Source organism: Pseudomonas sp. AC463 (genome assembly GCF_979253585.1).
This window is the reverse complement of record NZ_CEEDDZ010000006.1, coordinates 250,734-305,050: the sequence shown is the minus strand read 5'-3', so window position 1 is coordinate 305,050 and position 54,317 is coordinate 250,734. Positions and strand designations below refer to the sequence as shown.

Sequence of the window (54,317 nt, the reverse complement as noted above, 5' to 3'; positions counted from 1 at the left end):
TGCTCGAACGGCGGTACTTCGGGGAACAGCGGCGCGTAGTCGATCTTCACCTGATGGCGCTCGGCCAGGGGCTCAAGCTTTTGCCGGATGGCCGCACGCAGCACCTCGGGGTCCATGCCGGGCAAGGGGCGCAGGTCGAACTCCAGGGAGCACTGGCCGCAAATGCGGTTGGGGTTGTCGCCGCCATGGATACAGCCGAAGTTCATGGTCGGTTGCGGCACGCTGAATTGCGGGTTGCGGTACTCACGTTGCCACGCCAGGCGCAGGCCACGCAGTTCGCCGATGGCGTCGTGCATGGCTTCAAGCGCGCTGTGGCCCAGGCTTGGGTCCGACGAATGGCCGCTGCGGCCGAGAATATCGATGCGCTCCATCATCACGCCTTTGTGCAGGCGGATCGGCTTGAGCCCGGTCGGCTCGCCGATCACCGCCGCGCGCCCCAAGGGTCGGCCCGCTTCGGCCAGCGCGCGGGCACCGGACATCGAGCTTTCTTCATCGCAGGTGGCGAGAATCAGCAGCGGCTGCTTGAACGGCTGATCCAGCAGTGGCAGCACGGCTTCAATCGCCAGGGCAAAAAAGCCCTTCATGTCGCAGCTGCCCAGTCCTACCCAACGGCCATCAACTTCCGTCAGCTTGAGCGGATCGGTCTTCCACAACGCCGCGTCGTAGGGAACCGTGTCGCTGTGCCCGGCCAGCACCAGGCCGCCGGGGCCACTGCCGAAGCTGGCCAGCAGGTTGAACTTGCCGGGGCTGACTTGCTGGATATCGATGGTAAACCCCAGATCGCCCAGCCAAGCGGCGAGCAAATCGATCACCGGGCGGTTGGTCTGGTCGAGAGACGCTTGGGTGCAACTGACCGACGGCGCGGCAATCAGCGCGGCGAACTGCTCTTTCATGGTGGGTAACGGCATGCGCGGTCTCTCAACTTCCCGGATGAGCCCCACTATAGAGCCATCTGCACGACACAATAAACCGTTGCGGCACGTTGCCGGGCTCAGTCCTGTACACTGCACGGCCTTGGCAGCCACTCTTTTCCCCGGCTGCGCTCCCGATCCTGGATTTTCCGGCCATGCAGAAAGAAACCGAAATCAAGCTCCGCGTCAGCCGCGAAACACTCGCCGCGCTGCGTGAGCACCCGCTACTGAAAAAACGCAACAAAAGTGGCTGGGAACGCCGTGAGTTGATGAACCAGTATTTCGACACCCCCGAGCGCGACCTGGCCCAGGCCAAGGTTGCCCTGCGTTTGCGCAAGGACGGTGATGAAATCATCCAGACCCTCAAGACCCGTGGCCAAAGCGTCGCCGGCTTGTCGGAACGCAACGAGTACAACTGGGACCTGCCCAAAGCCAAGCTCGACGTGAAGAAACTCGACGGCGAGTGCTGGCCCGAGCAACTGGCCGAGCTGGACAAAAAGACCCTCAAGCCGATTTTCACCACCGACTTCGTGCGCGAGCGCGCCGAAATCGCCTGGGGCCGTGGCAAGGCCAAAGTCGTGATCGAAGCCGCCCTGGACCTGGGCCACGTGGTGGTCGGCAAGCAGAAAGAAGAAATCTGCGAGCTGGAACTGGAACTGCGCGAAGGTGAACCGGCCGCCCTGCTGGAACTGGCCGCTGAACTGGCCGCCACCCTGGCCCTGATGCCGTGTGACATCAGCAAGGCCGAGCGCGGCTACCGCCTGTACGACGCCAGCAGCTACTCGCTGAGCCTGCCGGCGCCGCAGATCCACGCCGAAATGCCGCTGGACGACGCCTTCGCCGCGATCATGTGGCACCTGCTGGGCAGCAGCCAGCGCCTGGCCGAGCAATACCGTTTCAATGGCCACTGGCGCCTGCTGCAGGACTGGGTCGACAACCTCGGTGAACTGCGCGCCCTGATCGGCAGCCTCGGCCAGGCCGCGCCGCGTCAATCCACCAGCGAACTGCGCAGCGCACTCGATGCCCTGCTCGAAGACTGGCGCCCACTGGTGCAGGCCGGTGACGACGATGAAGACATTCGCAAAGCCGCGCCGGAGCAGTTCATTGAAGAATTGGACGACGTGCGTTGGGGCCTGTTCTCACTGAACCTGTCGCGCTGGCTGCTGGCCCGCACCTGGACCGCCGACCGCAACGTGCGTGGCAACCGCCAGGGCGCTGCGCAAATCACCAACTGGCTGCCGCGCCTGCTGGCCGACGATGCCGTCGCCCTGCAACTGCCGCGCTACCAGCAGCAACCGGAAGACCTCGCCGAGCAACTGCCGCGCATCGAGCGCATCCAGGCCTGGCTGCACCATGCGCGTCACGTGGTCGACATCCCGGAAATGGACCGCCTGTACGGCGAGCTGAACAAGTTGGTGCAACTGGCCAACCAACTGATCACCGATGAATCGCTGGATGCGCGTATGCATCAGGCGATTGCGGTGTATCAGAATCGGGCGTGGAAGACTTTGCTGCGTCTGTAAGATCGCCATCGGGGGCAAGTCGAATCGTCGCACCGCCCCTCCCACATTGGATTGGGTTCACAACTTTCTGTTTGTGAATACACTCAGTGTGGGAGGGGGCTTGCCCCCGATAGGGCCCTCCCTGTCAGCGCAACACCGGCAGGCTGGTGGTGGACTTGATCTCCGACAACGCCACAATCGAATTCACCTCCTGAATCCCCGGCACCATCGACAGCTTGTCGAAGAAAAACCGCTCATACGCCTCGATATCCGACGCCACGATTCGCAACAAAAAATCCACCGCCCCCATCAGCACATAACACTCCAGCACCTCCGGAAAGCCGCGAATCGCCTCGGTGAACTCCGTGAAGTTGGATCGGCCGTGAGCGTTGAGTTTCACCTCGGCAAAAATCTGCGTGTTGAGACCGATTTTCTTGCGATCCAGCAAGGTGACCTGAGCGCGTATCACGCCTTCGTCCTTGAGCCGCTGGATACGCCGCCAGCACGGCGATTGGGACAGGCCGACCTGCTCGGCGATCTGCGCGCTGGAGAGCGAGGCGTCCTCTTGCAGGAGGGCCAGAATGCGGCGGTCGTAGGCGTCCAATTCGCTATGCATAGAATTACCTGTATTTGTGCTTATCTTGAATTGAATTGGTTTATTTAACGCCAATAGCGCCAATCTTAGATAAGAAATCTCCCATAACCCATGTGAAAATTTCTCCAGTCGAACCTGGAGAGTCAGCATGTACGCCGTCGAAACCACCCACCCTGCTACCCGCGTCGATGCCTGGGCCGTCAACAGCGCCCATTGCCGCGCGCATTATCAGATCGTCGCCGAAGCCGAACCCGACGTGCTGTGCCGGGTACTCAACTACTTTGCCTTGCAGTTCCTCACGCCCAGCCAGGTAACGGTGAACCGTGAAAACGACCTGCTAAGCATCGACATCCTGATGGAGGGCCTGAGCTGGCACCGCGCGCAGGTGATCGGTGAAAAGATTCGAAACCTGATCAGCGTGTGCACGCTGGAGGTGCGCCCGGCTGATTCCATGGGGCTTGCAGCGCCGGCTGCGGCGGCTGGGTAAAAGCCTGCAATACTCGCCGGCGCGCAGTTTTCTGAAGCCTGGCTAGCCTGGAATTTACCGCCGATATCTCCAGGAAACCTGCATGCCCGCTGATCAACGATTGGAACTGCCCGCGCTGTTGCCGGCCTTGCTTGAAGAAGGGCTGATCACGCCCGACGTTGCCCAGCGTCTTTCAGCACTACCGGCAGACCCTGCCCGGCACCCGCTGGAGCGCATCGCGGCCGAAGGCGTTTGCCTGGAAACCCTGACGCAGTGGCTGGCCCGGCATGCCGGCCAACCCTACCTGCGTATCGACCCGCTGAAGATCGATGCGGCGGCGCTGGTGCCTCTCATGTCCTACGCGTTCGCCCAGCGCCACCTTATCCTTGCAGTGGCCGTTGACGCACAAACCGTCACCATCGCCAGCGCCCAGCCCCTCGTCACCGGTTGGGAAGCCGGGCTCGCGCAGGTGCTCAAGCGTACGATCAGGCGGGTGGTCGCCAACCCCCAGGACATTGCGCGCTGTATCGGCGAGTTCTACCGGTTGGCAAAGTCCGTCAGCGGCGCTGATCAAAAGGTCGTGGCGCAGGCTACGGTCGAATGGCTCAACCTCGGCGCCAGCGATCAGGAGCCGGATGCCAACGATGCGCATATCGTCAATATCGTCGACTGGCTGTTGCAATACGCCTTCAGCCAACGCGCCAGTGATATCCATATCGAACCGGGCCGCGAGCAGGGCCGTATGCGTTTTCGCATTGATGGCCTGCTGCACGACGTGTATCAGTTTCCACCCCAGGTCACGATGGCGGTGGTCAGCCGCCTGAAAAGCCTGGGCCGTATGAACGTCGCAGAAAAACGCAAACCCCAGGACGGCAGGGTCAAGACCAAGAGCCCCACAGGCGCGGAAGTGGAGCTGCGGCTTTCAACCTTACCCACCGCCTTTGGCGAAAAACTGGTGATGCGGATTTTCGACCCGCAGGTACTGCTCAAGGGGTTTGACCAGCTGGGTTTGTCCAGCGAAGACCAGCAACGCTGGCACGCCATGACCTGCCAAACCAATGGGATCATCCTGGTCACCGGGCCCACCGGCTCGGGCAAGACCAGCACCCTTTACACCACGCTCAAGCAACTGGCGACCCGGGAGGTCAACCTGTGCACCGTGGAAGACCCGATCGAAATGGTCGAGCCGGCGTTCAACCAGATGCAGGTGCAACACAATATCGACCTGACCTTCGCCAGCGGCATCCGCGCCCTGCTGCGCCAGGACCCGGACATCATCATGATCGGTGAGATCCGCGACCAGGAAACCGCTGAAATGGCGATCCAGGCCGCCCTGACCGGGCACCTGGTGCTGTCGACCCTGCACACCAACGACGCACCCGGCGCGATCAGCCGCCTGCATGAGTTGGGTATTGAGCATTACTTGATCAAAGCCACGTTGCTGGGCGTGATGGCGCAGCGCTTGGTGAGGCTGTTATGCCCGCACTGCAAGCGCGTAGCGGGTGACGCCCATGAGGCCATTGGCTGCGTGGAGTGCCGGGGCAGCGGTTACCGCGGGCGCGCCGGGGTCTACGAGATCATGGTAATGAACGAAGACCTCAAGGCGCTGATCACGCCCAGTGCCGATATACAGACCCTGCGCCAAGCGGCCATCGGCCAGGGCATGTCCAGCCTGCGCATGGCCGGCCTGCACAAAGTAAAAGCGGGCCTGACCACGCTGGCGGAAGTGCTGAGGGTGACGCCTGGGGATTCGGTAACAAATCCTTTTGTTGTTGCAGGCTGAAATCGTTCTTATCGGTGACAACACCGTTACAATCGGCGGCATGTCTTTTCACTGACATCATCAGATAAGGAATCGCTATGCAGATCGGAACCGTACTGCTTCTTTTTGTGGGCTTGGCCATCGCCATCCTGTTCATGGGCTTCAAGGTCGTACCCCAAGGCTACCAGTGGACCGTCGAACGCTTTGGCCGCTACACCAACACCCTCAAGCCTGGCCTGAACATCATCATCCCGGTCATGGACCGCATCGGTCGCAAGATCAACGTAATGGAAAGCGTGCTGGATATCCCGCCGCAGGAAGTGATCACCGCCGACAACGCCACCGTGCAGATCGATGCCGTGTGCTTCTTCCAGGTAGTCAATACCGCCCAGGCCGCCTACGAGGTCAACAACCTCGAACACGCCATTCGCAACTTGCTGCAAACCAATATCCGTACCGTACTCGGCTCCATGGAGCTGGACGCCATGCTCAGCCAGCGTGACGGCATCAACGAAAAACTCCTGAAAACCGTAGACGAAGCCACGGCGCCGTGGGGGATTAAGATCACCCGTATCGAGATCAAGGACATCAGCCCGCCCGCCGACCTGATGGCGGCCATGTCGGGCCAGATGAAAGCCGAACGGATCAAGCGTGCGCAAATCCTTGAAGCCGAAGGCCTGCGAGCGTCAGCGATCCTGACGGCCGAGGGCAAGAAGCAGGCGCAAATCCTCGAAGCCGAGGGTAGCCGCCAGGCGGCCTTCCTTGAGTCCGAAGCCCGCGAACGTCAGGCCGAAGCTGAAGCCCGCGCCACCCAGGTAGTGTCGGAGGCAATTGCCTCGGGCAACGTGCAGGCGGTCAACTACTTCGTCGCGCAAAAATACATCGACGCCCTCGGCAAGCTGGCTTCGGCCAACAACAGCAAGGTCATCCTGATGCCGCTCGAAGCCAGCCAGGTAATTGGTGCGGTCGGCGGTATCGGCGAGATCGTCAAGGCAACGTTCGACAGCAAGAAAGGCTGAGGCCAACGCCATGTGGGATTTCCTGCAGCATTTGTCATTCTGGGATTGGCTGGCACTGGGCACGGTGCTGCTGATACTTGAGGTATTCGGCGCAGGCGGTTACCTGCTGTGGATGGGCATCGCAGCGGCCGCCGTGGGCGTAATCAAGTTTCTGGTGCCGCCGTTGGGGTTGGAATGGCAGCTGCTGCTGTTTGCCGTGTTGTCGATACTGACAGCGGTGTACTGGTGGAAACGTCAGCGCAGCAGTGCCAAAGCCAGTGACCAGCCCGGGCTGAACGAACGCGGCTCGGAGCTGGTCGGCCGCACCTTCGTGGTGCACCAGGCGATTGTGGATGGCCGGGGTAAGGTCAAGGTCGGTGATGGCGTATGGATGGTCACCGGCCCCGACAGCCCCGTAGGCGCGCAAGTAAAGGTGATTGGACAGGTGGGAGTAATCCTGAAGGTTGAAACTGTTTAGTCAGCGAGGGAACTCGGCTGGGCTAACTACAATCATAAAGTACAGATAACCCACCCGGAGTCACCCATCATGCGTCTTAAATATGCTGTCGCAACCCTTGCTGTGCTTTCCCTCCCTGTCGGTTCAGCGATGGCCGACAGCTTCTGGCGCAATGTCATCTCGTCGGGCGCCACTACCGGCTCGACGTACCTGACGTTCAAGGACCACAAGCTGGTAGTGGCCGCTCAAGACGACGCCGGCAGCTTTGTTGCCAGCGACGGCGGCATCCGCGGCCCGTACCTGGAAGCCGCGATGCAGAAGGTCCGCGCCGATAACCCTGGCCTGCAAGCCACGGATATGGAACTGGCTAACGCCATCCTGGCGAAAAACGCTGTCGCTTCCGAGTAACACTGCCTGATAAAAAAACCGCTCTTAGGGAGCGGTTTTTTTTGCGCTGTTTTCCCAAAACACGAAGGCAAGGGCTGATGAGCGAATAGGAAAACTCCTCTCGATCATGCCATGCGCTGGACACCAATCTATCGATTCCTTACGCCACCCAGTGAATCGAGAACCATGGGAAAACTACCTGCCGTCCTGCTCCTTGTCGCCATCGCCGCACCTTATGCCCAAGCAGAAGGTTGGTACGGCTCGGCCAAGCTCAACAGCGCCCGCCAGAATCTCTCCAGCTCACTGTTGACCAGCCCACGCGTTACCCACCAAGTAGAGGCACCTGACAGCAATAAAGCTTTCACGGGCTCGTTCGCCGCAGGGTATGCCTTCACCAATGGCTGGCGCCTGGAGGGCGAGTACACCACCCCCAACAGCTCGAACTTCGACTCGTATTGGGCCCCGTTCAACCCCAACATCAACCGCTTCAAGGTCGATAGCCAACGCCTGATGCTCAATGGTTACAAAAATATCCCGATCAATGATTGGCTGTCGTTCTACGGCATGGCCGGCGTGGGTGTGGCGCAAATTGATTCCGAGGGTTACCAGGGCAATACCAACCGGCGCTTCGCCAGCAACCGCCAATACAATTTCGCCTATAGCGTGGGCCTGGGCCTGGATGCCAAAGTCAGCGAACGCCTCACCGTGGGCGCAGGCTGGCGATATGTGGACATGGGCGACGTGACAACCGGTTACAACACCTTCGTCAACCGTGCCAACGCCCAGGACGAGCAGCTTAAGGGCAAGCTCAAGGAGCAGAATGTGTTTTTAGAAGCCCGCCTGTCCTTCTGACACACCGTTAAAATGCCGCTGATACAGCGGCATTTTTTTGCCTGCAACATGACGATTCGTTCACGCACGACAGGCTATATTCAGTCGAGCCATGCAACCATGCCGGTACTGCTACCTCGCCTACTCATTGCCAACCTGAAACGGATGCCTTCGTCGTTATGAGCCAACAGCCCTTTCTGCCGTTTTCCAAACCCACCATCGATGAAGCCACCATCTCGGCGGTCGGCGATGTACTGCGCTCGGGCTGGATCACCAGCGGGCCGAAAGTGCAGGCATTCGAGGCTCAGCTGTCGGAATACTTCGGCGGTCGGCCGGTGCGTACGTTCAACTCGGGCACCTGCACCATGGAGATTGCCCTGCGCATTGCGGGTATCGGCCCGGGCGATGAAGTGATCACCACGCCGATCTCCTGGGTCGCTACCGCCAATGTGATCCTGGAAGTCGGCGCCACGCCAGTGTTTGCCGATATCGACCCGGTCACACGCAATATCGACCTGGCCCAGGTGGAAGCCGCAATCACCCCGCGCACCAAGGCGATCATCCCGGTGTACCTGGCCGGCCTGCCTCTGGACATGCCGATGCTTTACGCGCTGGCCAACAAGTACAACCTGCGCATTGTCGAGGACGCCGCCCAAGCCCTGGGGTCCAGCTGGGATGACGAACGCATTGGGGCTACCGGGGACTTCGTGTCGTTCAGCTTCCAGGCCAACAAGAACATCACCTCGTCCGAAGGCGGCTGCCTGGTGTTGAACAACGCCGAAGAGGCGCGCCTCGCGGAAAAATACCGTTTGCAGGGCGTCACCCGTACCGGCTTCGACGGCCTGGACGTGGATGTGCTGGGCGGCAAGTTCAACATGACCGATATCGCCGCCGCCATCGGCCTGGGGCAATTTGCCCATATCGAGAAAATCACCGCGCATCGTCAGAACCTGGCCCGGCACTATTTCAAGTGCTTCGGCAGCGACTTCGAGGAAAAGTACGGCGCGCAACTGCCGCCGGCGGATTTCGAAAACAGTAACTGGCACCTGTTCCAACTGGTGCTGCCAGAGCGCCAGGACGGCCTGCCGGCGCGCGCGACCTTCATGGAGCAGATGCAGGCCCATGGCGTCGGCATTGGCTATCACTACCCGCCGATCCACCTGCTGAGCCTTTATCGGGCACAGGGTTTCAAGGAAGGCATGTTCCCGGTGGCGGAGCGTGTTGGGCGTTTGATCGTGTCGTTGCCGATGTTTACGGCGATGACGGAAGCGGATGTGGAGCGGTCGGTGGCGGCGGTTAAGGCAGTACTGAAAGCGAGCTAAACACTCAATTCAATGTGGGAGGGGCTTGCTCCCGATGGCGGTGGATCAGACACCTGTTCAGGGACTGAAACACCGCAATCGGGAGCAAGTCGAACCGTCGGACCGCCCCTCCCACAGGGTTCTTGTGTTTACTCGCCGATGGCGGCTTTGTAGCCGGCAGCATCCAGCAGTTTTTCCAGATCAGCCGGGTTGCTTGGCTTGAGCTTGAAGATCCACGCGCCGTAAGGGTCGGAGTTCAGCAGCTCTGGGCTACCGCTCAGTTCCTCGTTGACGGCAATCACTTCGCCGGCAACCGGGGCGTAGATATCCGAAGCGGCTTTCACCGACTCAACCACACCCGCCTGGCCTTTTGCTTCAAACGTGGCGCCGACTTCGGCCAACTCAACAAACACCACATCACCCAAAGCTTCCTGTGCGTGGTCGGAAATACCGACGACCACGGTGCCGTCAGCTTCCAGACGGGCCCATTCGTGACTGTCGGCAAAACGCAGGTCGGCAGGGATATTGCTCATAGTCTGTGTCCTCAGAAAGAAATGTCAGCGGCCATCGGCCTGCCGTAAATAGTTAGATCAAGGTTTTGCCATGGCGCACGAAGGTCGGCTTGACCACTCGAACCGGGTACCACTTGCCGCGGATTTCCACTTCGGCCCGATCGGCAGTCGCCGTCGGTACGCGCGCCAGGGCAATGGATTTGCTCAGCGTAGGAGAGAAACTACCACTGGTGATCTCTCCTTCGCCAACATTGGCGATACGAACCACCTGGTGAGCACGTAAAACCCCACGTTCTTCCAGCACCAGCCCGACCAGTTTGAACTGCACACCGGCGGCCAACTCGGCCTCCAGCGCGGCCCGCCCGATGAAAACGCGCTCGGCAGGCGCCCAGGCAATACTCCAGGCCATGTTGGCCGCCAGGGGCGAAACGTCCTGGTGGATATCCTGGCCGTAGAGGTTCATGCCGGCTTCCAGGCGCAGGGTATCCCGCGCGCCGAGGCCGATGGGGGAAATGCCTGCGCCCACCAGGTCGTTGAAGAAACCGGGCGCTTGATCGGCCGGCAGCACAATTTCCAGGCCGTCTTCGCCGGTGTAGCCGGTGCGGGCGATAAACCAGTCGCCGTCGGCCTGGCCTTCAAAAGGCTTGAGTTGGTGGATCAGGGTGGCGCGGGACTGGGTGACCAGCTCGGCAATCTTCTGTCGGGCTTGGGGACCCTGGATGGCCAGCATGGCCAACTCGGGACGCTCCTGCAGTTGGGCTTGAAAAGTACCCAATTGCGCCTGCATCCAGGCCATGTCCTGGTCACGGGTGGCGGCGTTGACCACCAGGCGGTAACCGGCGTCGGTGCGATAGACGAGCATGTCGTCCACCACCCCGCCCCGCTCGTTGAGCATGGCGCTGTAGAGCGCACGGCCGCAGCCATGCAAACGATCGACGTCATTGGCCAGCAGGTGCTGGAGCCATTCCTTGGCCTGGGGGCCGCTGACATCGATCACGGTCATATGAGATACATCAAACACCCCGCAGTCGCGTCGCACCTGATGGTGTTCTTCAACTTGCGAGCCGTAGTGCAGAGGCATATCCCAACCGCCAAAATCGACCATCTTCGCGCCGAGGGCGAGATGCAGGTCATACAGAGGCGTACGCTGTCCCATGGGTTTCTCCTTCCGGGCGTGGCGAAGGTGCGCAGGGTTGCCGTTCGCGCTGTAAACCTTGAATTACAAGGCCTGCAGCCACGCATGGCGACTCGATCCGAAAGACGGACCGCACCGAATGCCGCGCATTGTAGCCGCAAGCCGTAGGACTGGCACCTAACCGATTTGACGGGCAGAGCGTCGGATCAGCCCGATGACCGGCAATAAGCCGACGAGCACCAGGGTCAGCGCCGGCAAAGACGCCCGCGCCCACTCGCCCTCGCTGGTCATTTCAAAAATCCGCACCGCCAGGGTGTCCCAGCCAAACGGGCGCATCAGCAAGGTCGCGGGCATTTCCTTGAGCACATCGACGAACACCAGCAGCGCTGCGCTCAGTGTCCCCGGTAGCAGCAACGGCAGATACACTTTGCAAAACAGTCGTGGACCACTCACACCAAGACTGCGCGCCGCTTCCGGCAAGGACGGGCGGATGCGCGCCAGGCTGTTTTCCAGGGGCCCATAGGCCACCGCCAGGAATCGCACCAGATACGCCAGCACCAGCGCCGACAAGCTGCCCAGCAACAACGGCTTGCCCGCGCCACCCAGCCAGCCCGACAGCGGCACCACCAGTTCACGGTCCAGATAGCTGAACGCCAACATGATCGACACCGCCAGCACCGAGCCCGGCAGCGCATAACCGACGTTGGCCAGGCTGATGCCGGAGCGTATCGCCCGGGTTGGCGCCAGGCGGTTGGCGAAGGCCAGCAGCAGCGCCACGCTGACCGTGATCAGCGCCGCGATGCCGCCCAGGTACAGGGTGTGGACGATCAGGCCGGAATAACGCTCATCCAGGTCAAAGCGGCCGCGCTGCCAGAACCACGCCACCAGTTGCAACATCGGGATCACAAAGGCACAGGCGAAGACCAGGCCACACCAGGTACTCGCCGCCGCGGCCTTGAGCCCTCGCAGGTGGTACAGCGCCTTGCCCCGTGGCCGCTCATTGCCTGGCCGGCTGGCACCTCGGGCGCGCCGCTCGCCGTACAGCACCAGCATCACCACCAGCAGCAACAGACTGGCCAACTGGGCCGCGCTGGATAGGCTGAAAAAGCCGTACCAGGTCTTGTAGATGGCGGTGGTAAAGGTGTCGAAATTGAATACCGAGACCGCGCCGAAATCCGCCAGGGTCTCCATCAACGCCAAGGCCACGCCCGCGCCAATCGCCGGCCGCGCCATGGGCAGGGCCACACGCCAAAAAGCCTGCCAGGGTGACTGCCCCAGCACCCGCGCCGCTTCCATCAGGCCTTTGCCCTGGGCCAGGAACGCGGTGCGCGCGAGCAGGTAGACGTAAGGGTAGAACACCAGCACCAACACGATGATCACACCACTGGTGGAGCGCACCCGTGGCAGGCGCAGCCCGCTGCCGAACCATTCACGCAGCAGGGTTTGCACCGGGCCGGCAAAGTCCAGCAGGCCGACAAACACAAAGGCCAGCACATACGCCGGAATCGCGAAGGGCAGCATCAGCGCCCAATCCAGCCAGCGTCGGCCGGGGAATTCGCAAAGGCTGGTCAGCCAGGCCAGGCTCACGCCCAGCAGGGTGACGCCGACACCGACGCCCAGCACCAGGGTCAGCGTGTTGCCCAGCAGGCGCGGCATCTGGGTATCCCAGAGGTGGCCCCAGATTTGTGCGTCGATGCTTTGCCAGGACAGCAACAGCACGCTCAGCGGCAGCAGCACCAGGGCGGCGACGGTGAACACCGGCAGGTACCAGCGGCGTTGGGCGGGGTGGGCCAAAGGTCAGTTCTCGGTTAATGAATAGCGTGAAATCACCAGACGCCAATGTGGGAGGGGGCTTGCCCCCGATGGCAGTGGGTCAGTCACTGATGAGTGGACTGACACATCGCTATCGGGGGGCAAGCCCCCTCCCACATTTAGACCTGCAGTGTGTCAGTTCCAGCCGGCGCGATCCATCAAGCGAATCGCCTCGGCCTGACGCTTGCCCGCCACTTCCACCGGCAAGGTATCAGCCACGAACTTGCCCCAGGTCGCCACTTCGGCCGACGGCGGCACTGCCGGGTTGGCCGGGAATTCCTGGTTCACATCGGCAAAGATCTTCTGCGCCTCAGCCGTGGTCATCCACTCCACCAGGGCCTTGGCTGCTTCCGGATGCGGTGCGTGCTTGGTCAGGCCGATGCCCGACAGGTTCACGTGCACGCCACGGTCGCCCTGGTTCGGCCAGAACAGCTTCACCGCCAGCGCCGGGTTCTGCTTGTGCAGGCGGCCATAGTAGTAGGTGTTGACGATGCCCACGTCGCACTGCCCGGCATTGATCGCTTCGAGCACCGCGATGTCATCGGAGAACACGTCGGTGGACAGGTTGTTGACCCAGCCCTTGACGATTTCTTCGGTCTTGGCCGCGCCGTGGGTTTCGATCAGGGTGGCGGTCAGCGACTGGTTGTAGACCTTTTTCGCCGTACGCAGGCACAGGCGGCCTTCCCACTGCTTGTCGGCCAGGGCTTCGTAGGTGGTCAGGTCACCCGGTTTCACCCGGTCGGTGGAATAGGCGATGGTCCGCGCGCGCAGGCTCAAGCCGGTCCAGGCGTGGGTGGAAGAGCGGTATTGCAGGGGAATGTTCTTGTCGATCACCGCCGAGGTGAACGGTTGCAGGATGCCCATCTGCTCGGCCTGCCAGAGGTTGCCGGCGTCGACGGTCAGCAGCAGGTCGGCGGTGGCATTTTCGCCCTCGGCCTTGATGCGCTGCATCAGCGGGGCTTCCTTGTCGGTGATGAACTTCACCTGTACGCCTGTCTTTTTGGTGTAGGCGTCGAACACCGGTTTGATCAGTTCATCGATGCGTGAGGAGTAGACCACCACTTCGTCGGCGGCCTGCACGGTGGTGCTGCCGATCAGGGTGAGTGCCAGGGCAGTCAGGAGGCGCTTGGGTGCCAACATGGGTGCGGTCTCTCATTTGCAAAAAGAGCGCAAATGATAGGGACTGGCATTTGGTGGCGCTTGGTGGAGGCGTTACCAGATGTTGCACAGCTGGGATTTGCGCTGGATGGGCTGGCCTCATCGGGGGCAAGCCCCCTCCCACAGGGGGCATATTTCAATCAGGGCTTTGCGAGGTCTGGCAGGTCGCCGGTCATGCCCAGGGCTTGGCGCACGAATACCGCCTTGGCTTCGGGCATCTGGTCAACCAGCTTCAAACCCGCGTTGCGCAACCAGCGCAGGGGCAGTTGGTCGGCCTGGAACAACCGCTCAAAGCCTTCCATCGCCGCCATCAGCGCCAGGTTGTGCGGCATGCGCCGGCGCTCGTAACGGCTCAGTACCTTCACATCCGCCAGCCGCTCGCCGCGCTCGGTCGCCGACAGCAGCACTTCGGCCAGTGTCGCTGCGTCAAGAAAGCCCAGGTTCACGCCCTGCCCCGCCAACGGGTGGATCACATGGGCCGCATCACCAATCAGTGCCAGGCCTTCGGCCACGTAGCGCTTGGCATGGCGCTGACGCAACGGCACGCAAACGCGCGGATCGGCGCTGACCACCGTGCCCAGGCGCCCTTCAAACGCGCGCTCCAGTTCACGGCAGAAGCTCTCGTCATCCAGCGCCATCAGGCGCTCGGATTCCGCTGGCGTAGTCGACCACACGATCGAGCACCAGTCCTCCTGGCCGTCGCGCACCAGCGGCAAAAACGCCAGCGGGCCAGTATCGGTGAAGCGTTGCCACGCCGTGCGCTGGTGCGCCTGGCTGCTGCGCACGCTGGTGACGATGGCGTTATGCAGGTAGTCCCATTCGCGGGTTGCGGTGCCGGTCAGGCGGCGCACGGCGGAGTTGGCGCCGTCGGCAGCCACCACCAGCGGTGCGCGCAATTTGCGGCCGTCGGCGAGGGTCAGCAGCCAGTCGTCACCGGAGCGGCGCATCTGTTCCAGGCGCGCATTGGCCAGCAGGCCGAGGTCGCAGTCGTGCAGACGGTCGAGCAAGGCATCCTGCACCACGCGGTTCTCGACGATATGTCCGAGCACTTCGGCATGCACACTGGCTGCCGAAAAGTGGATCTGCCCGGTGCCGCTGCCGTCCCACACCTGCATCTCGCCGTAAGGGCTGGCGCGGCGCGAGACGATGCCGTCCCACACGCCGAGGCGCTCGAGGATGCGCTGGCTGGCGGCCGACAAGGCGCTCACGCGGGGTTCGAAGGCCGCCTCGCGGTCGAACGGTTTTACGCTCAGCGGGCTGCCGTCGAGCAGTAGCACTTGCAGGCCACTGCCCTGCAACGCCAGCGCCAGGGCGCTTCCGACCATTCCGGCCCCGACAATCAGCACATCTGCGCGCATGTCCATGCTTTAAGCCTGCTTTGCTGGCGGCTTGCGCCGCACGTAAAGGGTTTTGTCGACGCGCGCCACCAGGGTGCCGGCGCCGTCATGAATCTCGACCTTGAGGTGGGGCAGGTATTTCTCGCCCCCTTCGGTCTGCTGGCGGACTTCATCCAGCAAGGCCTCGTCGATGGAAAACTCGGCGTACACCGGGCCTTTGCCCGGCGAGATAAAGTCGATGTTCGCGGCCTTGTCCCACACGATGTAGTCTCGGCCGAGGTTCTCCATCAGCATCAGCATGTAGAACGGGTCGACCATCGAATACAGGCTGCCGCCAAACTGCGTACCGACGTAATTGCGGTTGTACCAGCCCAGGCCCATGCGCACTTTGACGTGACGAAAATCGGCGCTCATGTGCTGCACGCTGACTCCCGCACCCAGGTACGGCGGGTACAGGGTCATGACCCAACGCAACAACCGCGCCTTGCCCAGGCGCTCGATCAGCCACTTACGCATCGGGACGCGTGCCCAGGCCCATGGCCTGACGGGCGAACCAGCGCTTGGCTGGCGGCAGCAGGTCCAGGCCCAGCAGGCCCATGTTGCGGCCCAGCGCGACCAAAGGTTGCGCGCTGCCAAACAGCCGCGTGACCTGGTCGGAGAAACCCACGGTGAGCTTCTGGTCCATCCGCTGGCGCTCGCGATACGCCTGCAAGGTGGCCAGGTCGCCCGGCACTTGCGGCCCGGCCAGCAAGGCCTCGGCCAACGCATTGGCATCACGCAGCGACAGGTTGAAGCCCTGCCCGGCAATCGGGTGCAGGCTGTGGGCGGCATTGCCGAGGATCGCCAGGTGCGAGCGCACTTGCTCTTCGGCTTCCACCAGCGTCAACGGATACAGATGGCGCGCGCCGACTTGCTTGAGGGTGCCCAGGCGGTAGCCAAACACGCCCTGCAATTCACTCAGGAAACTGCGCTCGTCGAGGTTCGCCAGGCGCTGGGCGTCCATGCCGATGCGGGTCCAGACCAGCGCGCAGCGGTTGTCCGGCAGCGGCAGCAAGGCCATCGGGCCTTCATCGGTGAAGCGCTCGAAGGCTTCGCCGTTGTGCGCTTCGCTTGGGGTGATGTTGGCGATCAGCGCGCTCTGGTTGTACGGGCGGGTTTTGATGCCGATGCCCAACTGCTCGCGCAAGCCGGAGCGGCCGCCATCGGCCAGCACGGCGAGGTCGCATTCGAGCACGGTTTCATCGTTGAGGGTCAGGCGATAGCCGTCGGGCAGCGGTTCCATGCGCGTGACTTCCGCCGGGCAGCGCCAGCTCACCACGTCTTTGTCCAGGCCCTGCCACAGGCATTGCCCGAGCCAGGCGTTTTCCACCACATAGCCCAAGGCCGGCACGCCTTCTTCCAGGGCGGACAGGCGCGCGGTGGAGAAGCGCCCACGGTCCGACACGTGGATCTGCTTGATCGGCTCGGCGCGGCGGGAAATGTCCTGCCAGAGGCCCAGGCGCTGGTAGATCTGCCGCGCGCCAAACGACAGCGCAGAGGAGCGCGCATCGTAGCTTGGCTGGTAGCTGTCACCCGGTGCGAAGGGTTCGATCAGCACGATTTTCCAGCCACGCGCCTTTGCCCCGGCCTGCAACGCCAGCGCCAGGCTGGCGCCCACCAGGCCGCCGCCGATGATCGCCAGGTTGACCCGGCTCATCGGGCAGCCGCCATTAGCGCTTCAATCTCGGCGACCGCCTTGGGCACGCCGCCGGTCAGAATTTCACAGCCTTGCTTGGTCACCACCACGTCGTCCTCGATGCGTACGCCAATGCCACGCCATTTCTTCGCGACGGTCTGGTTGTCCGGCGCGATGTAGATCCCCGGTTCCACGGTCAGGGCCATGCCGACTTCCAGCACGCGCCACTCACCGCCCACCTTGTACTCGCCCACGTCGTGCACATCCATGCCCAGCCAGTGGCCGGCGCGGTGCATGTAGAACGGTTTGTAGGCTTCGCTGGCAATCAGCTCGTCCACCTCGCCCTGCAGCAATCCCAGCTTCACCAGCCCGGCGGTGATGACCCGCACCGTCGCCTCGTGGGCCTGGTTCCAATGTTTGTTCGGCGCGATCTCGGCAAAGGCGGCTTCCTGGGAGGCCAGCACAATTTCGTAGATCGCCTTCTGTTCCGGCGAAAACTTGCCATTGACCGGCCAGGTGCGCGTGATGTCGCTGGCGTAGCAGTCGATCTCGCAACCGGCGTCGATCAGCACCAGATCGCCGTCCTTGAGCAGCGCGTCATTCTGCTGGTAATGCAGGATGCAGCTGTTGCGCCCGGCGGCGACGATGGAGCCATAGGCCGGCATTTTCGCGCCGCCCTTGCGGAATTCGTAATCCAGCTCGGCTTCCAGGCTGAACTCATGCAAGCCGGCGCGGCTGGCCTGCATCGCCTTCACATGCGCGGCGCACGAAATTCGCGCAGCCTCGCGCATCACCTTCACTTCTGCCGCCGATTTATACAGGCGCATGTCGTGGAGCAGATGATCCAGGGCAACAAATTCGTTCGGCGGCTGGGCGCCCAGGTGCGCTTTAGAGCGGATCACGTTGATCCACTCCATCACGTGCCGGTCGAATTCGGCGTTACTGCCCATGGCCGAATACACCCGGTCGCGGCCTTCGATCAGGCCGGGCAGGATGTCGTCGATGTCGGTAATGGGGAATGCATCGTCGGCGCCAAAGTCACGAATCGCGCCTTCGGTGCCGGCGCGCAGGCCGTCCCACAGCTCGCGTTCGGCATTGCGTTCGCGGCAGAACAGCACGTACTCGCCATGCAGGCGACCGGGCATCAGCACGATCACGGCTTGCGGTTCAGGGAAGCCGCTGAGGTACTGGAAGTCGCTGTCCTGGCGGTAGACGTGTTCCACATCGCGATTGCGGATGGCCACGGCGGCGGCCGGCAGGATCGCGATGCTGTTGGGTTCCATCTGCGCCATGAGCGCCTTGCGGCGCCGGGTGTATTCCGCTTTGGGGATATGGATCATGGGCAGATGGGCTTCCTTTCTTAGTGCAGCGACGGCTTTGGCGCAGCGGGTTCAGCGAACTTCTTGGTCTCGGTGAACAGCAGCAGCGGCGCGACGCGCAGGTATTCCATGACTTCCATGTAGTCGCCTTCGCCGTCCTCGGACTCTTCCAGGGCGTCTTGCACCTGAGAGATAGCAGCCAAGTCCTGCAACACTTCCTTGGCGTCGGTGCTCAGGTCCAGGCCGCCGGCATTTACGCCGAAGCCGTGGAGGAAACCCTGGCACCATTGGCCCAGGGCGGCGGCGCGATCAGCGAGCGGTGCGTCGTCGGTCGGCAGCAGCAGGACCACGGTGACGTCATCACCGGTCAGCTCGCCCTTGACCATCTCTTGCAGGCCGATCAGCGCAGCGCGCACGTTATCTTCGGGTTCCTTTTCCAACAGCTCGGCCACATCGGCCAGCCAGTTGTCGGCATCGAAGCCCACGCCGGTGCAGCTGCGGCCCAGCAACACGCCGTGCAGTTCGGCAGGCGAGCAAGGGTGGCCGCTGGTGCTCAGCAGTTTGGAAAAAGCGTCATACGGGGAGTTCTGAATGGGCATGGTGAGCTAGGCGCCAGACGGCGCAATGTCTAGAATGGAGCGCTGTATCCTAGCACCGGCAGACGTACCAAGACTATCAAGGGCGTCAGATCGTTTATCCTGCAGTTGCCATTCATCAGACAAATCCAGTGGAACCCAATGGAAGACACCGACCTGCAAGCGCTGATGGCCAGACTCGAATTGCTAATTACCCGGGTCGAGCAACTTAAGAGTCAAAATGGACTCCTACTAGCTCAGGAAAAAACCTGGCGCGAGGAACGCGCTCACCTCATTGAAAAAAACGAAATCGCCCGGCGTAAGGTCGAATCGATGATTTCGCGCCTGAAGGCCCTGGAGCAAGACTCATGAGTTCAAGCAATAGCGTCACCGTGCAGATCCTGGATAAAGAATATTCGATCATCTGCCCCCAGGAAGAGCGCAACAACCTGGTGAGCGCCGCCCGCTACCTGGATGGCAAGATGCGTGAAATCCGCAGCAGCGGCAAAGTCATCGGCGCCGACCGCATCGCCGTGATGGCCGCGCTGAACATTACCCACGATCTGCTGCATAAGCAGGAACGCCCTGACGTGCAGGCCAGCGGCTCGACGCGCGAGCAGGTGCGTGACCTGCTCGATCGTGTGGATCTGGTGCTTTCCAGCGATTCAGACGCACCCAAGGGCTGATTGCCGAGTCTGTTTAAGGTATACTCGCCCCACTCCCTGGCGTGCTTGCCAGTCGGCGATGTCCCGGAGCCGATTCGCACTACCCTGGAAGTTGCACGTTGGGCTGGTGTGCATGTCCGCTAGACGGAAAGCCTTAAAGCCTACTGCTTCTTCCACCTTGAACTTTCGGGTTCAAGGGCTTAGTCGACAGCGGTTCTGTCGGGGAGCCTGAATTCCCAAACTCAATGCCAGTCTTCGGACTGGCATTGTTTTATGAGCCGAAAACCATGACCGAACCTGCGCCGCTTTCCCGTCCGCAACTTCGACGCATGTTGCGCAACGCCCGCCGCGCCCTCACGCCGAGCGAGCAGCGCCAGGCCGCCCAGGGTCTGTATCGGCAACTGGCGCAGCACCCGCTGTTTCGCCGGGCCAAACATATTTCCTTATACCTACCGACGGACGGTGAAATCGATCCGCGCCTGCTGCTGCGTGCGGCGCAGCGCCGGGGCAAGGCCACTTACCTGCCAGTGCTCAGCGCCTGGCCACGCACCAAGATGGTGTTCCAGCGCGTGCGGCCCGGGGAAAAGCTGCTGCCCAACCGCTTTCGAATTCTTGAGCCACGGGTGAATATCAGCCGGCAACGCAAGGTGTGGGCGCTGGACCTGGTGTTGCTGCCGCTGGTGGGGTTCGATGACGCAGGTGGACGCCTGGGCATGGGCGGCGGTTTCTATGACCGCAGCCTCGCCTACCTCGCCCGTCGCCAAAGCTGGCGCAAGCCGACGCTATTGGGCCTGGCCCATGAATGTCAGAAAGTCGAAAGGTTGGTACAGGCGAGCTGGGATGTGCCGTTGGCGGGCACCGTCACCGATAAGCGCTGGTATATCGCGCAAACGCCGCTGGAATCAGCGGCGCCTTGAAGAAAGGTTAACGCTTGAAAGGTTGCTGCTGCTGTTGGGTCAATTCAACAGGGGCTTCGGTCTTGTTCGACCACAAGCTTTGCGCATACCCGGTGGTCACGACGCCCAGACCAAACAAAATCACCAAAATCCATAGTAAATCCGGTTTACGTTGCATCGATTGCCCCCCTTCAGGCACCTCGTACACGATGACAACAACGTTCCAAAGTAGTCCGTTGCAGCTGCGTCAAGCTTTAAAAGCCGGCATTCTGCGGTAACGTGAACCAACACGCAAACCTTGGCGCCAACCGACCGTCGGTTTGTCATAAAATTGCCCGACAACTTGCCCAATGCCTTTTTCAGGAGCCCAACCATGGCCTACTGGCTGATGAAATCCGAGCCCGATGAACTCTCCATCAAGGGCCTGGAAAAGCTCGGCGAAGCGCGCTGGGACGGGGTGCGCAACTACCAGGCGCGAAACTTCCTGCGCACCATGGCGGTGGGTGACCAGTTTTTCTTCTACCACTCCAGTTGCCCTGAGCCCGGCATTGCCGGCATCGGAAAAATCGTCGAAGCGGCGTACCCGGATCCTACAGCGCTTGAGCCCGACAGCCACTACTTCGACGCCAAGGCCAGCGCGGAAAAAAACCCGTGGAGCGCAATCAACGTCGCCCATGTGGAAACCCTCCCCAAGGTGCTGGGCCTCGGCTACCTCAAGCAACAGACCGCGCTCGCCGAGCTGCCTTTGGTGCAAAAAGGCAGCCGCCTCTCGGTGATGCCGGTTACCGCCGAGCAATGGGCGGCGGTGCTCGCGCTGCGCTAATGGGACCGAGGCAGGCTTACTGAATGATCAAGTTGTTGAACAACAGGTCTTCCACCACCGGCTTGCCCGTCTCGTCGTTCATCACTTGCTGGGTTTGCTTGAGGGCTTCCTGGCGCAGTTTTTCTTTGCCTTCAACAGTGCTCATGGTCTCGTTGGTCTGCTGAGTGAACAGCGCCACCAGTTGGTTACGGATCAAGGCATCGTTGGCTTTGACGGCCGCAGCCGCTTCGGTGCCGGTCACGCGCAGGGCGATGTCGGCCTTGAACACCTTGAGTTTCGCCGTGCCATCCAGGCCGTAGTTGCCCACGAACGGCGGGCTCAGGCTGATATAGCTGACCTTCGGCGCCTCGCCTTCTTTGGCTTCTTCGGCCTGGGCTGCCATCGGCAAGGTCAGGGCCAGTATCAACAGGATCCACGCTTTCACAGTTCATTCCTCGAATTCGGTTGCCGGGTAGCATAACGCTAGCAAGGCTGAGCACAAGCTTATGGCGGCTTATCAGGCCCGGGCATGCTCGTTGACCCACGGGCGTACCCTCCTACACTTATCGGCCACGACACCAAAAGGAATAGTCCGATGAAAGCTGTGCTGTGCAAAGCCTTCGGCCCCGCCGAAACCCTGGTGCTGGAAGAGATCGCAAGCCCTGTGATCAAGAAGAACGAAATCCTGCTGGACGTGCATGCCGCCGGGGTGAATTTCCCGGACACCCTGATCATCGAGGGCAAGTACCAGTTCAAGCCGCCCTTCCCGTTCTCGCCGGGCGGCGAAGCGGCGGGCGTGGTCAGCGAAGTCGGGGAAAAGGTCAGCCACTTGAAAGTCGGTGACCGGGTGATGGCGCTCACCGGCTGGGGCAGCTTTGCCGAACAGGTCGCGGTGCCGGGCTACAACGTGCTGCCGATCCCGCCGAGCATGGACTTCAACACCGCCGCCGCCTTCAGCATGACCTACGGCACCTCGATGCACGCGCTGAAGCAACGGGCCAACCTGCAACCCGGCGAAACCCTGCTGGTACTCGGTGCCTCCGGTGGCGTGGGTCTGGCCGCCGTGGAAATCGGCAAGGCCATGGGGGCGCGGGTGATCGCCGCCGCCAGCAGCGCCGACAAACTCGCCGTGGCCAAGGCAGCCGGCGCCGATGAGCTAATCAACTACAGCGAAGCCAACCTGAAGGATGAGATCAAGCGCCTCACCGACGGCAATGGCGCCGATGTCATCTACGACCCGGTGGGCGGCGACCTGTTCGACCAGGCCATCCGCAGCATCGCCTGGAACGGCCGCCTGCTGGTGGTGGGCTTTGCCAGCGGGCGCATCCCCGAGTTGCCGGTGAACCTGGCGCTGCTCAAGGGTGCGGCGGTGGTTGGGGTGTTCTGGGGTTCTTTCGCCCAGCGCCAGCCGCAGGACAATGCGGCGAACTTCCAGCAGTTGTTCAGTTGGCACGCTGAGGGCAAGTTGAAGCCGTTGGTGTCGCAGGTGTATCCGCTGGAGCAAGCGGCCCGGGCGATCAATGACTTGGGGCAGCGCAAGGCGGTGGGCAAGGTCGTCGTCCAAACCCGCTAATCAATTTGTAATACGGTCAATGTGGGAGGGGGCAAGCCCCCTCCCACATTTAAATTTCCGGTGTTCGTAAAAGAACATGCACCTGCTCTCATTTCCGGTTGTTTGTTGATAAGCGGCGATGCTATTTTCGGTAACGAAACTGTAACATTCGCATCCGCAGTCAAAACAAGAAATCTGGAGCTCTTGAATGTTTGCTTTCTTTCGTCCTGCCGCGCACCAGGCGCCCCTGCCTGAAGAAAAAATAGACAGCACCTACCGACGACTGCGCTGGCAGATCTTCGCCGGTATCTTCTTCGGTTACGCCGGTTACTACCTGCTGCGCAAAAACTTCTCCCTGGCCATGCCCTACCTGATCGACGAGGGTTACACCCGCGGCGAACTGGGCCTGGCGATGTCGGCGATCGCAATTGCCTACGGCCTGTCCAAGTTCCTCATGGGCCTGGTGTCCGACCGTTCCAACCCACGCTACTTCCTGCCGTTCGGCCTGTTGGTGTCGGCCGGGGTGATGTTCATTTTCGGTTTCGCGCCTTGGGCGACGTCCAGCGTGACCATGATGTTCATTCTGTTGTTCATCAACGGCTGGGCCCAGGGCATGGGCTGGCCGCCAAGTGGGCGCACCATGGTGCACTGGTGGTCGCAGAAAGAACGCGGCGGCGTGGTGTCGGTGTGGAACGTGGCGCATAACGTCGGCGGCGGCCTGATCGGCCCGCTGTTCCTGCTGGGCATGGCCTGGTTCAACGACTGGCACGCAGCGTTCTATGTGCCGGCGACCGTGGCCCTGGCGGTGGCGGCATTTGCCTTCACCACCATGCGCGACACCCCGCAATCGGTGGGCCTGCCGCCTATCGAGAAATACAAGAACGACTACCCGGAAGGCTACGACGCCAGCCACGAAGACGAATTCAGCGCCAAGGAAATCTTCGTCAAGTACGTGCTGCGTAACAAAATGCTGTGGTACATCGCGTTCGCCAACGTGTTCGTCTACCTGCTGCGCTACGGCGTACTGGATTGGGCGCCCACCTACCTCAAGGAAGCCAAGCACTTCACGGTCGACAAGTCGTCCTGGGCGTACTTCTTCTATGAGTGGGCGGGTATCCCGGGCACGCTGCTGTGCGGCTGGATGTCGGACAAGATCTTCCGTGGCAACCGTGGCCTCACCGGCATTGTGTTCATGGCCCTGGTGACCGTGGCGACCCTGGTTTACTGGCTCAACCCGCCGGGCAACCCGATGGTCGACATGATCGCGCTGGTCTCGATCGGCTTCCTGATCTACGGCCCGGTGATGTTGATCGGCCTGCAGGCGCTGGAGTTGGCACCGAAGAAAGCCGCCGGCACTGCTGCGGGTTTCACCGGCCTGTTCGGTTACCTGGGCGGTTCGGTGGCAGCCAGTGCGGCCATGGGCTACACCGTGGACCACTTCGGCTGGGACGGCGGTTTCGTGCTGCTGATCGGCGCATGCATCCTGGCAATCGCGTTCCTGATCCCAACGCTGTGGCACACCAACAGCGTCAGCTCGGCGCGTTAACCGCCTGAGCAATCCTTTGCACAACGCTTGAGCCGCGCCTCCAGATTCTTGTCTGGCATGGCGTGGCTACGCAGGGCGTTGACGGTCTGCTCGACATAATCGCGGGTAGTGCCGTAACGCCCGCAAGCGCTTTCCAGCACATGGTTGAGGATCACGTCCGGCAAATTGCCCGCGTAACTGGGCAAGTGCCGTTCCAACACAAACCCCAAAGCCTGCACCTGACTGCCATCCTCGAGACGGCAGCTGAGCCAGTGCGGCCGATATGACGGGTAAGGCATCTCGCGCTGCCACAACGCGTAGAGCGAGGCTTCCAGCTGATCTTCCGGCAGCCGGTAGGCAAACCCGCTACACGAACCGCCACGATCCAGGCCGAACACCAACCCCGGCAACTCCGGCGTGCCCCGGTGCTCGTGAGACCACAGGTACAAGCCCCGGTGATAGCCGTGCACCCGTGCCCGCACGCGCTCGGTCGAGGAGCATTCAGGGCGCCAGATCAGCGAACCGTACGCAAATAGCCAGACCGGCCCACCCTTGTGCCGGCCCATGGTGGCCTGCATCGAGCTCATTAACTGTTCGTGAGTGAGTTGCGGCCCCAGATCGAGCCGCGGCGGGTAAGCCAATTGCAGAAGATCGGTTTCGATGACGGTCATGGCGAATAACGGTGCGCCTCCTGTGTGTTACCAGTTGTAAGCAACTTTACCGTAATAAAACGCGCCGCTGTAACCGTACGGCGAAAAAGTGCTATAGGCCAAATTGCCACCGCTGCTGGCGAAAGCATTGACCTTTTCCGGGTATTTGTCGGTGACGTTGTCGCCGCCCAGGGTGAAGGTCCAGTTTTTGAGCTTGTAGTCCGCCGACAAATCCAGCACCCAGGCCGCCTTGAAGGTCTGGTCGTTGACCTTGTCCGCCTGGTAGCTGGTGAACTCACCATAGCGCACCAGGTTGCTGTGCAGAGCCCAATTGCCGAACGTGAAGTCGTTCCCCAGGCTCAACTTGTGCTGCGGCGTGGTATCGCCCAGCAGGCCGATGCGCTCACGACGATCCACCCGCACCAGGTTGGCCCCCAGGCTATCGAGGATGGCCGGGTTGGCCTTCACGTCGGTGACCTTGGTGTGGTTGTAGTTATAGCCCACGGTACTGTTCCAGCGGATACCGCTGTCGAACTGATAGCGGTAGTTGGCTACCAGGTCGACGCCATCGGTGCTGGTATCGGTGGCGTTGGTGAAGTACCGGGCGCTGGTGTAGTTGATGTTGCCGACGCCATTGGCTTGCAGGTAGGCCTGGGTGGCCGCGTCCAGATTGAGGTTGGACGACAGGCTGATACGGTCACGAATGTCGATGCGGTAGACATCGACCGTCAGGGTCAGGTCATCGGCAGGCTCCAGCACCAGGCCGAGGCTGTAGTTGCGCGACTTCTCCGCCTTGAGGTCCTCGGCGCCGAGCAGGTGCGCGACCTGGCTGCTGGCCGGGAAGGTGCCTGCGTCGCGGATTTCGCTGCCGATCAACTGGGACGACGTGAACGCAAAGTTCTGCTGAGCCAGGGACGGCGCGCGGAAACCGTTGGAAATACTGCCGCGCACGGCCACCTGCGGGGTGAAATCGTAGCGGGCCGACAGCGAGCCGCTGACATTCGAGCCGAAGTCGCTGTAGTCCTCATGGCGCACGGCAGCGGAGGCGCTGAGTTTTTCGGTGAAATTGGTTTCCAGGTCCAGGTATTGCGCCCAGTTGTGGCGCGAGCTGCTGCCGGCGTCCGCTTCTCGGAAACCGCCCAGGCCGGAACTGCCGGTCTGGTAGTAGGACGCGGCATCGCCCGCTTCGATCTCATAGCCCTGGTGCAGGTATTCACCGCCAAAGGCCACGGATACCGGGTACGGCAGCCAGCCCACGTCGAACTCGCGGGACAGGTCCAGGCTGACTTGCTTCTGGTCGTTGCTCAAGGTGCCGTTGTCGAACTTGCGCGGCGTGGCCAGGCCCAGGGAGGTGTTGATGGTTTCGGTGCTCAATGCGTACTGGTTCTTGCCGTAGTTGGCCGACAGGTCGTAATGCCAGTCGTAGGCCAGCAAGCCGCGCAGGCCCACCACCAGCGAGGTGTCTTCGAGGTTGCCCTTGATCAGCGGCAGGTAGCCGTTCGGGTTGAGCGCCGCGATGTTGTTGGATGCATTGCTTGCCCGGTAGAACGCTGCCGTCTCGCCGCGGCGTTTGCTATAGCCGCCGAAGGTGTAGAACTCGGCCGAATCGTTGAAGGAATATTCGGAGTTGAACTGGAACTTGCCCTCATTGGTGGCCGGTTCGCCTTGGCGAAATACCTGCTGCCCATAGGTTGTGGAGCCGACGCTGGCGGCTCGAAAGTCTTTACCGGCACGGTTGGTGTAGTCGTTGTCGGCGCCTTCGGCCGACAGGTTGATAAAGCCGTTGTCGCCCAACGCCAGGCCGGTATTGCCACTGAGGTTGCGCTGGATGCCGTCACCCTTCTTGTACTCGCCGAATTTGCTCGAGATCGAGCCGCCATGGTCGGCGTGCTTGAGGATCACGTTGATTACCCCGGCAATTGCATCGGAACCGTAGCGCGCGGAGGCACCGTCGCGCAGCACTTCGATATGGTCCACCGCCGACAGCGGGATCGCATTCAAGTCTGCCGGGGCCGAGCCGCGGCCCACCGCACCGCCAAGGTTGACGAATGCACTGGTGTGGCGACGCTTGCCATTGACCAGTACCAACACCTGATCCGGCGACAAGCCACGCAACTGCGCAGGACGCACCAGCTCGGCGCCGTCCACCAAGCTTGGGCGCGGAAAGTTGATCGACGGAATCAACCGGGCCAATACCGCACCCAACTCATCGGAGCCGGTGCTGCGCAAGCTATCGCCGGAAATCACATCGATCGGTGACAGCGACGCGCTGGCAGTACGCTCCTGGGCGCGGGTACCGGTCACGATCACGGTGTCGAGTTTAGGTGCATCGGCTGCGGACGTTTCGGCCGCAAAGACTGGGTTGAAGCCTACGGCGGTCAGCAAGTTGGCTGACAAAATCGCCGTGTACAGCGCATGTTTCTTGTAGCTCCCCATACCGCTCCCCTTGAAATCTGAACCAGGACGTCATGTCCTGCGTTCGTAAGATCGATCCGGCTGGCGGGCGGTGGCGGTCAGTTGTCTGGTTATTGGAAGAAGATCGGTAGTCCGTTGAGATATAGCCTAATGATATTTAAGCAACAAATTAAATACCTTTAAAGAATAAAAGAATGCATAAGCACTGCCCCCCCCACCCTCTCATCAGGATTGCGCACGGCAATCCCGATACTTTCAGCCCCGGTTCAGCCTGGGAATCGGCCAAGCCTTCAAAATGGCACACAAACCACGACCCAACTTAGCCGCCCATCAAAACGACTATCGAGGTCGCACCCATGAAGAAATGTCGACTGCCCGGCCTGCTGTTCCTGGCGCAGGCCACCACCGCCCTGGCCGGCGAAACACCGGCTGCCGATGACGACAAAGGTTTCTGGTACGCGCAGACCAGCGTCTACACCCGACACTTCGCACCCGACCCCAAGCACAACAACAACCAGGACTTGATCGGCCTGGAGCGCAATGAGGCGTCAGGCCTGGTGTATGGCGGGGCGACGTTTCGCAACTCATTCAGCCAGCGCTCGTATTACGCCTATGCCGGCAAGCGCTATGACCTGGCGGATTATCCGGTGTATGTGAAGCTGACAGGCGGGGTGATCCAGGGGTATCGCGGCAAGTACCGCGACAAGATCCCACTCAACCGTTATGGCGTAGCGCCAGTGATCATTCCGTCCGTGGGCATCCATTACGGGCCGGTGGCGGCGGAGCTGGTGCTGCTGGGGTTCAATGCGGCGATGGTGACTACCGGTGTACGCTTTTAAGTGAGCGCAATCCAATGTGGGAGGGGGCTTGCCCCCTCCCACAGTTCGATCGCTTTAGGGACGTGGTGCGTAGGCGAATACGTCGGCACGCATCTGGTGCGCATCCATGCCGGCGTCGACCAGCGCATCCAGCGTGCCGTAGATCATCGCCGGTGAGCCGCTGGCGTAGACATGCACGGCCTTGAGGTCGCTGATGTCCTCGCACACGGCTTCATGCAGTAACCCGCAGCGTCCCTCCCAACCGCACAAGTCGCTGACGACTTTATGCAGGAACAGGTTAGGCAGTTGCTGCCACTGGTCCCAGTGCTCGATTTCGTAGAAGTCTTCCGGGCGACGCACGCCCCAGTACAGGTGCACCGGGTGCTTGAAGCCAGACGCGCGGCAGTGCTCGATCAGGCTGTGCATCTGCGCCATGCCGGTGCCGGCGGCGATCAACACCAGCGGGCCGTCCGGCAACTCGGCCAGGTGGGTGTCGCCAAAGGGCAGCTCCACACGCGCCATCTGGTTGCGCTGCAGTTGCTCCAGCAGGCTGCGCGCGCTGTCTTCGCGGGCCAGCACGTGCAGTTCCAGCTCGCGCCCGGCGTGGGGCGCCGAGGCCAGGGAAAACGCGGACTTCTCGCCGCTCTCCCGCTCGATCATCAAGTATTGCCCGGCGTGGTAACGCGCGGCCTTGCCGGCCGGGGCTCGCAGGCGCACGCGCCACACATCGCCACCGACGTCCACACACTCACTCAATTGGCACGACAACTTGCGCAACGGCAACTCTCCCGGCGCCAGCACGCCATCCCATAACACGATGCAATCTTCCAGCGGCTCGGCGATGCAGGTGTAGAACTCACCGTGGTCGCGCACCTCTCCGGCTTGCTGCACCCGGCCTTCCACCAGCAGCGCAGCACACACATGGCACACGCCATTGCGGCACGCCTGGGGGCATTCGTAGCCCAGGCGGCGCGCACCTTCGAGGATTCGCTCGCCGGGGACCAGCTCCAAGATGGCGCCGGAAGGTTGCAGGGTTACACGCATCAATCTATTCCCAATTCTTTCCAGATCGCATCGACACGCGCCGTCACGGCTTCGTCCTTGACGATTACCCGGCCCCACTCACGGGTGGTTTCACCCGGCCATTTGTGGGTGGCATCCAGGCCCATCTTCGAACCCAGGCCCGACACCGGCGAGGCGAAGTCGAGATAGTCGATCGGCGTGTTGTCGATCATCACCGTGTCGCGCTTGGGGTCCATGCGCGTGGTGATGGCCCAGATCACGTCGTTCCAGTCCCGGGCGTTGATGTCGTCGTCGGTGACAATAACGAACTTGGTGTACATGAACTGTCGCAAAAACGACCACACACCGAGCATTACCCGCTTGGCGTGGCCCGGGTACGACTTCTTCATGGTCACGATGGCCATACGGTACGAGCAGCCTTCCGGCGGCAGGTAGAAGTCGGTGATCTCCGGGAACTGCTTCTGCAGGATCGGCACGAACACTTCGTTGAGCGCCACGCCGAGAATGGCGGGCTCATCCGGCGGACGGCCGGTGTAGGTGCTGTGGTAGATCGGCTTGATCCGGTGGGTAATGCGCTCGACGGTGAACACCGGGAAGCTGTCGACTTCGTTGTAATAGCCAGTGTGGTCGCCGTAAGGGCCTTCATCGGCCATCTCGCCGGGGTGAATCACGCCTTCGAGGATGATTTCCGCGGTGGCCGGCACTTGCAGGTCATTGCCACGGCACTTCACCAGCTCGGTGCGATTGCCACGCAGCAGGCCGGCGAACGCGTATTCGGAGAGGCTGTCCGGCACTGGGGTAACGGCGCCGAGGATGGTGGCCGGGTCGGCGCCCAGGGCCACAGAGACCGGGAACGGCTGGCCGGGGTATTTTTCGCACCACTCACGGAAATCCAGCGCACCGCCACGGTGGCTCAGCCAGCGCATGATCACCTTGTTGCGGCCGATCACTTGCTGGCGGTAGATGCCGAGGTTCTGGCGGTCCTTGTTCGGGCCTTTGGTGACGGTCAGGCCCCAGGTAATCAGCGGGCCGACGTCGCCGGGCCAGCAGGTCTGTACCGGGAGCATGGCCAGGTCGACGTCATCGCCTTCGATGACCACTTCCTGGCACACCGCGTCCTTGACCACTTTGGGGGCCATGGCGATGATCTTGCGGAAGATCGGCAGCTTCGACCAGGCATCCTTGAGGCCCTTGGGCGGCTCGGGCTCTTTGAGGAAGGCCAGCAGCTTGCCGATCTCGCGCAGCTCGCTGACCGACTCGGCGCCCATGCCAAACGCTACGCGCTCGGGGGTGCCGAACAGGTTGCCGAGCACCGGGATATCAAAGCCGGTCGGCTTCTCGAACAGCAGCGCCGGGCCCTTGTTGCGCAGGGTACGGTCGCAAATCTCAGTCATTTCCAGCACCGGGGAAATCGGCATCTGGATACGTTTCAACTCTCCGCGCTGCTCAAGTTGCTGCACGAAATCCCGAAGATCCTTGAATTTCATTAACCATGCCACCCGTAAAATAGGCGTACATCCTACCTGCTCTGGCGCTGGCTGGCAGCTTATCGCGGTGCATTTGGCTGCCATTGGCACTTAAAAAGCAGGCGAAAAAAAATGGCGCCCGTGAGGGCGCCATTTTTTCGGACCTGAAGCGGCGTGTTACTTGCGCTTCATCGACAGGAAGAACTCGTCGTTGGTCTTGGTGGTTTTCAGCTTGTCGATCAGGAACTCGATGGCGGCTACTTCGTCCATCGGGTGCAGCAGCTTGCGCAGGATCCACATGCGCTGCAGCTCGTCGTCGGCAGTCAGCAACTCTTCGCGGCGGGTGCCGGAGCGGTTGATGTTGATGGCCGGGAACACACGCTTTTCAGCGATACGACGGTCCAAAGGCAGTTCCATGTTGCCGGTACCCTTGAACTCTTCGTAGATCACTTCGTCCATCTTCGAGCCGGTTTCAACCAGCGCGGTGGCGATAATGGTCAGCGAGCCGCCTTCTTCGATGTTCCGCGCGGCGCCGAAGAAACGCTTTGGTTTCTCCAGGGCGTGGGCATCGACACCACCGGTGAGTACCTTGCCGGAGCTCGGGATCACGGTGTTGTAGGCACGGGCCAGACGGGTGATGGAGTCGAGCAGGATCACCACGTCTTTCTTGTGTTCGACCAGGCGCTTGGCCTTCTCGATCACCATTTCGGCAACCTGCACGTGGCGGGTCGGCGGCTCATCGAACGTGGAGGCAACCACTTCGCCGCGCACGGTGCGCTGCATTTCGGTTACTTCTTCCGGACGCTCATCGATCAGCAATACGATCAGGTGAACTTCAGGATTGTTACGCGCGATGTTGGCTGCGATGTTCTGCAGCATGATGGTCTTACCGGCTTTCGGCGGTGCGACGATCAGGCCACGCTGGCCCTTGCCGATCGGGGCGCACAGGTCGATGACACGACCGGTCAAGTCTTCGGTGGAACCGTTGCCGGCTTCCATCTTCATGCGCACGGTCGGGAACAGCGGGGTCAGGTTCTCGAAGAGAATCTTGTTTTTCGCGTTCTCGGGACGATCGAAGTTGATCGTGTCGACCTTGAGCAGGGCGAAATAACGCTCGCCTTCCTTCGGAGGGCGGATCTTGCCAACGATGGTGTCACCGGTGCGCAAGTTGAAGCGACGGATCTGGCTCGGCGAGACGTAGATATCGTCTGGGCCGGCGAGATAGGAGGCGTCTGCGGAGCGGAGGAAGCCGAAGCCGTCCTGGAGAATCTCCAGCACGCCATCACCGGAGATTTCCTCGCCGCTTTTCGCGTGCTTTTTGAGCAGGGAGAAAATCACGTCCTGCTTGCGCGAACGGGCCATATTTTCTATGCCCATTTCTTCGGCCAGTTGGAGCAGGTCGGTAATCGGCTTTTGCTTGAGTTCAGTCAGATTCATATAGGAATGACGTAATCATTTATGGAGGGGGGAAATTAAGCTTTTGGCTTAATGAGGCCGCGCCGCAGAGAAGGCGACAGGATCGCGTACTAATCGAAAAGGAATGCGTCGGCGACGGCTTGCAGGGGGCAGTGGAGAAACCAGTGCGGGGCCGAATGTACCACCTGAGTTTCGGAGCGTCTAGCCCTGTTTCACGAAAAAGCCCCGCTATTTGCGGGGCTTTTTTTGACGACGCTTAGATGTTCGCGTCGAGGAAAGCTTGCAGCTGGGACTTCGACAGCGCGCCAACCTTGGTGGCCTCGACGTTGCCGTTCTTGAACAGCATCAGCGTCGGGATACCGCGCACGCCGTGCTTGGCCGGGGTTTCCTGATTTTCGTCGATGTTCAGCTTGGCAATGGTCAGCTTGCCGTCGTAAGTGGTTGCAATGTCGTCCAGAACAGGCGCGATCATTTTGCAAGGGCCACACCATTCAGCCCAGTAGTCAACCAGCACCGGGCCTTGAGCCTTGAGTACTTCGGCCTCAAAGGTCGCGTCGGTGACGTGCTTGATAAGATCGTTGCTCATGGATGTCTCCGGATTGTAAGCAAAAAAAACGTGGCCCATCATAGCCGCCCTTCCCCCGTTCAGGAAGCCGCCTCTGATTGAGTCTTGCTATGGTGGTGCATGAGTTTGGGTATAGCTCAACTCACGGCGCCACGGGAGTCACGAAGGCAATGCCCGTGCGCAGCGCCGCATTGCGTACGTGTTCCTGCATGGTTTTCTGCGCCGCCGCGCTGGCCCGCCGGGCCAGGGCGCGGAGGATCTTGCGGTGTTCCTGCCAGGTTTCCATGGCCCGTTCCGGCCGGATGAACGGTAGTTTCTGGCTCTCCAGGAATACCTCGGCGCTGGCACTCAGGATGCTCACCATCGCCTGGTTACCGCTGGCCAGCAGGATGCGCTGGTGGAATTCGAAGTCCAGCCGCGCGGCGGCCTCGAAGTCACCGGCCTTGAGCACCTTGCGCATCGCCTCGACATTGTCTTCCAGATGGTCCAGCTCATCGATGCTCAACGTCACCGCCGCCAACCCCGCCGCAAACCCTTCGAGGGCGTAGCGCAGTTGGAAGATATCCAGCGGCGTGGCCTGCGCGGCAAACGGCCAGGCAAATCCCGGCGCTTCCTCTGCCGCTTGCACGAACACGCCCTTGCCCGGCTGCACGCTGACCACACCCAAGGCACTGAGGGACGATAACGCCTCGCGCAGCGACGCCCGGCTCACGCCCAACTGCACCGCCAGGTCGCGCTGGGACGGCAGCGCATCGCCCGGCCCGAAGCCTTGCTCCTTGATCAGTTTGCGGATGGCCTGCAGGGCCGCTTCCGGTACGGCTTGGGCGATGGAATTCATAAATAACTCAAGGTTCCAGACAACTGAGCGGCTAGTTGTAAAGCTATTCACGGCCGGCGGCAAGCCACGCCCCAAAGGGGCTCGCGCGCTTTTAACGACGCTCGAAAAGGGTGCGAAAACCCTCGGCACTGTTCAGACCAGTAAGACCACTTCAACTCAACAAACACCTAGGCTCCAGGCCATTCGTGCAGGGATGGCATGGGCTGTGCACTGAGCAAAGTCAGAAAATTCCTTCGCCCTTCTCGGAGAGTTGCCATGACCAAGCGCTACAGCGCCCTGCTTACTGCCCTGTTTGCCAGCCTGATGCTGAGCCAGGCACCCGCCCAGGCCAACGGTCTGGACGACATCGTCGCCCGTGGCACCCTCAAGGTCGCCGTGCCCCAGGACTTCCCGCCGTTCGGCTCGGTCGGCCCCGACATGAAGCCACGCGGCCTCGACATCGACACCGCCAAGCTGCTGGCCGACCAGCTCAAGGTCAAACTGGAGCTTACCCCGGTCAACAGCACCAACCGTATCCCGTTCCTCACCACCGGCAAGGTCGACCTGGTGATTTCCAGCCTGGGCAAGAACCCGGAGCGTGAAAAAGTCATCGACTTCTCCAAGGCCTACGCGCCCTTTTACCTCGCCGTGTTCGGCCCTCCTGACGCCGCCATCAGCAGCACCGACGACCTCAAGGGCAAGACCATCAGCGTGACTCGTGGCGCCATCGAAGACATCGAGCTGACCGCCGTGGCGCCCAAAGAGGCCACCATCAAACGCTTCGAAGACAACAACTCGACCATCGCCGCCTACCTGGCCGGCCAGGTCGACCTGATCGCCAGCGGCAACGTGGTAATGGTCGCGATCAGCGAGCGCAACCCGAAACGCGTGCCGGCACTGAAAGTGAAGCTCAAGGATTCGCCGGTGTACGTGGGCGTTAACAAGAACGAGCCGGCGTTGCTGGAGAAGGTCAACCAGATCCTGGTCGCTGCCAAGGCTGACGGCAGCCTGGAAAAGAACGCCATGCAATGGCTGAAAGAACCTTTGCCTGCTGACCTGTAACACGGAGCTGACTGATGGCCTATCAATTCGACTTTGTGCCGGTGCTGGCCAATACCGACTTGCTGTTGCGCGGCGCGCTGTTCACCCTTGAGCTGACGGCCATCGGCGCGATCCTCGGCGTGGCCTTGGGCACCGTCGGCGCCGTGGTGCGAGCGTGGAAGATCCAGCCGTTCGCCTGGTTTTTCGGGGTGTATGTCGAGTTGATCCGCAATACGCCGTTCCTGGTGCAGTTGTTCTTTATATTCTTCGGCCTGCCTTCCCTGGGGCTGAAGATCACCGAGTGGCAAGCCGCCGTGCTGGCGATGGTGATCAACCTGGGGGCCTACTCCACCGAAATCATCCGCGCCGGCATCCAGGCCATCCCGCGCGGGCAACTGGAAGCAGCCGCCGCGCTGGCAATGACGCGCTTCGAGGCGTTCCGCCATGTGGTGCTGCTGCCGGCGCTGGGCAAGGTGTGGCCGGCCCTGAGCAGCCAGATCATCATCGTGATGCTCGGCTCGGCGGTGTGCTCGCAGATCGCCACTGAAGAGCTGAGCTTTGCCGCCAACTTTATCCAGTCGCGCAACTTCCGCGCGTTTGAAACCTATGCCCTGACCACCCTGGTGTACCTGTGCATGGCGTTGATGATTCGCCAGTTGCTCAACTGGATCGGCCGCCGGTTTGTGATGAGGAACAGCCGATGAGTGATTTTTCGTTCTGGGACATCGTGCGCAACCTGCTCACGGGTCTGCAATGGACCCTGCTGCTGTCGCTGGTGGCGTTTATCGGCGGCGGCGTGATCGGCTTACTGGTGATGACGATGCGCATCAGCAGCAAAGCCTTCCCGCGCAATGTCGCGCGCACTTATATCGAACTGTTCCAGGGCACGCCGCTGCTGATGCAGCTGTTCCTGGTGTTTTTCGGCGTCGCCCTGCTGGGGGTGGATATCTCGCCCTGGCTGGCGGCAGCGATTGCCTTGACCCTGTTTACCAGCGCCTACCTCGCCGAAATCTGGCGCGGTTGCGTCGACTCCATCGCCCACGGGCAATGGGAAGCCTCGGCCAGCCTGGCGTTGAACCCGCTTGAACAACTGCGCTACGTGATCCTGCCCCAGGCGCTGCGGATTGCCGTGGCGCCCACCGTGGGGTTCTCGGTGCAGGTGGTCAAAGGCACCGCCGTGACCTCGATCATCGGCTTCACCGAACTGACCAAGACCGGCGGCATGCTCGCCAACGCCACCTTCGAGCCCTTCATGGTCTACGGCCTGGTGGCCCTCGGTTACTTCCTGCTCTGCTACCCCTTGTCCCTCAGTGCGCGCTACCTGGAAAGGAGACTGCATGCCTCTGCTTAGAATTTCCGCCCTGCATAAGTATTACGGCGATCACCACGTACTCAAAGGCATCGACCTCAGCGTCGAAGAAGGCCAGGTGGTGGCGATTGTCGGCCGCAGCGGCTCCGGCAAGTCCACCTTGCTGCGTACCCTCAATGGCCTGGAATCCATCAACGACGGCGTGATCGAAGTCGATGGTGAATACCTCGACGCCGCCCGCGCCGACCTGCGCAGCCTGCGGCAGAAAGTCGGCATGGTGTTCCAGCAGTTCAACCTGTTCCCGCACCTGACGGTGGGCGAAAACGTGATGCTCGCACCGCAAGTGGTGCAGAAAGTGCCCAAGGCAAAAGCGGCCCAACTGGCCAGGCAGATGCTGGAGCGTGTCGGGCTGGGCGAGAAATTCGATGCGTTCCCCGATCGCCTGTCCGGCGGCCAGCAGCAACGCGTCGCCATCGCCCGCGCCCTGGCCATGTCGCCCAAGGTGCTGCTGTGCGATGAAATCACCTCGGCCCTCGACCCGGAACTGGTCAACGAAGTGCTCAGCGTGGTGCGCCAGCTGGCCAAGGACGGCATGACCCTGATCATGGTGACCCACGAAATGCGCTTCGCCCGGGAAGTCGGCGACAAGCTGGTGTTCATGCACCAGGGCAAGGTGCATGAAGTCGGCGACCCCAAGGAGCTGTTCGCCAACCCCAGGACGCCTGAATTCGCCAACTTCATTGGCTCGGTGGAACAGCCGGGCTGACCGGCGGCGTGCGCACACACTGCCGCGCGAGCCAGGTGCGGCATTTACTCAAGCACAACGCGTTGGCGTCAGCGGTCGATCGTGGCACGATGACAAGGTTATCGACCGAGACCCCCAAACCATGCCGCAATCCCAAGCCAAGAATCTGTCCCTGATCGCCGCCATCGACCTGGGCTCCAACAGCTTTCACATGGTCGTGGCCAAGGCCCAGAACGGCGAAATCCGCATCCTCGAGCGGCTCGGCGAAAAAGTGCAACTGGCTGCCGGGATCAACGACGAGCGCCAGCTCAATGAAGAATCCATGCAACGAGGGCTCGATTGCCTCAAGCGTTTTGCCCAACTGATCAACGGCATGCCCCTGGGCGCGGTGCGCATCGTCGGCACCAACGCCCTGCGTGAAGCACGCAACCGTGGCGAATTCATCCGCCGCGCCGAGGAGATCCTCGGGCACCCGGTAGAAGTCATCTCCGGCCGTGAAGAAGCGCGCCTGATCTACCTGGGCGTATCCCACACCCTCGCCGACACCCCCGGCAAACGCCTGGTGGCGGACATCGGCGGCGGCAGTACCGAGTTCATCATCGGGCAACGCTTCGAGCCACTGTTGCGCGAAAGCCTGCAGATGGGCTGCGTCAGCTTTACCCAACGCTATTTCAAGGACGGCAAGATCACCCCGGCGCGCTATGCCCAGGCCTACACGGCGGCGCGGCTGGAAATCATGAGCATCGAACACGCCCTGCACCGCCTCACCTGGGATGAAGCCATCGGCTCCTCGGGCACCATCCGCGCCATCGGCCTGGCCCTCAAGGCCGGCGGCCATGGCACCGGCGAGGTCAACGCCGAAGGCCTGGCTTGGCTCAAGCGCAAGCTGTTCAAGCTGGGCGATGCAGAAAAAATCGACTTCGACGGCATCAAGCCCGACCGCCGCGCCATCTTCCCGGCCGGCCTGGCAATCCTGGAGGCGATCTTCGACGCCCTCGAATTGCAACGCATGGACCACTGTGACGGCGCCCTGCGCGAAGGCGTGCTCTACGACCTGCTGGGCCGCCATCACCACGAAGACGTGCGTGAGCGCACCCTCACCTCGCTGATGGAGCGCTATCACGTCGACCTGGAACAGGCGGCACGGGTGGAACGCAAGGCCCTGCACGCCTTCGACCAAGTGGCCGAAGACTGGGACCTGGAAGACGGCGTCTGGCGCGAACTGCTCGGCTGGGCCGCCAAGGTGCATGAAGTGGGCCTGGATATCGCCCACTACCATTACCACAAGCACGGTGCCTACCTGATCGAGCACTCGGACCTCGCCGGTTTCTCCCGCGAAGACCAACAGATGCTCGCCCTGCTGGTGCGCGGCCATCGCCGCAACATCCCCAAGGACAAGTTCGCCGAGTTCGGTGACGAAGGCATCAAGCTGATTCGCCTGTGCGCGCTGCTGCGCTTTGCGATCCTGTTCCACCACATCCGTGGCACCCAGGAAATGCCCCAGGTGACCCTGCGCGCCAATGGCGACAGCCTGGATGTGGTGTTCCCCAAAGGCTGGCTGGATGAGAACCAACTGACCCAGGCGGACTTCGCCCAGGAAGCCGAATGGCTGACACGGGTAGGCTTCAGCCTGAACCTGCGCTAAAGAACACCACAAAATAAATGTGGGAGGGGCGGTGCGACGATTCGACTTGCCCCCGATGGCAGTGTGTCAGCCAATGAATCTGGTACTGACACTCCGCTATCGGGGGCAAGTCGAATCGTCGCACCGCCCCTCCCACATTTTCAGACCTTATTGCCTGTTAGTTCACCGTCAAAATCGGGCTACCCAGCTTCTCCAACAACGTCGCCTGCGCGCTGCGCGGGTTCTGGTTGCCGGTTGGCGTGTTGCGCACGTAGCGGCCGTCCGATTGCAAGCTCCAGCTGTGGGTGTTGTCGGTGAGGTAGCTTTCCAGCTCCTTCTTGACCCGCATGATCAGCTTCTTGCCTTCCACCGGGAAGCAGGTCTCCACGCGCTTGTCGAGGTTGCGCTCCATCCAGTCGGCACTGGAGAGGAACATCTGCTCCTCGCCGCCGTTGAGGAAGTAGAACACCCGCGTGTGCTCCAGGAAGCGGCCGATGATCGAGCGTACGTGGATGTTATGCGACACGCCGACAATGCCCGGACGCAGGCAGCACATGCCGCGCACCACCAGGTCGATACGCACGCCGGACTGGCTGGCCTTGTACAGCGCGCGGATGATCTTCGGATCGGTCAGCGAGTTGAACTTGGCAATGATGTGCGCCGGCTTGCCGTCGAGGGCGAACTGGGTTTCGCGGGCAATCATGTCGAGCATGCCCTTCTTGAGCGTGAACGGCGCGTGCAGCAGCTTCTTCATGCGCAGGGTCTTGCCCATGCCGATCAACTGACTGAACAGCTTGCCGACGTCTTCACACAAGGCGTCGTCGGAGGTCAGCAGGCTGTAGTCGGTGTAGAGCTTGGCGTTGCCAGCGTGGTAGTTGCCGGTGCCCAAGTGGGCGTAGCGCACGATCTCACCGGCTTCGCGACGCAGGATCAGCATCATCTTGGCGTGGGTCTTGAATCCCACCACGCCGTAGATCACCACCGCACCCGCAGCCTGCAGACGGCTGGCCAGTTGCAGGTTGGACTCTTCGTCAAAGCGCGCACGCAGCTCGATCACCGCGGTGACTTCCTTGCCGTTACGCGCGGCGTCGACCAGCGCGTCGACAATCTCGGAGTTGGCGCCGGAACGGTACAGGGTCTGGCGCACGGCCAGTACATGCGGGTCCTTGGCGGCCTGGCGCAGCAGATCGACCACCGGGGTGAAGGACTCGAACGGATGCAGCAACAGGATGTCCTGCTTGCTCACCACGCTGAAAATGTTTTCGCTGTTTTGCAGCAGTTTCGGGATCTGCGGCGTGAACGGCGTGTATTGCAGCTCCGGATGACTGTCCAGGCCGGTGATGCTGAACAGGCGCGTCAGGTTCACCGGGCCGTTGACCTGATACAGCTCGGTCTCGCCCAGGTTGAACTGCTTGAGCAGGTAGTCCGACAGGTGTTTGGGGCAGGTGTCGGCGACTTCCAGGCGCACCGCATCGCCGTAGCGCCGCGAGAACAGCTCGCCGCGCAGGGCACGGGCCAAGTCTTCGACGTCTTCGGAGTCCAGCGCCAGGTCGGCGTTACGGGTCAGGCGGAACTGGTAGCAGCCCTTGACCTTCATGCCCTGGAACAGGTCATCGGCGTGGGCGTGGATCATCGACGAAAGGAATACATAGTTGTCGCCAGCGCCCCCCACCTCCTCCGGTACCTTGATGATCCGTGGCAACAAGCGCGGCGCGGGGATGATCGCCAGGCCGGAATCGCGGCCAAAGGCGTCGATACCCTCCAGCTCGACGATAAAGTTGAGGCTCTTGTTCACCAGCAACGGGAACGGGTGCGTTGGGTCGAGGCCGATCGGGGTGATGATCGGCGCGATCTCGTCACGGAAGTAACGGCGCACCCAGGTCTTGATCTTGGTGGTCCAGTGACGGCGACGGATAAAGCGGACCTGATGTTTTTCCAGCTCCGGCAGCAGAATGTCGTTGAGGATCGCGTACTGGCGATCCACATGGCCGTGCACCAGCTCGCTGATGCGCGCCAGCGCCTGGTGCGGCTGCAGGCCGTCGGCGCCGGCTTGTTCACGGGCGAAGGTGATCTGCTTCTTGAGGCCCGCCACGCGGATTTCGAAGAACTCGTCCAGGTTGCTGGAGAAGATCAGCAGGAATTTCAGCCGCTCCAGCAGCGGGTAGGACTCATCCAGCGCCTGTTCCAGCACGCGGATGTTGAATTGCAGTTGTGACAGCTCGCGGTGGATGTACAGGCTGCTGTCATCCAGGTTGGTCACCATGACCACCGGCGCCGGCACGGGCGGCTCGGCCACCACGACAGGTGCGGCGGGCTCGTGCTCCGGCGGGGTTTCGGTGACTTGTTCAACCACCGCGTGAGCGTCTTTCACGGCAACTTCTGAGAGTCCTTCGGTATTCATCGACTGTTCCTGTGAGGGCTATTGTTGCTCTCTAAGCAATTGGGCGGCGCGGACGGCGAAATAGGTCAGGATGCCATCAGCCCCAGCGCGTTTAAAGGCTGTGAGGGATTCCAGGATCACCCCTTCACTCAACCAGCCATTCTGTATTGCAGCCATGTGCATGGCGTATTCGCCACTGACCTGATAGACAAAGGTCGGCACCTTGAATTCTTCTTTGACCCGATAAAGGATGTCGAGGTACGGCATCCCCGGCTTGACCATCACCATATCGGCGCCTTCGGCCAGGTCAGCCGCCACTTCGTGCAGGGCTTCGTGGCTGTTGGCCGGGTCCATCTGGTAGGAGGCCTTGTTGGCCTTGCCCAGGTTAAGCGCCGAGCCCACCGCATCGCGGAACGGGCCGTAGTAGGCGCTGGCGTACTTGGCCGAATAGGCCATGATCCGCACGTTGACGTGGCCTGCCAGTTCCAGGGCTTCGCGAATCGCCTGGATGCGTCCGTCCATCATGTCCGACGGTGCAACCACCTGGGCACCCGCCGCCGCGTGGGACAAGGCCTGCTTGACCAGCGCGTCGACGGTAATGTCGTTCTGAACATAGCCGTGTTCGTCGAGAATGCCATCCTGGCCGTGGGTGGTGAACGGGTCCAACGCCACGTCGGTGATCACCCCCAGCTCCGGGAAACGCTCGCGCAGGGCGCGGGTGGCGCGCTGGGCAATCCCGTCCGGGTTCCAGGCTTGCGCGGCATCCAGGGACTTGAGTTCAGACGGCGTGACGGGGAACAACGCCAGCGCCGGAATCCCCAGCTCAACCCAGTTCGCCGCCTCTTCAAGCAGCAAATCGATGGTCAAGCGCTCCACACCCGGCATCGACGCCACCGCTTCCCGGCGATTTTCACCGTGCAGCACAAACACCGGCAGGATCAGATCATTCGTCGTCAGCACGTTTTCACGCACCAGGCGGCGAGAAAAATCATCACGACGATTGCGACGCAAACGGGTGGCTGGGAACAGGCGATTGGCGGGGGTAAAGCTCACGACAGACTCCAGAGCCCGCGTTTACGGGCGAGCGTTGCAGTTATAAGCGGCCATTATGACGAATGAATGACAGTTGTGCTTATCGACGCGACCTGTAGTCACATTCGCCATTTACGTAGGAATTGTTCACTTCGTGACACATCTCGATACTTTCATGAATCTTCGTGAAGGCGTAGGCTGCGCGTTCATTTCGCCAGCACCCAGACCATGCTTCAACAATTTCTGCATGACTTCGGCTACTTTGCCCTCTTCCTAGGCACCTTCTTCGAAGGCGAAACCATTCTGGTTCTCGCAGGCTTCCTGGCGTTCCGTGGATACATGGATATCAACCTGGTGGTGGTCGTTGCCTTTTTTGGCAGCTACGCCGGCGACCAGCTTTGGTATTACATGGGGCGCAAGCACGGCCGCAAATTGTTGGCGCGCAAGCCGCGTTGGCAATTGATGGGGGACAAAGCCCTGGAGCATATCCGCAAGCATCCGGATATCTGGGTGCTGAGCTTCCGCTTCGTCTACGGATTGCGCACGGTGATGCCCGTGGCGATTGGCCTGTCCGGCTACCCGCCGCTGCGCTACCTGATCCTCAACGGGATCGGCGCCGCGATTTGGGCCGCCGCCCTGGGCGCTGCGGCTTACCACTTCGGCGCAGTGCTGGAAGGCATGCTGGGCAGCGTCAAGAAGTATGAGCTGTGGGTGCTGGGCGCCTTGCTGCTGCTGGGCTTTGGCCTGTGGCTGCGCCGCCGCTTCAAGAACGCGCGCATCGCCCGTCAGGCCTGCGCCGACGCCAAGGCCCGGCTCGCCGCCGAGCCGGCGCCGGTCGAACCGCCTAAGACGCCAGTCGAGTAAGCCGGCTTCTACAGCAGTAGAGGCCGATCAGGCTGAGCAGGCTGTAACTCGCCAGGCCCAGCCAGCCGAGGTGGCTGGCCGGCCATAGCCCGACCAGCGGCGCCAGCCACACCAACGGCACATTCAGCGCCAGGCGCAGCAGCTCGGCCTTGAACGCCCACGGGCGATTTTCCAGGGCCACGCCCAACGTAAACAAGCCCAGCGCCATCGTGCTCCAGCCCAGGACCAGAGCCTGGGTGGGCAAGCCCTCACCGAAATTCATCAGATAACTGCCAAAACCCACATACGCCGCAAATTGCAGGGCGATGTAGATTTGCTGGCGCACGTCCAGCGGCACCTCGAATTTGCGGAACTGGCTCAGGTCGGGCTTGGCCTGCGGGTATTTGGCCGCCACGTCCGCCGGGCGCCAGCCGGTGCGCATGAACCAGATGCGCAGCTTGTCCCACCAGCGCTCGGTGCGCCGCGCATCACTCCACAGCTGCGCATAAAACTGCAGGTTGGCCCACAGCGGATTCCAGCTGGCCAGGGGTGTGGTCACGCCAAAGATCACCGGTTCGTTGTCGTCTTCTTCCTGAAAGCTGCCGAACAGCCGGTCCCAAATAATGAACACCCCGCCGTAGTTGCGATCCATGTAGAGAGCGTTCTGTGCATGGTGGGCCCGATGATTGGATGGCGTGACGAAGAACCACTCGAACCAGCCGAGCTTGGGCACGTGGCGCGTGTGCACCCAGAACTGGTACAGCAGGTTGAGCGAGGCCACGCTGATAAACACCACCAGCGGCACACCGAGCACGGCCAGCGGCAGGTAGAAGATCCAGCTCAGCAGAAAGCCCGTGCTGGTCTGGCGCAGGGCGGTGCTGAGGTTGTAGTCCTCGCTCTGGTGATGCACCGAGTGTGCGGCCCAGAGGATATTGCGCTCATGCCCCATGCGGTGCAGCCAGTAGTAGCAGAAGTCGTAGAAGACAAAGGCGAAGACCCAGGTCCAGACGCTCTCAGACGGCAGGTCGACAACGGCCAGGTGCTTGAGCGCGAACGCGTAGGTCAGCAGCCCCACGCCCTTGGTCAGCAGGCCCGTGGTGGTGGACAGCACGCCGGTGCTGAGGCTGTTGATGGCATCTGCCACTCGGTAGTTGCGCTGCCCACGCCAGCGGTCGGCAAGCAGTTCCGCCACGATCAAGGCGATGAAAAACGGTACCGCGTAAGGCACGAAGTCCATGGGCTAGTCCGGTCTATTTTTGTTACATCTAGATTAGGTGTAGCGGCGCCCGACCCCATTGGCAACAGGTGACAAATTAGTAGACATTTAACGCCAAGACCCCAGGAGAAATGCCCATGAGCAAAAAGATTGCAGTGATCCTTTCCGGCTGCGGCGTGTACGACGGCGCAGAAATCCACGAAAGCGTGATCACCCTGCTGCGCCTGGACCAGCGCGGCGCTCAGGTCCAGTGTTTTGCCCCCAATGTTGCGCAATTGCATGTGATCAACCACCTCACCGGCGAAGAGATGCCGGAGTCGCGCAACGTGCTGGTGGAATCGGCGCGCATTGCCCGGGGCGAGGTGAAGGATATTCGCGAGGCCAACGCCGAGGACTTCGACGCGCTGATCGTGCCCGGCGGGTTTGGCGCGGCGAAGAACCTCTCGAACTTTGCCGTCGAGGGCGCGGGGTGCAGCGTCAACCCACAGGTGCTGGAGCTGGCCGAAGCCTTTGCCGAAGCGGGCAAGCCGGTGGGGCTGATCTGCATTTCGCCGGCCCTGGCCGCAAAAATCTACGGCCCGGGGGTGACCTGCACCATCGGTAACTGTCCCGACACTGCCGCCGCGCTGGACAAGATGGGCGCCGACCACCAGGAGTGTGCGGTGGAAGACATTGTCGAGGACAAGGCCCGCAAGCTGGTGAGTACACCGGCCTACATGCTGGGCAAGAACATCAGCGAGGTTGCGTCAGGCATCAACAAGCTGGTGGACCGGGTGTTGGAGCTGACCCACGAGAACGATTAAGCCGAGCGCATCAGTTTGGTCAGGATGCGGTCCAGCGCATTGGCAAACGCCTGCTTGTCCTTCTCGCTATGAGGCGGTGGGCCGCCGCCCATCTGGCCTTGCTCGCGCAGGTCGGTGAACAGGTTGCGCACCGCCAGCCGCTCGCTCATGTTGGCCGGGCTGAACTCCTTGCCGCGCGGGTCGAGGGCCGTGACGCCCTTCTTCACCAACCGGTCGGCCAGGGGCACATCGCTGCAAATCACCAGTTCGCCGGGAACCGCGTGTTCCACCAGGTAATCATCCGCCGCATCCGGGCCGCTGGGTACCACGATCAGCTTCACACAGGCGAAGCTCGGCTTGATCTGGCTCTGCCCGGCCACCAGCACCACTTCGAACTGGCGCTTGAGGGCGAACTTGACCACCTGGTCCTTGGCCGCCCGCGGGCAGGCGTCGGCATCGATCCACACGCGCATCGGAATTCCTCATACATCAATGACACAACAGGGTAACCAATGTGGGAGGGGGCAAGCCCACTCCCACATGTTCAAGCCCGGCGTTTCTCAGCCAAGCGGCTGCGACCATACAGCACCACAATCGCCAGGATCGCCAAGGCCTGCGCGCTCAACGAGTACGCATCGGCGTGAATGCCCAGCCAGTCGAAGTCAAAGAACGCCACCGGCCGGGTGCCGAAGATGCCGGCTTCCTGCAACGCCTTGACCCCGTGCCCGGCAAACACCACCGACAACGCGCACAGCAGCGCCGCGTTGATGCCGAAGAACAGCGCCAGCGGCAACTTCGCCGAGCCGCGCAGGATCACCCAGGCCAGGCCCACCAGCAGCACCAGCGCCGTGGCGCCACCGGCCAGCACGGCGTTGTGCCCGGCCGGGCCGGCTTGCAGCCACAGGGTTTCGTAGAACAGGATCACTTCGAACAGCTCGCGGTACACCGAGAAGAACGCCAGCATCGCAAAACCAAACCGCCCGCCGCCGCCCACCAGGCTGCTCTTGATGTAGTCCTGCCACGCCGCCGCGTGGCGCCGGTCGTGCATCCACACGCCGAGCCACAACACCATCACACTGGCGAACAGCGCCGTGCAGCCTTCGAGCAACTCACGCTGGGCGCCGCTCACGTCAATCACATACGCCGCCAACGCCCAGGTGGCCAGGCCTGCCAGCAACGCCAGGCCCCAGCCCACGTTGACGCTGCGCACCGCCGACTGCTGGCCGGTATTGCGCAGGAACGCGAGGATCGCCGCCAGCACCAGAATCGCTTCCAGGCCTTCACGCAGCAAAATCAGCAGGCCGGAGATGTAGCTCAACGACCAGCTCAGGCCATCGCTGCCCAGCAGGCCGGCGGATTCGGTGAGCTTGCCCTTGGCCACGTCGAGGCGCTGCTGCACCTGGTCCACCGGCAAGCCGTCCTGCAATGATTGCCGATAAGCCATCAGGGCCTTCTCGGTGTCCTTGCGCACGTTGGCGTCGACGTTGTCCAGCGAGCTTTCCACCAGCTCGAAGCCTTCCAGGTACGCGGCCACCGACAGGTCGTAGGCCTGTTCGTGGTCACCGTTGCGGAACGCCGCGAGGCTCTTGTCCAGGGTCGATGAGGTGTAATCAAGCAACTGCGCCGGGCCACGCTTGACCTGCGGCGGCTGCGCCCGCTGGGCACGGAAGGTGGCAGCCGCCGCCGGGCCGTTGGCAGCCAGCACTTCATTGGGGGTCTGGCGGGCCAGGTCGGCGAGGTTGAAAGGCTGCTCGCTCTTGGCCGCAGCCGGGTCAGCGGTGAAACCGGCGATGTAGGTGGCCAGGTCCCAGCGCTGGCGGTCGTCCAGCTGGTCGGCGAAGGACGGCATGTCAGTGCCTTCGACGCCCAGTCCCAGGGTGTTGTAGATCGCGTAGAGGCTCAGGCGATCCAGGCGCGCGGCGTCCTGCAGGTTGGCCGGCGGCGGCGTCATGCCCACGCTGGCCGGGCCATCACCGGCGCCGGACGTGCCGTGGCACACCGAGCAGTGCTGGGCATACAGCGGCGCGCCGCGCGTGGGGTCAGGGGTAATCGCCGGGGCCTGGCTGACTTCATACGCCACGGCCAGTTGGGCACCCAATTGGCGGGCCTGGCGGGCAACTGTAGCGCCGTCCTGGTGGGCGGTTACTGCCGCCAGCAGTTCGTCAACGCCCTTGACCAGCGCCGCGCGTTCCGGCCTTTCGGGCAAATCCGCCACCAAGCCTTGCAACACCCCGAGAAACTCCACTTGCTCGCGGTATTCCGAATCATCCACCACCTTGCCCGCCTCCACCGTCGGTGGGTAGTCAGCGCCAATGTAGTCCAGCAGATGCAGGGCTTGGGGGGCGCCCTCTGCGGTTGCGGCCAACAGGTTGACGCTGCACGACATCAACGCCGGCAGCAGCAGCCAGGCGAGAAAACGGAAGGGGGCAGTCATGAATGAATCTCGAATGGAAATACGAAGTAACACATTGTTAAGGGTTAAGGGGTTTGACTCAAGGCGTAAGTGATTTGGCGTTTTGAAGGGCGAGGCATTTTTGCGTCACGTGATGGCATAAATGTCGATCACATCCCAGCAAAAAGCCATTGTTTAGCCAGCAGTCGCGCTTATAATGCCGCGCCCTGTTAGTGCGAAAGGGAATTTCATTCCTCGTTTTTATGAGGAATCACCACAATACTTTCAGGGAAGAAGTTACATGGCATTTCGCGCCTTGACTCCGTTCGCGCTCGCGGCGGTCACCTTGCTCTCCGGCTGTTCGATGTTCCGCAGCTACGACACCGAGCTGCAAGCCACCAACCAGCAACTGGCCACCGGCAATGTCGACGGCGCCCTGACCCTGCTGGAAAAGAACAACACCGGCGACGACAAAGACCTGCTCTATTTCTTCGAAAAGGGTGAGTTGCTGCGCGCCAAGGGCGACCTCACCGGCAGCCAGACCGCCTGGCGCAGCGCCGACCTGCAAGTCTACAAGTGGGAAGAGTCGGTCAAGTTCGACAGCGAAAAGTACCTGTCCCAGTTCGGCAGCTTCCTGGTCAACGACAAGGTGCGGCGCTACGAAGGCTATGACTACGAGAAAGTCATGCTGACCACGCAGATGGCCCTGAACCTGCTGGCCCTGAACGACTTCGACGGCGCCCGCACCGAAATCAAGAAGACCCACGAACGCGAAGCCGTGATCGCCGACCTGCGCGACAAGGAATACCTCAAGCGCGAAGACGACGCCGAGCGCCAGGGCATCACCACCCAGATGAAAGACCTGCGCGGCTACCCGGTGGAAGCCCTCGACGCGCCGGAAGTGGTCGGCCTGAAAAACAGCTACCAGAGTGCGTTCAGCCATTACCTGGCCGGCTTCGTCTACGAAGCCCTGGGCGAGAAGGACCTGGCCGCACCGGGTTACCGCAAGGCCGCCGAGTTGCGCCCCAACACTCCGCTGCTGGACCAGGCCCTGCTGAACCTGGACAAAGCCAAGGTCGGCGCCGACGAGACCGACGTGCTGATCGTGGTGCAGAGCGGCCTGGCGCCGGCCCGCGACTCGATCCGCCTGCCGCTGCCGATCCCGATCAACGGCAACCTGGTGATCACCCCGTTGTCGTTCCCGGTGATCAAGGCCGACACCTCCACCGCCACCTTCGCCCAGATCGGCGTGGACGGCCAGCAACAGAACCTCACCGCCCTCAACAGCACCACGGCCATGTCGCGCCGCGCCCTGCGAGATGACATGCCGGGCATCATCCTGCGCACCACCGTGCGTGCGGTCAGCCGTGGCGTGACGCAAAACAACCTGAACAAGACCAACCCGATGGCGGGCCTGGTACTGGGGATCGCCTCGGCCGTGGTCGAAGGCGCCGACACCCGCACCTGGCGCACCCTGCCGGACATGACCCAAGTGACACGCCTGCGCCTCAAGCACGGCGAGCACCAGGTCAGCCTGCCCAACGCCCTGGGCGGCACGCTGGTAACGGTCAAGGCCGACCAGCGCTACCAGGTGATCACCTTGCGTGTGGTCGGCAACCAGGTGTTCGCCGGCGGCCTCGCGGCCCATGTGGTACCGAGCACGCCGCCCCAGGCCATCGCCACTCTCAAACAACCTTAAGGAGCACGCTATGCGTCATTTCATCCTCGGCGCCCTGGCGCTGGTATTGCTCGCCGGCTGCGCCACCCCGCCGCCACCGGAGCCGGGCAGCGCCGCCAGCAAGATCGTGGTGATGGGCAAGTTCAAGGGCATCGCCGTCGGCGCCATCCGCGTTGCACGCGAGAACGGCTTCCTCACCGCCAAGGTGCAGTTGAGCAACATCACCAGCAGCAACCAGGTGATGTATTACCGCTTCGCCTGGCTGGGTGCCGACGGCTTCCCGGTGGGCGATGAAGACACCTGGAAAGTGCTGAACCTGTACGCCAACCAGGCGACCTTCCTGCCGGCCATCGCCAACCTGCCTCAGGCAGCGGACTTCCGCCTTGAAGTCAAAACCCCTTGAGCCGTACACCCTTTTTGAGAGATTTCCCCATGTTTGCACGCTTTTCGATTCTCGCCGTGGTCGCCGTCCTGGCCAGCGGTTGCGCCAACACCTCGCCGGTACTGGGCAGCAAGAACATCAACTACGGTGACACCAAGGCCGTGGAAACCGTGACCAACGAGTTCGGCTCCACCGACCTGCAGATGATCGCCGAAAGCATGACCCGCTCCCTGGCCCAGTCCGGCATCCTGCAAGGCCGCCCGGTGGTGCAGGTGTACGACGTGAAGAACAAGACCAGCGAGTACATCGACACCCGCGAGATCACCACGTCGATCAAGACCCAGCTGATGAAGACCGGAACCGCGCGCTTCGCCAGCGACAACACCGACATGCAGAGCCAGGTCGACCAGCTGAAATTGCAGAACCAGAGCGGCCTGTACAAGAAGTCCACGGTGAGCAAGACCGGCAACATGGTCGCCGCCAAGTACCGCCTGGAAGGCTCCATCAGCTCCATCGTCAAGCGCAGCGCGGACTACAAAGACGTGTTCTACAAGTTCAGCCTGCAGCTGATCGACGTCGAGAGCGGCCTGGCCGAATGGATGGACGAAAAAGAAATCCGCAAGACCACGGAGCGCTAAACGATGCGTGCATGGATTGGTTTGATCGGCCTGCTGTGCGCCTTTGGCGCCTCGGCCGCACCGAAGATCGCGGTGACCGACCTGGCCTACGAGGCGCGGGTCGAGGAATACATCCACCAGGTCTCGGCCAGCAACAACTTCCAGGCCAGCGCCTACCACGCCAGCGGCGCCTCGAACTACAGCGAGTACGAAAGCCGTACCAGCTATATCGAGCAGACCGAGCTGCGTAAATTCAGCGGCGATATCAAGGGCGAGATCCTCAAGTCGCGCCAGTTCCAGCTGGTGCAGGGCACGCCCTACACCGCCGATGCCAAGGGTGACGTGTACGACGTTATCAAGCGCATCAAGGCCGGCAACTTCAAGGGTGCGGACTACGTGCTGTTCGGCACGCTGTCCGACATCGACTTCACCCAGGACATCAATGCGCTGGACCACACCAACAGCTACTCGGCGGTGCTGGGCCTGACGCTGGTGGCGGATTTCAGCCTGATCAACACGCGAACTTACGAGATCACCTCGGCGTTTACCGCCATGGGTGAAGGCCAGGACACCAAACTGGTGAACAGCCGCGACATCCGCGTGAGCCTGAATAGGCCGCGGGTGGTGAAGGAAGTGTCGAAAGCGCTGGGTGAAGATGTGGCCAGGCAGCTGGCGGAGCAGTTGGGTGGCGGCTACCAAGAGCCGGGCCAGCCCCCGCTGCGCAACAACCTGCCACGGGATGAAGCGCCAAAAATCCTGCGCTGATACTCGCCAGATCAACCAACACAAACCAATGTGGGAGGGGGCTTGCTCCCGATGGCAGTGTGTCAGTCAGCATATGTGCAGCTGATACACCGCAATCGGGGGCAAGCCCCCTCCCACATTTTTGATCCAGTTTCGCCCGTTACGCCGTGGCGCGATGCAGGCTGGCGAGGAAGCCCGCAGCCCCCACAAACAACCCCGCAAACGTACGGTTCATGCGTTTCTGCTGCTTCGGCGTGCGCAGCAGGCGCAGCACCTTCGACGCCAGCCCGGTATACCCCGCCATCACGATCATATCCACGCTGATCATGGTCGCGCCGAGGATCAGGTACTGGATCAGCAGCGGCGCCTGCGGGTTCACGAACTGCGGCAGCACCGCGAGCATGAACACCAGGGCCTTGGGGTTGCTGGCATTCACCAGGAAGCCACGGAACATCATCGCCATCGGCTTGCCGATCGGGCGCACGGCCGCGTCATCGCTCATATCCATGGGCAACGCGCGCCATTGTTTGATGGCCAGATACACCAGGTACGCCACGCCAAACCATTTGATCGCATAAAACGCCGTAGAAGACGTCGCCAGAATGGCACCCAGGCCGCCCGCCACCACGGCAATCTGCATCGCCAGGCCCAGTTGCAGGCCAATGGCGTTCCAGTAACCGCGCAGGAAACCGTATTGCAGGCCGCTGGACATCGACGCGATAGCGCCGGCGCCGGGGGAAAGGGAGATGATCCAACTGGCCACGAAAAAGGCCAGCCACGTATCCAGTGCCATTGCACACCTCAAGGGGGAGTTTGCCGTTGTGCCCTTAAGCTAACTCCGCCGAGCAAAGGCTGGCTATCGATTTTTTCCTAGCGATCGCCCGGGAACACATGTGTACCCGGCCAACGCCGCACCGAACGCTGGAAGAACAGGCTGTTGGGCACCTGCACGATGGCGCTGTCGGTACCGGCGGCTTCCACTTCGATCAGCGTGGTGTACAGCAGGTTGATCGCCACGACCCGGCCTTTTACCCCCGGTTTGTCGACGGTATCCACCAGCTCCACGATGTCCCCAAGACGAAACGGCCCGACGGTAAAGATCAGAATCGCGCACAGCAGGTTGGACAGTACCGACCACATGGCGAAGAACGCCACCGCCGCCACCGCCACAAACCCCGACAGCGCGGTCCACAGTACCGTGGCGGACACGCCCAGGCGGCCCAGCACGAAGATCAGCGCACTGCCCATGATCAGCCAGCGCAAGCCGCCGCGCAGGGGCATCAGCAGTTGTGGCGGGAACGGGTAACGCTCGCCCAGGCGGGTCAGGCCTTTGGCCACGAAGCGCTGGGCGAGGTAACCGCCCAGCAGGATCAGCAGGATCTGCACGCCGATCCACACGGGCTCGACCCATTGCGTAGGGATCGGCAGTTGCAACGCTTCCATCAGGACAGCGCCTCCAGCTCCGCTTGCAGGCTTTCGAGCAATTCGAGGGCTTCCATCCAGGTTTCCTCCAATTGCCCTTCGCGCACCTTGAGCTTGGCCTGTTCGGCCAGCAGGTCGCGCAGCTCGTCCTTGCGTGCGGCTTCGTACACGGCGCTGTCGCCCAGGCTGGCTTCGATCTTGGCCAGGCGCTCATGCACCTTGCCCAGTTCGGCTTCGAGCTTGTCGGCTTCACGCTTGTGCGGCGCCAACTGCTGGCGCAGCGCGGCGGCGGCCTGGCGCTGGGCCTTCTTGTCGGTTTTGTCCGGGTTGACCGGGGTGTTGCTGGCCGGCGCGTTGCGCAAGCGGTAATCGGTCAGCCAGCGGGCGTAGTCGTCCAGGTCGCCGTCGAACTCTTCGACTTTGCCGTCGGCTACCAGCAGGAAGTTATCCGTGGTGCTCTTGAGCAGGTGGCGATCGTGAGACACCACCAGTACCGCACCGCTGAACTCTTGCAGGGCCATGGTCAGCGCCAGGCGCATTTCCAGGTCCAGGTGGTTGGTCGGTTCGTCGAGCAGCAACAGGTTCGGGCGGTCCCAGGCGATCAGGGCCAGGGCCAGGCGGGCTTTTTCGCCGCCGGAGAAATTCAGCACCGGCTCATCGATGCGCGCGCCACGGAAGTCGAAACCACCGAGGAAGTCGCGCAGGGTCTGTTCGCGCTCGGTCGGCGCCAGGCGTTGCAGGTGCAACAGCGGGCTGGCCTTGGAGTCGAGGGAGTCCAACTGGTGCTGGGCGAAGTAGCCCACCACGGTGTTCTCGCCACGGGTCAGGCGGCCGGACAGCGGCTCAAGTTCACCGGAGAGGTTCTTGATCAGCGTCGATTTACCCGCACCGTTAGGGCCGAGCAAACCGATGCGCGCGCCCGGCGTGAGCTGCAGCTTGACCTTCTCCAGGATGGTCTTGTCGCCATAACCCAGGCGGGCGTCGGACAGATCCAGCAATGGGCTGGAGATTTTCACCGACTCACGGAACACAAAGTCGAACGGCGAATCGACATGCGCCGCCGACAGCTCTTCCATGCGCTCCAGCGCCTTGATCCGGCTCTGGGCCTGACGGGCCTTGGTGGCCTGGGCCTTGAACCGGGCGATGTAGCTTTCCATGTGCGCACGCTGCGCCTGCTGCTTCTCGAAGGCCTGTTGCTGCTGGGCCAGGCGCTCGGCACGGGCGCGTTCGAACGCGGTGTAGCCGCCACGGTAGAGGGTGATTTTCTTCTGTTCGACGTGGGCGATGTTGTCGACCACGGCGTCGAGGAAATCCCGGTCGTGGGAAATCAGCAGCAAGGTGCCCTGGTAGCTTTTGAGGAAATCTTCCAGCCACAGGATCGCATCGAGGTCCAAGTGGTTGGTCGGTTCATCGAGCAGCAACAGGTCCGACGGGCACATCAGCGCCTGGGCCAGGTTGAGGCGCATGCGCCAGCCACCGGAGAAGTCGGCGACCGGGCGGTCCATCTGCTCGTTGGTAAACCCAAGGCCGGCGAGCATCTTGCGCGCGCGGGCGTCGGCGGTGTAGCCGTCGGCGCTGTCGAGTTCTGCGTGCAGGCGGGCCTGGGCGGCGCCGTCCTGGGCTTTCTCGGCCTCGGCCAGGTCGTGTTGCACCTGGCGCAGGCGCAGGTCGCCATCGAGCACGTAGTCGATCGCGATGCGGTCCAGGGTGTCGATCTCCTGGCGCATATGGGCGATGCGCCAGTCGGCCGGCAGCAAGCAGTCCCCGGAATCCGGGGTCAGCTCACCCAGCAACAGGGCGAACAACGTGGATTTGCCGGCGCCGTTGGCACCGATCAGGCCGGCTTTGTGACCGGCGTGCAGGGTCAGCTCGGCGTCTTCAAGAAGACGTTGCGGGCCACGCTGTAATGTTAGGCTTTGAAGTCGGATCATAATGGCGGCGGAGTCTACCAGCTTCGTTGGCCGCTGGCTTGGGTGTGAATATGAACGCTGACCTGTGGAGCTTTGCCCTCTCGACTTACGCCCGTCCAGGGTGCGAAGTCGCTTGCCTGCGTTTGCAGGAACACGGCGCAGATGTGTGCCTGTTGCTCTGCGGCGCATGGCTGGAGCAGCGCGGTGTGGCGCCGACAGCGGAACGCATGCAGGCACTGGCGCAGATCGCCGGGCCCTGGCAGGCGCAGGTGGTCGAACCGTTACGGCAGGTACGCAGGCAATGGCGCGCCATGGCGCAGCAGGATGAGGTGTTGGCGGGGTTGCGCGAGCGGGTCAAAGCCCTGGAGCTGGACGCCGAACGAACGTTGCTGGCACGTCTGGAAGCCGTGGCGCAGGCATGGCCGAAAGAAGAAGGCGTGGTTCAGCAGAAATGGCTGGAAGGCCTGGCGACCGAAGCCGCCAACCTTGACCACGACGCGCTGCAGCAGCTGCGCGTCGCGGCCACCGGCGCTTAGGAAGCGCTGGTTGGGGTGGTGCTTGGCGCTACCGGTGCAGACGTGCTGCTGGCCGGTGCGGTTGGAGCGGTGGCGGCTGCTGGAGCTGCTGGCTTGGCCGGTGCTGGTTTTGCGGCAGCAGGCTTGGCGACAGCCGGCTTAGCCGCTGGCTTGGCAGCGGCAGGTTTTGCAGCAGCAGGTTTAGCGGCTGGCTTGGCGGCTGGTTTGGCAGCAGTAGTTTTGGCAGCTGGTTTGGCGGCTGGTTTGGCAGCAGCGGTTTTAGCCGCTGGCTTGGCGGCCGGTTTTGCAGCAGCGGTTTTAGCAACTGGCTTGGCGGCTGGT

At 62.0% G+C, this 54,317-nt stretch carries 56 protein-coding genes and 1 other RNA gene (1 of these 57 only partly in view); 28 read left to right on the top strand and 29 right to left on the bottom strand.

Translation table 11 applies throughout. The features are described from left to right. Positions 1-908, bottom strand: the 5' portion of a protein-coding gene (gene argE / locus AC0IYH_RS10165) for an acetylornithine deacetylase (RefSeq protein ID WP_471834128.1). The gene continues 241 nt to the left of window position 1, outside the view; 908 of the gene's 1,149 nt are visible here — the first part of the coding sequence; its start codon is at positions 906-908; the stop codon falls past the left edge of the window. 158 nt (positions 909-1,066) lie between these two features. Here argE and AC0IYH_RS10160 point away from each other — a divergent pair, with 158 nt between their 5' ends. After that, a complete protein-coding gene (locus AC0IYH_RS10160; protein WP_471834126.1) occupies positions 1,067-2,434 on the top strand; it encodes a CYTH domain-containing protein in 1,368 nt (455 codons plus the stop codon). Between the two features lie 124 nt (positions 2,435-2,558). Here AC0IYH_RS10160 and AC0IYH_RS10155 read toward each other — a convergent pair whose 3' ends face one another. Further along, on the bottom strand, positions 2,559-3,029 hold the full coding sequence (locus AC0IYH_RS10155) for an Lrp/AsnC family transcriptional regulator (RefSeq protein WP_116626905.1): 471 nt from the start codon (positions 3,027-3,029) through the stop codon (positions 2,559-2,561). A gap of 127 nt (positions 3,030-3,156) precedes the next feature. On the opposite strand from AC0IYH_RS10155, the gene AC0IYH_RS10150 reads away from it, so the two are divergent. The 7 genes from AC0IYH_RS10150 to AC0IYH_RS10120 all read left to right on the top strand — a co-directional run bounded on the left by AC0IYH_RS10150 (position 3,157) and on the right by AC0IYH_RS10120 (position 9,231). After that, entirely contained in the window at positions 3,157-3,495 is a 339-nt protein-coding gene (locus AC0IYH_RS10150; RefSeq protein WP_471834124.1) for a hypothetical protein, read from the top strand. An 82-nt stretch (positions 3,496-3,577) separates the two neighbouring features. Next, entirely contained in the window at positions 3,578-5,257 is a 1,680-nt protein-coding gene (locus AC0IYH_RS10145; protein WP_471834122.1) for a GspE/PulE family protein, read from the top strand. Between the two features lie 77 nt (positions 5,258-5,334). Next, a complete protein-coding gene (locus tag AC0IYH_RS10140) occupies positions 5,335-6,255 on the top strand; it encodes an SPFH domain-containing protein (RefSeq protein WP_010564478.1) in 921 nt (306 codons plus the stop codon). 10 nt (positions 6,256-6,265) lie between these two features. Next, positions 6,266-6,712 (top strand): NfeD family protein, encoded by a 447-nt coding sequence (locus AC0IYH_RS10135; protein ID WP_116626908.1) that lies wholly within the window; start codon positions 6,266-6,268, stop codon positions 6,710-6,712. A 69-nt stretch (positions 6,713-6,781) separates the two neighbouring features. Beyond that, complete coding sequence (locus AC0IYH_RS10130) at positions 6,782-7,099, top strand: DUF2388 domain-containing protein (RefSeq protein WP_116626909.1); 318 nt, start codon at positions 6,782-6,784, stop codon at positions 7,097-7,099. A gap of 165 nt (positions 7,100-7,264) precedes the next feature. After that, a complete protein-coding gene (locus AC0IYH_RS10125) occupies positions 7,265-7,930 on the top strand; it encodes an outer membrane beta-barrel protein (protein WP_116626910.1) in 666 nt (221 codons plus the stop codon). Between the two features lie 158 nt (positions 7,931-8,088). Next, positions 8,089-9,231 (top strand): DegT/DnrJ/EryC1/StrS family aminotransferase, encoded by a 1,143-nt coding sequence (locus AC0IYH_RS10120; RefSeq protein WP_122774567.1) that lies wholly within the window; start codon positions 8,089-8,091, stop codon positions 9,229-9,231. A 128-nt stretch (positions 9,232-9,359) separates the two neighbouring features. Here AC0IYH_RS10120 and gcvH read toward each other — a convergent pair whose 3' ends face one another. From gcvH to AC0IYH_RS10075, 9 genes are all read right to left on the bottom strand, one after another. Next, positions 9,360-9,743 carry a glycine cleavage system protein GcvH gene (gene gcvH / locus AC0IYH_RS10115; RefSeq protein ID WP_122774566.1) on the bottom strand — a complete coding sequence of 128 codons (384 nt, stop codon included), beginning with the start codon at positions 9,741-9,743 and terminating at the stop codon, positions 9,360-9,362. Positions 9,744-9,795: 52 nt separating this feature from the next. Further along, positions 9,796-10,878, bottom strand: a complete 1,083-nt coding sequence (gene gcvT / locus AC0IYH_RS10110) for a glycine cleavage system aminomethyltransferase GcvT (protein ID WP_122774565.1) — start codon at positions 10,876-10,878, stop codon at positions 9,796-9,798. Positions 10,879-11,034: 156 nt separating this feature from the next. Further along, a complete protein-coding gene (locus AC0IYH_RS10105; protein WP_471834117.1) occupies positions 11,035-12,651 on the bottom strand; it encodes an ABC transporter permease in 1,617 nt (538 codons plus the stop codon). A gap of 153 nt (positions 12,652-12,804) precedes the next feature. Beyond that, the gene (locus AC0IYH_RS10100) at positions 12,805-13,809 is read right to left on the bottom strand and encodes an extracellular solute-binding protein (RefSeq protein ID WP_471834115.1); all 1,005 of its coding nucleotides are present in this window, start codon (positions 13,807-13,809) and stop codon (positions 12,805-12,807) included. Positions 13,810-13,967: 158 nt separating this feature from the next. Continuing rightward, on the bottom strand, positions 13,968-15,185 hold the full coding sequence (locus tag AC0IYH_RS10095; RefSeq protein WP_471834145.1) for a 2-octaprenyl-3-methyl-6-methoxy-1,4-benzoquinol hydroxylase: 1,218 nt from the start codon (positions 15,183-15,185) through the stop codon (positions 13,968-13,970). Between the two features lie 9 nt (positions 15,186-15,194). Beyond that, positions 15,195-15,680 carry a DUF4442 domain-containing protein gene (locus AC0IYH_RS10090; protein ID WP_471834113.1) on the bottom strand — a complete coding sequence of 162 codons (486 nt, stop codon included), beginning with the start codon at positions 15,678-15,680 and terminating at the stop codon, positions 15,195-15,197. Continuing rightward, positions 15,673-16,860 carry a 2-octaprenyl-6-methoxyphenyl hydroxylase gene (gene ubiH, locus AC0IYH_RS10085; protein WP_116626918.1) on the bottom strand — a complete coding sequence of 396 codons (1,188 nt, stop codon included), beginning with the start codon at positions 16,858-16,860 and terminating at the stop codon, positions 15,673-15,675. Before ubiH ends, AC0IYH_RS10090 begins: the two co-directional genes overlap by 8 nt. Next, complete coding sequence (pepP, locus tag AC0IYH_RS10080) at positions 16,857-18,179, bottom strand: Xaa-Pro aminopeptidase (RefSeq protein WP_471834111.1); 1,323 nt, start codon at positions 18,177-18,179, stop codon at positions 16,857-16,859. The genes ubiH and pepP overlap by 4 nt, the downstream gene beginning before the upstream one ends. Positions 18,180-18,199: 20 nt before the next feature. After that, a complete protein-coding gene (locus AC0IYH_RS10075) occupies positions 18,200-18,757 on the bottom strand; it encodes a YecA/YgfB family protein (protein WP_471834109.1) in 558 nt (185 codons plus the stop codon). A gap of 138 nt (positions 18,758-18,895) precedes the next feature. Between AC0IYH_RS10075 and AC0IYH_RS10070 the strand changes: the two genes are divergently transcribed. From AC0IYH_RS10070 to AC0IYH_RS10055, 4 genes are all read left to right on the top strand, one after another. Further along, on the top strand, positions 18,896-19,105 hold the full coding sequence (locus AC0IYH_RS10070) for a TIGR02449 family protein (RefSeq protein ID WP_007982902.1): 210 nt from the start codon (positions 18,896-18,898) through the stop codon (positions 19,103-19,105). Further along, on the top strand, positions 19,102-19,419 hold the full coding sequence (locus tag AC0IYH_RS10065; protein WP_105697237.1) for a cell division protein ZapA: 318 nt from the start codon (positions 19,102-19,104) through the stop codon (positions 19,417-19,419). The genes AC0IYH_RS10070 and AC0IYH_RS10065 overlap by 4 nt, the downstream gene beginning before the upstream one ends. Before the next feature lie 30 nt (positions 19,420-19,449). Continuing rightward, positions 19,450-19,628: non-coding RNA, 6S RNA (gene ssrS / locus AC0IYH_RS10060), on the top strand. A 57-nt stretch (positions 19,629-19,685) separates the two neighbouring features. Next, the gene (locus AC0IYH_RS10055) at positions 19,686-20,315 is read left to right on the top strand and encodes a 5-formyltetrahydrofolate cyclo-ligase (RefSeq protein ID WP_116626921.1); all 630 of its coding nucleotides are present in this window, start codon (positions 19,686-19,688) and stop codon (positions 20,313-20,315) included. Positions 20,316-20,322: 7 nt separating this feature from the next. Here AC0IYH_RS10055 and AC0IYH_RS10050 read toward each other — a convergent pair whose 3' ends face one another. After that, positions 20,323-20,472 carry a hypothetical protein gene (locus AC0IYH_RS10050; protein ID WP_116626922.1) on the bottom strand — a complete coding sequence of 50 codons (150 nt, stop codon included), beginning with the start codon at positions 20,470-20,472 and terminating at the stop codon, positions 20,323-20,325. Positions 20,473-20,667: 195 nt separating this feature from the next. On the opposite strand from AC0IYH_RS10050, the gene AC0IYH_RS10045 reads away from it, so the two are divergent. Then, entirely contained in the window at positions 20,668-21,117 is a 450-nt protein-coding gene (locus tag AC0IYH_RS10045; protein WP_471834105.1) for an EVE domain-containing protein, read from the top strand. 16 nt (positions 21,118-21,133) lie between these two features. Here the strand turns inward: AC0IYH_RS10045 and AC0IYH_RS10040 are convergent, their stop codons facing one another. After that, complete coding sequence (locus AC0IYH_RS10040; protein ID WP_101273514.1) at positions 21,134-21,541, bottom strand: flagellar basal body-associated protein FliL; 408 nt, start codon at positions 21,539-21,541, stop codon at positions 21,134-21,136. 150 nt (positions 21,542-21,691) lie between these two features. On the opposite strand from AC0IYH_RS10040, the gene AC0IYH_RS10035 reads away from it, so the two are divergent. Further along, positions 21,692-22,669, top strand: a complete 978-nt coding sequence (locus AC0IYH_RS10035) for an NADPH:quinone oxidoreductase family protein (RefSeq protein ID WP_471834103.1) — start codon at positions 21,692-21,694, stop codon at positions 22,667-22,669. A gap of 187 nt (positions 22,670-22,856) precedes the next feature. Further along, the gene (gene glpT / locus AC0IYH_RS10030) at positions 22,857-24,194 is read left to right on the top strand and encodes a glycerol-3-phosphate transporter (protein ID WP_122774557.1); all 1,338 of its coding nucleotides are present in this window, start codon (positions 22,857-22,859) and stop codon (positions 24,192-24,194) included. Here the strand turns inward: glpT and AC0IYH_RS10025 are convergent. Further along, a complete protein-coding gene (locus AC0IYH_RS10025; protein WP_116626926.1) occupies positions 24,191-24,844 on the bottom strand; it encodes a gamma-glutamylcyclotransferase in 654 nt (217 codons plus the stop codon). The two genes, glpT and AC0IYH_RS10025, sit on opposite strands and share 4 nt — an antisense overlap. A gap of 27 nt (positions 24,845-24,871) precedes the next feature. Next, complete coding sequence (locus tag AC0IYH_RS10020; RefSeq protein ID WP_471834100.1) at positions 24,872-27,259, bottom strand: TonB-dependent receptor plug domain-containing protein; 2,388 nt, start codon at positions 27,257-27,259, stop codon at positions 24,872-24,874. Positions 27,260-27,594: 335 nt separating this feature from the next. Here AC0IYH_RS10020 and AC0IYH_RS10015 point away from each other — a divergent pair, with 335 nt between their 5' ends. Beyond that, a complete protein-coding gene (locus tag AC0IYH_RS10015) occupies positions 27,595-28,077 on the top strand; it encodes a sn-glycerol-3-phosphate transporter (RefSeq protein ID WP_116626928.1) in 483 nt (160 codons plus the stop codon). Positions 28,078-28,131: 54 nt separating this feature from the next. Here AC0IYH_RS10015 and AC0IYH_RS10010 read toward each other — a convergent pair whose 3' ends face one another. The 5 genes from AC0IYH_RS10010 to AC0IYH_RS09990 all read right to left on the bottom strand — a co-directional run bounded on the left by AC0IYH_RS10010 (position 28,132) and on the right by AC0IYH_RS09990 (position 33,364). Beyond that, positions 28,132-29,100, bottom strand: a complete 969-nt coding sequence (locus tag AC0IYH_RS10010; protein ID WP_471834098.1) for a CDP-6-deoxy-delta-3,4-glucoseen reductase — start codon at positions 29,098-29,100, stop codon at positions 28,132-28,134. After that, the gene (ubiD, locus tag AC0IYH_RS10005) at positions 29,100-30,566 is read right to left on the bottom strand and encodes a 4-hydroxy-3-polyprenylbenzoate decarboxylase (RefSeq protein ID WP_471834096.1); all 1,467 of its coding nucleotides are present in this window, start codon (positions 30,564-30,566) and stop codon (positions 29,100-29,102) included. The genes AC0IYH_RS10010 and ubiD overlap by 1 nt, the downstream gene beginning before the upstream one ends. A gap of 156 nt (positions 30,567-30,722) precedes the next feature. Next, entirely contained in the window at positions 30,723-31,982 is a 1,260-nt protein-coding gene (rho, locus tag AC0IYH_RS10000) for a transcription termination factor Rho (protein WP_003176825.1), read from the bottom strand. A gap of 235 nt (positions 31,983-32,217) precedes the next feature. Then, positions 32,218-32,547, bottom strand: coding sequence for a thioredoxin TrxA (trxA, locus tag AC0IYH_RS09995; protein ID WP_116626931.1), 330 nt, complete (start codon positions 32,545-32,547; stop codon positions 32,218-32,220). 121 nt (positions 32,548-32,668) lie between these two features. After that, positions 32,669-33,364, bottom strand: coding sequence for an FCD domain-containing protein (locus AC0IYH_RS09990; RefSeq protein WP_122774553.1), 696 nt, complete (start codon positions 33,362-33,364; stop codon positions 32,669-32,671). A gap of 255 nt (positions 33,365-33,619) precedes the next feature. Between AC0IYH_RS09990 and AC0IYH_RS09985 the strand changes: the two genes are divergently transcribed. The 5 genes from AC0IYH_RS09985 to ppx all read left to right on the top strand — a co-directional run bounded on the left by AC0IYH_RS09985 (position 33,620) and on the right by ppx (position 38,083). Continuing rightward, complete coding sequence (locus AC0IYH_RS09985; protein WP_017530859.1) at positions 33,620-34,405, top strand: transporter substrate-binding domain-containing protein; 786 nt, start codon at positions 33,620-33,622, stop codon at positions 34,403-34,405. 14 nt (positions 34,406-34,419) lie between these two features. Then, positions 34,420-35,088: an amino acid ABC transporter permease gene (locus tag AC0IYH_RS09980; RefSeq protein WP_017736949.1), complete on the top strand. Its 669-nt coding sequence runs from the start codon at positions 34,420-34,422 to the stop codon at positions 35,086-35,088. Then, positions 35,085-35,735: an amino acid ABC transporter permease gene (locus AC0IYH_RS09975; protein ID WP_116626933.1), complete on the top strand. Its 651-nt coding sequence runs from the start codon at positions 35,085-35,087 to the stop codon at positions 35,733-35,735. The genes AC0IYH_RS09980 and AC0IYH_RS09975 overlap by 4 nt, the downstream gene beginning before the upstream one ends. Continuing rightward, the gene (locus tag AC0IYH_RS09970) at positions 35,722-36,459 is read left to right on the top strand and encodes an amino acid ABC transporter ATP-binding protein (RefSeq protein ID WP_116626934.1); all 738 of its coding nucleotides are present in this window, start codon (positions 35,722-35,724) and stop codon (positions 36,457-36,459) included. Before AC0IYH_RS09975 ends, AC0IYH_RS09970 begins: the two co-directional genes overlap by 14 nt. Before the next feature lie 121 nt (positions 36,460-36,580). After that, complete coding sequence (ppx, locus tag AC0IYH_RS09965; protein ID WP_116626935.1) at positions 36,581-38,083, top strand: exopolyphosphatase; 1,503 nt, start codon at positions 36,581-36,583, stop codon at positions 38,081-38,083. Between the two features lie 157 nt (positions 38,084-38,240). On the opposite strand, the gene ppk1 is transcribed toward ppx, so the two are convergent. Then, positions 38,241-40,463 carry a polyphosphate kinase 1 gene (gene ppk1 / locus AC0IYH_RS09960; protein ID WP_116626936.1) on the bottom strand — a complete coding sequence of 741 codons (2,223 nt, stop codon included), beginning with the start codon at positions 40,461-40,463 and terminating at the stop codon, positions 38,241-38,243. Positions 40,464-40,481: 18 nt separating this feature from the next. Next, entirely contained in the window at positions 40,482-41,495 is a 1,014-nt protein-coding gene (gene hemB, locus AC0IYH_RS09955; protein ID WP_471834091.1) for a porphobilinogen synthase, read from the bottom strand. A gap of 207 nt (positions 41,496-41,702) precedes the next feature. On the opposite strand from hemB, the gene AC0IYH_RS09950 reads away from it, so the two are divergent. Beyond that, entirely contained in the window at positions 41,703-42,338 is a 636-nt protein-coding gene (locus tag AC0IYH_RS09950) for a DedA family protein (protein WP_116626938.1), read from the top strand. Here the strand turns inward: AC0IYH_RS09950 and AC0IYH_RS09945 are convergent. Then, the gene (locus AC0IYH_RS09945) at positions 42,319-43,554 is read right to left on the bottom strand and encodes a sterol desaturase family protein (RefSeq protein ID WP_471834089.1); all 1,236 of its coding nucleotides are present in this window, start codon (positions 43,552-43,554) and stop codon (positions 42,319-42,321) included. The two genes, AC0IYH_RS09950 and AC0IYH_RS09945, sit on opposite strands and share 20 nt — an antisense overlap. Positions 43,555-43,670: 116 nt before the next feature. Here AC0IYH_RS09945 and elbB point away from each other — a divergent pair, with 116 nt between their 5' ends. After that, positions 43,671-44,336 (top strand): isoprenoid biosynthesis glyoxalase ElbB, encoded by a 666-nt coding sequence (gene elbB / locus AC0IYH_RS09940; RefSeq protein WP_471834087.1) that lies wholly within the window; start codon positions 43,671-43,673, stop codon positions 44,334-44,336. Here the strand turns inward: elbB and AC0IYH_RS09935 are convergent. Next, positions 44,333-44,788: a YaiI/YqxD family protein gene (locus AC0IYH_RS09935; RefSeq protein WP_116626941.1), complete on the bottom strand. Its 456-nt coding sequence runs from the start codon at positions 44,786-44,788 to the stop codon at positions 44,333-44,335. The two genes, elbB and AC0IYH_RS09935, sit on opposite strands and share 4 nt — an antisense overlap. Before the next feature lie 71 nt (positions 44,789-44,859). Continuing rightward, positions 44,860-46,749 (bottom strand): FTR1 family protein, encoded by a 1,890-nt coding sequence (locus tag AC0IYH_RS09930; protein WP_471834085.1) that lies wholly within the window; start codon positions 46,747-46,749, stop codon positions 44,860-44,862. A 259-nt stretch (positions 46,750-47,008) separates the two neighbouring features. Here AC0IYH_RS09930 and AC0IYH_RS09925 point away from each other — a divergent pair, with 259 nt between their 5' ends. From AC0IYH_RS09925 to AC0IYH_RS09910, 4 genes are read left to right on the top strand one after another with little or no spacing between them, the layout of a single operon-like run. Next, positions 47,009-48,406: a COG3014 family protein gene (locus tag AC0IYH_RS09925; protein ID WP_116626943.1), complete on the top strand. Its 1,398-nt coding sequence runs from the start codon at positions 47,009-47,011 to the stop codon at positions 48,404-48,406. Positions 48,407-48,416: 10 nt separating this feature from the next. Next, complete coding sequence (locus tag AC0IYH_RS09920) at positions 48,417-48,788, top strand: YcfL family putative periplasmic lipoprotein (RefSeq protein WP_116626944.1); 372 nt, start codon at positions 48,417-48,419, stop codon at positions 48,786-48,788. Positions 48,789-48,817: 29 nt separating this feature from the next. Then, the gene (lpoB, locus tag AC0IYH_RS09915) at positions 48,818-49,405 is read left to right on the top strand and encodes a penicillin-binding protein activator LpoB (protein WP_116626945.1); all 588 of its coding nucleotides are present in this window, start codon (positions 48,818-48,820) and stop codon (positions 49,403-49,405) included. Positions 49,406-49,408: 3 nt separating this feature from the next. Continuing rightward, complete coding sequence (locus AC0IYH_RS09910; protein ID WP_122774546.1) at positions 49,409-50,149, top strand: penicillin-binding protein activator LpoB; 741 nt, start codon at positions 49,409-49,411, stop codon at positions 50,147-50,149. Positions 50,150-50,288: 139 nt separating this feature from the next. Here the strand turns inward: AC0IYH_RS09910 and AC0IYH_RS09905 are convergent, their stop codons facing one another. The 3 genes from AC0IYH_RS09905 to AC0IYH_RS09895 form a co-directional block, all read right to left on the bottom strand. Then, complete coding sequence (locus AC0IYH_RS09905; RefSeq protein WP_116626947.1) at positions 50,289-50,921, bottom strand: LysE family transporter; 633 nt, start codon at positions 50,919-50,921, stop codon at positions 50,289-50,291. Between the two features lie 77 nt (positions 50,922-50,998). Continuing rightward, on the bottom strand, positions 50,999-51,571 hold the full coding sequence (locus AC0IYH_RS09900; RefSeq protein ID WP_101273541.1) for a mechanosensitive ion channel family protein: 573 nt from the start codon (positions 51,569-51,571) through the stop codon (positions 50,999-51,001). Further along, positions 51,571-53,481 (bottom strand): ATP-binding cassette domain-containing protein, encoded by a 1,911-nt coding sequence (locus tag AC0IYH_RS09895; protein WP_116626948.1) that lies wholly within the window; start codon positions 53,479-53,481, stop codon positions 51,571-51,573. Before AC0IYH_RS09895 ends, AC0IYH_RS09900 begins: the two co-directional genes overlap by 1 nt. 50 nt (positions 53,482-53,531) lie before the next feature. Here AC0IYH_RS09895 and AC0IYH_RS09890 point away from each other — a divergent pair, with 50 nt between their 5' ends. Then, positions 53,532-53,996, top strand: coding sequence for a TIGR02444 family protein (locus AC0IYH_RS09890; RefSeq protein ID WP_116626949.1), 465 nt, complete (start codon positions 53,532-53,534; stop codon positions 53,994-53,996). Here AC0IYH_RS09890 and AC0IYH_RS09885 read toward each other — a convergent pair. Further along, positions 53,993-54,317, bottom strand: a 325-nt coding sequence (locus AC0IYH_RS09885; RefSeq protein WP_471834081.1) for a hypothetical protein, incomplete at its 5' end; no start/stop codon positions are given. The genes AC0IYH_RS09890 and AC0IYH_RS09885 overlap by 4 nt on opposite strands.

What these genes read in the sequence shown, in the direction of transcription:
- AC0IYH_RS10160 (WP_471834126.1), top strand. Translation starts at nt 1,067, where the DNA reads ATGCAGAAAGAAACCGAAATCAAGCTCCGCGTCAGCCGCGAAACACTC.
- AC0IYH_RS10155 (WP_116626905.1), bottom strand. Translation starts at nt 3,029, where the DNA reads ATGCATAGCGAATTGGACGCCTACGACCGCCGCATTCTGGCCCTCCTG.
- AC0IYH_RS10150 (WP_471834124.1), top strand. Translation starts at nt 3,157, where the DNA reads ATGTACGCCGTCGAAACCACCCACCCTGCTACCCGCGTCGATGCCTGG.
- AC0IYH_RS10145 (WP_471834122.1), top strand. Translation starts at nt 3,578, where the DNA reads ATGCCCGCTGATCAACGATTGGAACTGCCCGCGCTGTTGCCGGCCTTG.
- AC0IYH_RS10140 (WP_010564478.1), top strand. Translation starts at nt 5,335, where the DNA reads ATGCAGATCGGAACCGTACTGCTTCTTTTTGTGGGCTTGGCCATCGCC.
- AC0IYH_RS10135 (WP_116626908.1), top strand. Translation starts at nt 6,266, where the DNA reads ATGTGGGATTTCCTGCAGCATTTGTCATTCTGGGATTGGCTGGCACTG.
- AC0IYH_RS10130 (WP_116626909.1), top strand. Translation starts at nt 6,782, where the DNA reads ATGCGTCTTAAATATGCTGTCGCAACCCTTGCTGTGCTTTCCCTCCCT.
- AC0IYH_RS10125 (WP_116626910.1), top strand. Translation starts at nt 7,265, where the DNA reads ATGGGAAAACTACCTGCCGTCCTGCTCCTTGTCGCCATCGCCGCACCT.
- AC0IYH_RS10120 (WP_122774567.1), top strand. Translation starts at nt 8,089, where the DNA reads ATGAGCCAACAGCCCTTTCTGCCGTTTTCCAAACCCACCATCGATGAA.
- gcvH (WP_122774566.1), bottom strand. Translation starts at nt 9,743, where the DNA reads ATGAGCAATATCCCTGCCGACCTGCGTTTTGCCGACAGTCACGAATGG.
- gcvT (WP_122774565.1), bottom strand. Translation starts at nt 10,878, where the DNA reads ATGGGACAGCGTACGCCTCTGTATGACCTGCATCTCGCCCTCGGCGCG.
- AC0IYH_RS10100 (WP_471834115.1), bottom strand. Translation starts at nt 13,809, where the DNA reads ATGTTGGCACCCAAGCGCCTCCTGACTGCCCTGGCACTCACCCTGATC.
- AC0IYH_RS10095 (WP_471834145.1), bottom strand. Translation starts at nt 15,185, where the DNA reads ATGCGCGCAGATGTGCTGATTGTCGGGGCCGGAATGGTCGGAAGCGCC.
- AC0IYH_RS10090 (WP_471834113.1), bottom strand. Translation starts at nt 15,680, where the DNA reads ATGCGTAAGTGGCTGATCGAGCGCCTGGGCAAGGCGCGGTTGTTGCGT.
- ubiH (WP_116626918.1), bottom strand. Translation starts at nt 16,860, where the DNA reads ATGAGCCGGGTCAACCTGGCGATCATCGGCGGCGGCCTGGTGGGCGCC.
- pepP (WP_471834111.1), bottom strand. Translation starts at nt 18,179, where the DNA reads ATGATCCATATCCCCAAAGCGGAATACACCCGGCGCCGCAAGGCGCTC.
- AC0IYH_RS10075 (WP_471834109.1), bottom strand. Translation starts at nt 18,757, where the DNA reads ATGCCCATTCAGAACTCCCCGTATGACGCTTTTTCCAAACTGCTGAGC.
- AC0IYH_RS10070 (WP_007982902.1), top strand. Translation starts at nt 18,896, where the DNA reads ATGGAAGACACCGACCTGCAAGCGCTGATGGCCAGACTCGAATTGCTA.
- AC0IYH_RS10065 (WP_105697237.1), top strand. Translation starts at nt 19,102, where the DNA reads ATGAGTTCAAGCAATAGCGTCACCGTGCAGATCCTGGATAAAGAATAT.
- AC0IYH_RS10055 (WP_116626921.1), top strand. Translation starts at nt 19,686, where the DNA reads ATGACCGAACCTGCGCCGCTTTCCCGTCCGCAACTTCGACGCATGTTG.
- AC0IYH_RS10050 (WP_116626922.1), bottom strand. Translation starts at nt 20,472, where the DNA reads ATGCAACGTAAACCGGATTTACTATGGATTTTGGTGATTTTGTTTGGT.
- AC0IYH_RS10045 (WP_471834105.1), top strand. Translation starts at nt 20,668, where the DNA reads ATGGCCTACTGGCTGATGAAATCCGAGCCCGATGAACTCTCCATCAAG.
- AC0IYH_RS10035 (WP_471834103.1), top strand. Translation starts at nt 21,692, where the DNA reads ATGAAAGCTGTGCTGTGCAAAGCCTTCGGCCCCGCCGAAACCCTGGTG.
- glpT (WP_122774557.1), top strand. Translation starts at nt 22,857, where the DNA reads ATGTTTGCTTTCTTTCGTCCTGCCGCGCACCAGGCGCCCCTGCCTGAA.
- AC0IYH_RS10025 (WP_116626926.1), bottom strand. Translation starts at nt 24,844, where the DNA reads ATGACCGTCATCGAAACCGATCTTCTGCAATTGGCTTACCCGCCGCGG.
- AC0IYH_RS10020 (WP_471834100.1), bottom strand. Translation starts at nt 27,259, where the DNA reads ATGGGGAGCTACAAGAAACATGCGCTGTACACGGCGATTTTGTCAGCC.
- AC0IYH_RS10015 (WP_116626928.1), top strand. Translation starts at nt 27,595, where the DNA reads ATGAAGAAATGTCGACTGCCCGGCCTGCTGTTCCTGGCGCAGGCCACC.
- AC0IYH_RS10010 (WP_471834098.1), bottom strand. Translation starts at nt 29,100, where the DNA reads ATGCGTGTAACCCTGCAACCTTCCGGCGCCATCTTGGAGCTGGTCCCC.
- ubiD (WP_471834096.1), bottom strand. Translation starts at nt 30,566, where the DNA reads ATGAAATTCAAGGATCTTCGGGATTTCGTGCAGCAACTTGAGCAGCGC.
- rho (WP_003176825.1), bottom strand. Translation starts at nt 31,982, where the DNA reads ATGAATCTGACTGAACTCAAGCAAAAGCCGATTACCGACCTGCTCCAA.
- trxA (WP_116626931.1), bottom strand. Translation starts at nt 32,547, where the DNA reads ATGAGCAACGATCTTATCAAGCACGTCACCGACGCGACCTTTGAGGCC.
- AC0IYH_RS09990 (WP_122774553.1), bottom strand. Translation starts at nt 33,364, where the DNA reads ATGAATTCCATCGCCCAAGCCGTACCGGAAGCGGCCCTGCAGGCCATC.
- AC0IYH_RS09985 (WP_017530859.1), top strand. Translation starts at nt 33,620, where the DNA reads ATGACCAAGCGCTACAGCGCCCTGCTTACTGCCCTGTTTGCCAGCCTG.
- AC0IYH_RS09980 (WP_017736949.1), top strand. Translation starts at nt 34,420, where the DNA reads ATGGCCTATCAATTCGACTTTGTGCCGGTGCTGGCCAATACCGACTTG.
- AC0IYH_RS09975 (WP_116626933.1), top strand. Translation starts at nt 35,085, where the DNA reads ATGAGTGATTTTTCGTTCTGGGACATCGTGCGCAACCTGCTCACGGGT.
- AC0IYH_RS09970 (WP_116626934.1), top strand. Translation starts at nt 35,722, where the DNA reads ATGCCTCTGCTTAGAATTTCCGCCCTGCATAAGTATTACGGCGATCAC.
- ppx (WP_116626935.1), top strand. Translation starts at nt 36,581, where the DNA reads ATGCCGCAATCCCAAGCCAAGAATCTGTCCCTGATCGCCGCCATCGAC.
- ppk1 (WP_116626936.1), bottom strand. Translation starts at nt 40,463, where the DNA reads ATGAATACCGAAGGACTCTCAGAAGTTGCCGTGAAAGACGCTCACGCG.
- AC0IYH_RS09950 (WP_116626938.1), top strand. Translation starts at nt 41,703, where the DNA reads ATGCTTCAACAATTTCTGCATGACTTCGGCTACTTTGCCCTCTTCCTA.
- AC0IYH_RS09945 (WP_471834089.1), bottom strand. Translation starts at nt 43,554, where the DNA reads ATGGACTTCGTGCCTTACGCGGTACCGTTTTTCATCGCCTTGATCGTG.
- elbB (WP_471834087.1), top strand. Translation starts at nt 43,671, where the DNA reads ATGAGCAAAAAGATTGCAGTGATCCTTTCCGGCTGCGGCGTGTACGAC.
- AC0IYH_RS09935 (WP_116626941.1), bottom strand. Translation starts at nt 44,788, where the DNA reads ATGCGCGTGTGGATCGATGCCGACGCCTGCCCGCGGGCGGCCAAGGAC.
- AC0IYH_RS09930 (WP_471834085.1), bottom strand. Translation starts at nt 46,749, where the DNA reads ATGACTGCCCCCTTCCGTTTTCTCGCCTGGCTGCTGCTGCCGGCGTTG.
- AC0IYH_RS09925 (WP_116626943.1), top strand. Translation starts at nt 47,009, where the DNA reads ATGGCATTTCGCGCCTTGACTCCGTTCGCGCTCGCGGCGGTCACCTTG.
- AC0IYH_RS09920 (WP_116626944.1), top strand. Translation starts at nt 48,417, where the DNA reads ATGCGTCATTTCATCCTCGGCGCCCTGGCGCTGGTATTGCTCGCCGGC.
- lpoB (WP_116626945.1), top strand. Translation starts at nt 48,818, where the DNA reads ATGTTTGCACGCTTTTCGATTCTCGCCGTGGTCGCCGTCCTGGCCAGC.
- AC0IYH_RS09910 (WP_122774546.1), top strand. Translation starts at nt 49,409, where the DNA reads ATGCGTGCATGGATTGGTTTGATCGGCCTGCTGTGCGCCTTTGGCGCC.
- AC0IYH_RS09905 (WP_116626947.1), bottom strand. Translation starts at nt 50,921, where the DNA reads ATGGCACTGGATACGTGGCTGGCCTTTTTCGTGGCCAGTTGGATCATC.
- AC0IYH_RS09900 (WP_101273541.1), bottom strand. Translation starts at nt 51,571, where the DNA reads ATGGAAGCGTTGCAACTGCCGATCCCTACGCAATGGGTCGAGCCCGTG.
- AC0IYH_RS09895 (WP_116626948.1), bottom strand. Translation starts at nt 53,481, where the DNA reads ATGATCCGACTTCAAAGCCTAACATTACAGCGTGGCCCGCAACGTCTT.
- AC0IYH_RS09890 (WP_116626949.1), top strand. Translation starts at nt 53,532, where the DNA reads ATGAACGCTGACCTGTGGAGCTTTGCCCTCTCGACTTACGCCCGTCCA.